Source organism: Sphingopyxis macrogoltabida, assembly GCF_001314325.1.
Taxonomy (GTDB): domain Bacteria; phylum Pseudomonadota; class Alphaproteobacteria; order Sphingomonadales; family Sphingomonadaceae; genus Sphingopyxis; species Sphingopyxis macrogoltabida.
Map to the genome: position 1 here is coordinate 1241269 of NZ_CP009429.1, position 55772 is coordinate 1297040.

A 55772-nucleotide genomic window follows, 5' to 3' on the forward strand; every position below is an offset into this window, starting at 1 on the left:
CGGCATCCAAAGCGTCGGCATCGAAGCCTATAGCGATCCCACGACGCGCAAGAACTTCTTCAACCAGAACGACCTTGTCTGGACCGTCACCACCGGCCCCGTCCGCCACGTGCTGCTCGCCGGCTTTGAAGTTGGTGATCAGCGCACGCGCAACCAGCGGATCAACGGCTTTTTCGGAAGCGGCGATATCGTCAATGGAGGGCGGCGTGTCTTTGTGGGGTTGGCCGACCGGATCACGGTGCCGCCGGTGACGCTGCGCACCACCGCCAATACCGGCTACCGGTCGATCCGGACAAATGCCGACGCCACTGCCTTCTATGTGCAGGACCAGATTTCGATCGGCGAACATGTCGATGTCATCGGCGGCGTTCGCCGCGACCGCTTCAAGCTCAGCGTCGACGACCTGGTCGCCGGGCAGAGCTATAGCCGGACGGACACTCTCTGGTCTCCCCGTCTGGGGGTGGTGCTGAAGCCGGTGCAACCCGTCTCGATCTACGCCAGCTATAGCCGGTCCTTCCTGCCCCAGTCGGGCGATCAGTTTTCATCGCTCGACATTACAAGCGCCGCGCTGGAGCCGGAGAAGTTCGACAATTACGAACTTGGCCTCAAATGGGATATCTTTCCAACGCTGAACCTGACCGCTGCTGTCTACCGCCTCGACCGTACCAACACCCGCGCGACCGACCCCAACGACGCCACGCGGACGGTGCTTACGGGCGCGCAGCGCAGCAAAGGGCTTGAGCTCGGCCTGAGCGGCGCGATCACACCCCAATGGCAGGTCAGTGCGGGCTATGCACTGCAGGACGCGAAGATTCGCAAGACGACGAGCGCGGCCCCGGCCGGGCGCGAGGTACCGCTGGTTCCCAAACAGCAGGCTTCGCTCTGGACCCGCTACGACTTCACCCCTCGCTTCGGGGCCGGCGTCGGCGTCTACCACCAGTCGAAGAGCTTCACTTCCATCAGCAACACCGCCGTCCTGCCCGCCTTCACCCGTGTGGATGCTGCCGCATTCTTCAAGCTCACCCCCCAGATCGAGGCGCAAATCAACGTCGAGAACCTCCTCAACAGCAACTATTTCTCGTCCGCCTACAACGACAACAACATCATGCCTGGTGCGCCGACGACGGCGCGAGCTACGGTTAGAATGAGCTTTTAGACAAAGGCGTGGGAGAGATGGATGTGGGCACAAAGCGCGTAATCGAAGGCGCTGTGGCGGGCGCGGCTGCAGGGTTGATGGCCTCATGGGTAATGTCCGAGTTCCACGACGCCTGGAAAGTGGCATCCGGCGAGAGGGACGTCGGAGACGAGCCCAACACCGTCAAGGTGGCCGACGCTGTAACGGAAGCAACCGTAGGGGAGCCGGTGCCGGAGGAATATCGCGAGCCCGCCGGAGCAGCTGTTCATTACGGCTTTGGGATGTTTCTCGGCGCTCTCTACGGAGCCGCGGTGGAGGTTCGCCCAGAGACCAGCGCTGGGTTCGGAACCGCCTACGGAGCGGCGGTGTCGCTGGTCGCCGACGAGATGGCGATGCCGGCGTTGGGCTTCAGTCCCCCCGCTTCGGAGGTCGCAGCTTCGACGCACCTCCGCGGCTTTGTCTCGCACCTGGTTTTCGGCGTAGCTCTGGAAGCAGCGCGGAGGCTCCTAATTGCGGGTGTCAGAGCGAAAATCGGCTAAAACGGTATGCTCGCGACCTTCCCCCGCGCACTCTTGCGAGCCAGCCGCGTTGTCGCTCTCCAGAAGTGACAACGGCGCGGTGGCCCGCGCCGTTGTGCATCCTAGGTCACAAACTCATAAATGGGATTCCCTTTTTGGGGTGGTCGTGATTCAAGCTCCTGGAAGGGAGCTTATGATGAGCGTGCGTCGCTACGAGCTGTCGGATTTCGAGTGGTCGGTGATCGAGCCGTTGCTGCCCAACAAGCCGCGCGGAGTTGCCAGGGTCGATGATCGTCGGGTGCTGAACGGCATCTTCTGGCGTCTTCGAACCGGTTCGCCTTGGGCGGACATACCTGAGCGCTATGGCCCACCGACGACCTGCTACAACCGCTTCGTTCGATGGCGCAAAGCGGGAGTTTGGGACCGCATCTTCGAGGCGGTGTCGAGAGCCTATGAAGGCGAGCTTCAGATGATCGATAGTTCCTCGATCCGCGTCCATCAGCATGGCGCGAATGCAAAAAAAGGGGTCCGAAGGAAGCCGAGGCTGGGGACGACGCTCCAGCCCGATGCATGGGGCGCTCGCGGGGCGGACTGACCACCAAGATCCATGCGCTTGTTGATGCGAACGGCCTGCCGATCATGCTGAAGCTCACCGAGGGCCAAGCCCATGATGGCCGCAGCGCCGCCGACATGCTCGACGCGATCGGCGAGGATCAGATCCTCCTTGCCGACCGCGCCTATGACAGTGACGCGCTGCGTGAGAAGATCGCCGGACAAGGTGCCTGGGCCAACATCAAACCTTTGCCGAACCGGAGGAAGGTGCCGGCATTCAGCGCCTTCCTTTATCGCTACCGAAATCTCGTCGAGCGCTTCTTCAGTAAGCTCAAGCACTTCCGAGCCGTCGCAACTCGATACGAGAAGCACGACGCAAACTACCTCGCCCTCGTCAAACTCGCCTCAGCCAAAATCTGGATGCGATTTATGAGTCGGTGACCTAGTGGTTGTAGCCATGCTCATTGTACCGGCGCGCGTCGCGACGCGCATGACGTACTTCCCGGCGATAGTCCTGACGGGCGTGCCGGTTCGTGGCGTAACCGTTGTAGCCGTAGTCGGAATAACCGTTACCGTGACTGCCATGCCCTTCGCCTTGGGAGTAGCTTCGGCCGTGACCCTGAGGCTGAACATAGCCATGTCCTTGGCTGTAGTAGCTCTGGCTCTGATACCCATGGCCACCGGATTGGCGGGCATGGGCCGGTGGTTCGGCGAGGGCCGGTACGGCCACGATGAGTGCCAATCCGGCGATTGCGAGCTTGAACATGGTGCTCAGCCTGGGTTTGTCCCGAAGACTCTGGAAAGCCCGTCCGGTGCCCGCCACCGGATCAGGCACATAAGCCGGACCGCGGAGCCGACTTTAAGCCCGCAGGACAGCGAGAGGGAAACGGCTTAGGATATGGGGGAAAGGGGCGAAAGGTGCCGCGGACGGCTCCGCGCGCCTGATAAGCTTCGACTTCCGAGCTGAGACGAGTTCCCGGCGTAAAGTGCTTCCGTCCCGTCTTTCGGGCTGGAGAGATGTATGCGCAGATCGTGCTGAACCGGGCTTGAAGCGTGTGGCATTCGTTCGCTTCGGATTCGAGGGGTGTTCACCGGCCGTGCGTAATACATGTGAGGCTGGCTAAGGAATGAACATGGACATGGATTTAGACAGCGCGTTGCGCCGCCTTGCCGAGCAACCGCTTCATCCCGGGCTCGCGGAACTGGAAGGCGACGTCATGCGGCTGGTCGCGGCGAAACGGCGCGCGGGCGCGGGAGTGACGTTGCGATCCGGCATGCTGGCAGCGCTGGGCGCAGTCGCTTTGGGAGTGGTGGGCGGCGGATTGTCGTCCAACGCGACGACTGCGCAGGTGCCGACGCTAACACCCTTCGGGCCTGCCATGCCGCTAGCGCCTTCGACCTTACTCGCGTTCCAGTGACGAGCGGCGGCCAAAGGACGATGCTGATCGCCATCGTCGCGTTCGTGGCGGCGGTCGCAGGCGTGTGGGCTGGACGCGAATTGTTTCCTGCGCCGACGAGCCCGGGCGTGGAGCTTCATAGCTTGCTCCACGAGGGGCTCGAGCTGGACGAAGCTCAACGGACCAAGCTCGAGACCCTGGAGTCGCGCTTCGCCGTTCGACGGCGTGCGTTGGAGCTGGAACTCAGGGCCGACAACGCGCGGCTCGCCGACGCCATCGAGGCCGAACATGGTAATGGGCCGCAGGTGGCGGCGGCCGTCGATCGTTCGCACGGCTCGATGGGCGAGCTCCAAAAGGAGACGTTGAACCATATGTTCGCGATGCGTCAGATCCTGAGGCCCGACCAGGCGAGGACGTTTGACCGCGCGGTGGTGAAGGCGCTGACCGCAGACGCGCGGTGAGCCTTGATCTCACGGCCTGCACGGACGGCGAACTCGCCGCCTTGACGCTCGGCGGACGTCAGGCTGCGTTCGCTGAGATCATGCGGCGGCACCAAAGACCGGTCTACCGCCTGATCCGCTCGCATATCGGCGACGCCGAAGAGGCGCTTGACCTCACTCAGGAATGCTTCGTGGCCGCCTTTCAGAACTTGCGAGAGTATGACGGAGATCGGCCGCTCTCTGCGTGGCTGACCCGCGTGGCGATCAACAAGAGCCGCGACTGGCATCGGCGGCGGCGCATACGCCAGATATTATCGTTCGCCTCTTCGCTGCCGCCCGAGACGATCGAGGGTGAGCGGGACGAGGCGCCAGGTGCCGACGCCGTCACCTTCGACCGTGCCAAGCTTGCTCGGCTTTCGCGCGCGGTGTCCGAGCTGCCGGCCACGCTCAAGGAGACGCTCTTGCTACGGACCGTGGAAGGGTTGTCCCAAGCGGAGACTGCGGCCGCGCTGGGGATCAGCGGCAAGGCCGTGGAGACGCGGCTCCGGCGCGCGCGTGAAAAATTGTCGAAAATTCTCAACTTCGCATGAGGGGTTGGGCCGGTTCGAGCGTAATGATGGGTAAGGTCGGCGGCCCCCCCGCCGCCGGCCGCAAGCATTCAACTGGAGCGAAGGAACGGCATGAGCCGCAATTTGAACCGGCGCGACGTGATGCGCGGAACCGCCATGCTAGGCGGCACCCTGGCCATGTCGGCTCACCTGCCAGCTTGGGCGCAAGCTGTGTCGCGCGGCATCGCCAAGCCCCTGCCGACCGTGTCGGGCACAAACATCGCGCTGACGATCGACCGGATGAAGCTGGTCATGGACGGAATCACGACGCCCGCGATCGGGGTGAACGGCACGGTCCCGGCGCCACTCGTCCGCCTCAAGGAAGGCCAGAAGGTCCGGCTCGCGGTGACCAACAATCTCGACGAGGATAGCTCGATCCACTGGCACGGCCTCATTCTGCCGTTCCAAATGGACGGCGTGCCGGGCATCAGCTTCCCCGGCATCAAGGCACGTTCGACCTTCGTGTACGAGTTCCCGGTCGTGCAGTCGGGCACCTACTGGTACCACAGCCACTCGGGCGAGCAGGAGCAGGACGGGCTCTACGGCCCCATTGTGATCGATCCCGCGGGGCCCGACCCGATCGCATTCGACCGCGAGCATGTGATCGTGCTGTCCGACCATAGCCAGATGACCGGCGAGGAGATCTTCCGCAAGCTCAAGCAGATGGGTGGCGCCTATTTCAACTATCAGCGCCCGACGCTGAGCGGGCTGCTCGCCGGCCGTGAAATGCCCCTCAAGGATCGCCTAAAGTGGGGGCAGATGCGGATGGACCCGGCCGATATTGCGGATGTCACGGGGTCTACCTACACCTTCCTGGTCAATGGCTTCGGGCCTTATGACAACTGGACGGGTCTCTTCCAGCCAGGCGAGCGGGTTCGGCTACGCATCGTCAACGCCGCGGCGCAGACCAACTTCAACGTCCGCATCCCTGACCTGCCGATGACGGTGGTGCAGGCCGACGGCCAGAACGTCCGGCCCGTCGCCGTGGACGAGTTCCAGATCGGGGTTGCAGAGACGTTCGACGTGATCGTGACGCCTGGCGACCGCGCCTACAGCTTCGTGTCCGAAGCGATCGACCGTTCCGGCATGGGGCGCGCGACCCTTGCACCGCGCGAGGGCATGATCGCCCCAGTCCCGCCGCTGCGTCCGCGCACCCTGCTGACTATGACCGACATGGGCATGGACATGGGAAGCATGGAGGGCATGTCCGGGATGTCCGACGAGAACCCGGTGGCAAAGCGCGGCCTCGACCCCACGGTCCAGCAGAACGCATCGCGTAACCTGTGGAAGCTAACCGGCTGGAAGGGGCCGACTGACCACGGAGCGGTCGCGGTTGCGTCCGGCATGGCGGGCATGGCCGGCATGGGTCATGGCCAAATGACCTCCGGCGCGATGGCGGGAATGGACCACAGCCAGATGGGTGCCGGCGCGTCGGGCATAACCCCAAGCCAGACGGGCAGCGGCGGCATGGCGGGGATGGACCACGGCGCCATGCAAGGCGGTGCAGGGCAGGCCGGTGGAATGGCCGGAATGGATCACGGCTCCGGGGGCATGAGCATGGACATGAACATGCGCAACCCGAAGAACGCGCCCGGCGTCAAGATGGGGCCGGGGGTGCAGACCATCTCGCCGATGCCGAAGGACCGCACAAGCGAGCCGCCACAGGGGCTGGAGGACGTCGATCATCGCGTGCTCACCTATCGGGATCTCGTTGCGCTGGATCGCAACCCGGACGTGCGTGCGCCATCGCGCCAGTTGGAAATTCACCTGACGGGGAACATGGAGCGCTACATGTGGGGCTTCGACGGCCAGAAGCTGAGCGATCCAGCGGACCCCATTCCGTTCCGAAAAGACGAGCGGGCGCGGGTGACATTGATCAACGACACGATGATGCCGCACCCGATCCACCTGCACGGCCACTTTTTCGAACTAGTAACGGGCCATGGCGACCAGGCCCCACGCAAGCACACCGTAAACGTGCCGCCCGGAGGCAAGATGACTTTCGACGTGACGGCAGATGCGCCCGGTGACTGGGCGTTCCACTGCCACAATCTCTATCACATGACCGCAGGCATGATGCGTGTCGTAACCGTTCGCCCGATGGGTGAGGAGAGTCGCGATGCGGGCTAAGCTCCTCCTGATCGCCGGTGGCGCAGCGCTCGGCCTGGCAACGCCGGCGGTCGCGCAGATGGACCATTCCAATATGCCCGGCATGAAGATGCCACCGCCGAAGACGCCAGCGGTGAAAAAGCCCGCCGCTAAGAAGCCAGCAGCGACCAAGCCCGCCGCGCGCAAGAAGTCCGTGAAGCCCGCCGCTAGATCGACACCGCGCGCGAAGCCGAGTTCGGGGGCCAGGCCGGCCGAAAGTCGGTCCGCCAAGCCTCCGGCCCCTGGAACGGTCGTTGCCGATCCTCACGCCGGTCATGACATGTCGGCCATGCCGGGCATGAATACGCCCGGAGCCAACCCCAATCCTGGTGCCGGGCACGACATGTCGGCAATGCCAGGTGTGGCAGGCGCCAACCCCGCCAACCCAGGTGCTATGCAGGGCATGGACCATGGGTCGATGCAAGGAATGGGCCAGGGCTCGGGCACGATGCAAGGCATGTCGGGACACGACATGGAAGGCATGCCCTCAGTAATGGGCGCGGCGATGGTCGGCACCAACCTGCCTGCCGGCAACGCTCCGCCGCCACCGATCCCGACGGATCGCGCCGCGGACCAGGTCTACTCTGCCGCCGCCATGGCGCATTCGCAGCAGCATTTGCGGATGCACGGCGGGCAGAATTTCTCGCAGGTCATATTCAATCTGGCTGAAGTCCAGATCCGCGACGGTCGCGATGGCTACCGGTGGGACGGCAGTGCCTGGTATGGGGGTGATATCAACCGGCTGGTGCTCAAGACCGAGGGCGAAGGGAATATCGGGGGAAGCTTGGAAGCGGCGGAGGTGCAGGCGCTTTATTCGCGCGCCATTGGCCCATACACCGATATACAGCTTGGCGTCCGCTACGACTTCAAGCCCAACCCTTCGCGTGTCTATGCGGCGGTCGGCTTTGAAACGCTTGCACCCGGCTTCTTCGATGTCGAGGGCGCGCTGTTCCTGTCCAATAAGGGCGACCTGCTCGGGCGGCTGGAAGGCTATTACGATCAGCGGATCACGCAGCGGCTGATCCTTCAGCCACGCGCCGAGTTCAACTTCGCCGCGCAGGACGTACCGGAAATTGGCATCGGCTCCGGCCTGTCCGCGGCCGAACTCGGACTGCGTCTGCGCTACGAGATCAGGCGCGAGTTCGCGCCCTATGTGGGTATTTCGTACGATCGCAGGTTCGGGGACACCGCCCGCCTCGCACGCGCTGAGGGCCAGGGGGCGGCGTCGACCAGCCTCGTTCTGGGCGTCCGCACTTGGTTTTGAGGCCGATCAGGGTTTGTTGGGTTGACTGAGTCCAAGAAGGAGAAGTCAATGTTTAAGACAATTACAGTTCTGGCTCTGGCGGCGATGGCAGCGAGTCCAGCTTTGGCTCAGCAGCAGACGCAAGGCATGGACCACTCGAAAATGCAGGGCATGAACCACGACAACATGCCTGGCATGAACACGCCCTTCATGCCCGCCGAGATGGCGATGCAGAAAAAGATGATGGCGGCCAAGGGCGCCAATGCGAGCGAGACGTGGATCCGCAAGATGATCGAGCATCACCGCGGTGCGATTGCCATGTCGCAGATCGTTCTGCGCCAATCACCCGATGCGAAGACCCGGCAAATGGCTGAGAAGTCGATTGCCGAGCAAAACAAGAGCATTGGCGAACTCCAGGCGATGCTCCAGTCGATGGGCAAGCGTCCTCAGTGATAACCTTCGTTCCTCCCGCCCCACAACGAGCGGGCGGGAGGAACGACCAAGGAGTTTCCCATGAAGACAGCTTTGCGATCCGCGTTTACTGCCGCAGCCTTGTTGGTTCCGGTTGCCGTCAGCGCGGCCACCCCGATCGTCATGCACCGCGATCCCGGCTGCGGCTGTTGCGCCAAGTGGGCCGCGCAGGTGCAGCGGCAGTTCGGGCGCCAGGTGCGCGTCGTCGATGATCCCAACCGCCCGGCGCTGCAAAAGCGCGCGGGGGTTCCTGCGGACGTCTCGTCCTGCCACACAGCAATCGCCGATGGCATGGCTTTCGAGGGCCACGTGCCGATCGCCGACATGAAGCGGGCTCTCGCGACCCGGCCCAAGGGTGTGCGGGGCCTCGCGGTCGGCGGCATGCCGCTCGGCTCGCCGGGAATGGAAGTGCCCGGCGTCAAGGCGCAGGCCTATGACGTGGTTGCCTTCGGTTCCGGCGGGCGCCGCCTGTTCGGTCGCCACGGCAGCTGATCAGCCGCCGCAGCCAGCTTAGCTCCGCCATCAGAGCCGTCTTGAAGAGCAGACGGAAAGTCTCACAGAAAAAGCCAACGGGCGGGTGAGGGGCGAAGGCGGCGCGTGCGTAAACGGAATTAGATGAACACAGATCAAGGGGACGGGTGATGGGCGTTAAAAGAGGCGGAGCCTTCGCTATACTTCTTGCGGTTGCAATGTCAGTCAGCACGGCGGCATCGGCGCACGAAGACCACAACGCTCTCGGGGCCGGTCCCGGGCCAGTCGCTAACAGCGCAGCCGAGACGCAGAAAGCGGATGGGGCAGACGCTGGCGATGGCCACATGGGCATGGGCTCTATGTCGACAGTGGACATGAACATGGGCGGCCGCGATATCGCCGGCGACGACATGGACATGGGGGGCATGCACGAGGAAGGCGCCAACAAGAACAAGAGTTTCGGCGAACGGCTGGTGAGCTGGCTGGGCCGCCTGCACACCATGGTCATTCATTTTCCCATCGCCCTGTTCATCGGTGCGTTCGGGGTGGAGCTTTTCGGGTTGTGGCGCCGCAACCGGGACTATCAGCATGTCGCACACATAATGCTGGCCGTCGGCGCCCTGGGAGCGATCGCGGCGGCGTTCCTGGGCTGGTTCGCGGGTGGCTTCTACCTGACCGACCGCAACCCCATCCTGATGACGCATCGCTGGCTCGGCACATTGATCGCGGTGTTTGGCGTCGCGCTGGCTTGGATGGCAGCGCGCCACCGCAAGGGTCCGGACCGGTCTCGGACGTTGTACTGGGTGGTGCTTGGCCTGATGACGCTGGCGATCTCGATCCAGGGGTTCCTCGGCGGAACCTTCATGCATGGCGGAATAAACCACTTGGCGTTCTGAGGGGGCCGGCGCTCAGTAGACGTTCGCGTGTTCGCGCGGTTCAAATGCAATGCGACGAGCTGCTACAGCGCTGACCTTCTGGCAGATCGAGTAACTCTCGGCACCGTTAGAAGCGCACCGTCTGGACGCCGACGCCGCGTGTGTGTGCGAGCCGGGATCGTAGTGCGGGATCATTGAACGGAGAAAGGCTGTGTAGCCGAGTGTCGTCTGGGTACAGACCAGCGCGAAGCAGTCGGGAAGATGAAATGCGAGCCGCAATTGCACTCGTTCGCGGCCTTCGCTCGTCACACCGCCAATGTCTCGCGCTACGTCGGTGGTACGCTGCGAGCGAGACACAACCCGGCGATGGCGGATGCCAATCCGCTGTCGCGGTTGCGCAACAAATTATGGATTGCGGTCGCAGCGACCGCTGCTTGTCCGGTTGCGACGCTGATCTGATCGAGCCCCTCCACAACGTCGCCAACCGCGTAGAGGCCAGCAACCGAGGTTTGTTGGTGGGCGTCCGTCAGCACGCACCCTGTTGCGCTGAGCTTCGCCCGCAGCGAAGAGGCGAGCCGCGTTCGAGGCGACGAGCCGAGCGCCGGGTAAAGCGTGTCGAATTGTAGCTCAAGGCCATTGGCCAGCCGCACCTCGACATAGTCACCAAGACGCAGCTGCTCGACGGGCGAGGGGGCGACATCTATGCCCTGCTGGTTCAGCTTGGCAAGTTCGGTCGGTCCGAGGTCGAGCGAGCATTCCGCTAGAAGCGTGACCTTGGCGCCATAGGCGCGCAGAAATTCGGCTTCTTCAGCGCCATGGCCGTCGCAGCCGAGCACCGCCACGTTCGTCCGCCGAGCCTCATAACCATCGCAAATCGGGCAGTAGCGGAGAAGACCACGCGCCACGCCGATGTCATGCATTGCATCGGGCATCTCTGGACGTTTATTGACGACACCGGTAGCGAGGACAACGGTCCGCGCGTGCAGGATGTTCAGCTCGCAGCTTGCCGAGAAGTGGTCGCCTGACGCGACGATTGCGTCGATCTCACCGCTTTGGACCGTACCGCCATATTCGTGCAGCTGAGCCTGCAATCGCGCAAGAAACGTGACGCCGGAAATGCCTCCGGGAAATCCTGGCAGGTTGTGCGAACGCGGGATGGAGGCGGCGCGTCCCGCCGCCGCGTCGTAGACGACGCAGCTCCTGAGAAACCGGGACAGATAGATTGCGGTCGTGAGGCCTGCGGGACCGCCGCCCACAATCAGACAGTCGATGACCTCCTCGGGATCGCCAGTCCAGCCTTGATTGGTCAACCGCAACCTCATCATTACCCCGCGCAAGCGCCCGTCAGGCCCGTGGCCACAGCTCGTCCGGACGGGAAGGCGCAGTGAAAAGCGCTCTGTACTCCCTTCTGAATACGCGCCGATGCCGCTGACCCCTCATGCAGAGGGTGGGGCGGCGCGAAAAAGATCGTGAGGGGTTACCCGTCCGGCTGCGTAATACAGGTGAGCCCAATTGAAATGGAGATTGCCAAAATGCGCCGCTTGTTCATCACGACTGCCGCCGCCGCCCTGTTCTTCGCAGGGGGCGTGGCGAACGCGCACCCGAAGCTGGTGTCCTCCAGCCCCGCCGCCAACGCGGCCGTCGCGACCCCCGAGAAGATCAGCCTTCAGTTCAGCGAGAAACTCGTGCCGGCTTTCTCCAAGGCCGAACTTACCATGGCAGCGATGCCGGGCATGGCGGCCATGAAGATGCCCAGCAGCGCCGCAGTCGGCGCCGATGGCCGGACGCTCACCATCACCCCGAAGCAGCGCCTCCCGCGTGGGCGCTACAGCGTCGGCTGGCAGGTCGTCTCTAGCGATACACACAAAATCACCGGCAGCTACAACTTCACGGTGAAGTGAGCGAATGCTCGACTGGCCGACCGTCGCCATCCGCTTGGCGTTATACCTGGTCCTGGCGGCGCTGTTCGGCCTGTCGGCCTTCAGCCTCTATGGTCTTCGTCTTGGCGAGCGCGATGATGCAATCGCGCTGCGGCCTTGGCTCACGACAAGCGCGGCGTTCGGGTTGCTGCTCTCGGCCGCTGGCCTGATCCTCATGGCCTCGGCGATGGCCGGTTCTCCCTTCTGGCCGATCGACCAGGCAGCGGTGGCCGCGCTGCTGGGGGGCCCACCGGTTGGCACCGCCTGGAAGGTGCGCATGGTGGCACTGGTCATCGCCGGCGGTGCGGCCCTGCTGGCGCGAGGCAGAGCAGCGTGGCTGGCTATCGCCATGATTGCCGCCGCCGCGGCATTGGCGACACTCGCGTGGAACGGGCACGGCGCCATGGACGAGGGAAGCACCGGATGGCTTCACCTCGGTGCGGACATCCTCCACCTCTTGGGAGGCGGTATATGGGTCGGCGCGCTGTTCGGATTGCTTCTCCTGTTGACGCGTCGCGCCGAGGAGATCGATGCCGCGCACCTTCGGCTGACCCATCGCGCCCTGCATGGGTTCGGCGCCGTCGGCACGGTCGTGGTTGTTACCTTGGTGGTCACCGGCTTGATCAACAGCTGGCTGCTCGTCGGCCCAGCCAATTTCATGGCCTTGGGGACGACGCTCTACGGCCTGCTGCTGCTCGCAAAGCTGGTCTTGTTCGCCGGGATGCTGGGGCTCGCTTCGCTTAATCGGTTTCGCCTCACGCCGGCCTTTGAGCGCTCGATTGCCATGAACGACCATGGCGGGGCGCTTACGGCGCTACGGGCCAGCCTCGCGATCGAGACAGCCTGCGTGATCGGCATCCTGGCGCTCGTGGCATGGCTAGGCACCCTCGCGCCACCCGCGTCGGGCATGTAGGCGCTATGGACCAACCGTCCACGCAAGCGCCGCTCAGGCCTTCCTTGCGCGGCTTAACCCTCGCCTCCCAAGACACCCCCGCTTGGACTGAGCTTACGTGTCCAATGCCCTAAGTCGCCCACAGACGCTTGCGGGAATGCCGCCTCGCGCTGCAAAGCTGGGCGTGCGAGAGGATTGGTCCGGATGGGCCTCTCAGCGTTTTCAGAGATGAATGAACAAGGGTGGCAAAGTCATGACCGATGACAAACGCAGTGAAGCCGGCAGCGGCCAAGGTGGCGGCGACGTTGTTCTGATCACGGGCGCGAGCGGCTTCATCGCCGCAGCGCTGATTGCCCAGCTCGGCGAGCGCTACACGGTCGTCGGCCTCGATCGCGCCGGCCCTCCAGACCCACCGCCGCCCGCGGCGGCGATCGACATAGACCTCGGGGCGGACGAAGCGGTCCGGGTTGCGCTTGACGAGGTGCGCGCACGGTACGGCAACCGCATCGCCTCGGTGATCCACCTCGCCGCCTACTACGATATTACGGGCGATCCCAATCCGCTCTACGACAAGGTCACCGTGCAGGGCACCCGCCGGCTGATTGACGGGCTGCAATCGTTCGAAGTCGGACAATTCGTCTTCGCCAGCACGATGCTCGTTCATAAGCCGACCCCCACACCAGACGAGCGCATCAACGAGGACTCGCCGATCGGCGCGTCCTGGGCCTATCCGCAGTCCAAGGTCGACGCCGAGACATTGCTGCATGAGCGCCACGGAAACATCCCCGTCGTTTATATGCGCGCCGCCGGAGTTTACGACGACGACGGACGCTCGGCTTTTCTCGCGCAGCAGATATCGCAGATTTACGAGCACCGCCTGATTTCGCATTTCTATCCGGGCATGCTGTGTGCGGCGCAGTCGTCCGTGCACCGCGACGACTTGGCTGACGCCGTGCTGCGTCTGGTCGATCGGCGGCACGAACTGCCGTCAGAACTGCCGCTGCTCATCGGCGAGCCCGACGCACCCGGCTATGCCGAGATCCAGGACATCGTCGGCGAGGCGCTCCACGGTGAGGGCTGGAAGACGATCCGGATTCCGCAGCCGCTCGCGAAAGCCGGGATCATCCTGCAGAACGAAGCGCTCGGCAGCGACGACTTCATCCAGCCCTGGATGATCGACAGCAGCAACGACCACTATATCCTCGATGTCTCCCGCGCGCGTTCGCTGCTCGGATGGGAGCCGAAGCACAATCTTCGCGACACGCTGCCGACGATCGTTGCCGCGTTGAAGCGTCATCCCGGCGCCTGGTATCGGAACAACAAGCTCAACGAGAACCTGGTCGCCTGGAACGACAATCAAGCTTCCAAACCTGCGGAGCCGGACCACCGCCAAGCTGAAGCGGCAGTCGCCGGAATGGCCGGTATGGATCACGGCGGGATGGACCACAGCAAGATGGACCACGCGGCGATGGGGCACGAGACCGGCGGCGCGGGCGCGGCGATGTCGGGCCATGGCGGGCACGGCGATCACATGGCCTTGATGGACCGCGATGAGCGCCGTGCCCGCTGGGCGCTTTACGCCAACATCGGTCTCGGTCTGTGGCTCGCCTCCAGCCCGCTCATATACGATTCCGTGACCACGCAGAGTGTCGGCGAAGCCGCGCGCTTCGTAACTATTGATCGCGGGCTGCCGTCGATCGAGTGGCGGGCGAACGCGCTGGCGATCAGCGACGTCGTCAGCGGGTTCGCCATCGCGCTGTTCGGTGCACTTTCCCTGTCAGCCCGCACGAAGACATGGGCGCAGTGGGCGGTCGCATTCGTAGGCATCTGGCTGTTCTTCGCCCCGCTGATCTTCTGGAGCCCGAGCGCCGCTCAGTACAACAACAACCTGCTCATCGGCTCGGCCGTGATCGCCCTGTCGGTGCTCGTGCCGATGATGCCGGGCATGAGCATGGCGGGCATGATGGACCCCAAGAACACCCCCCCCGGCTGGACCTATTCGCCCTCGACCGACGCCCAGCGGCTGCCGATCGTCGCCATGGCGCTGATCGGGCTTCTGACCTCGCGTATTCTGACCGCGTATCAGTTGGGTCACATCGATACAGCCTGGGAGCCGTTCTTCGTCGGATCGCTGACCGATCCTCGCAACGGGACGGAGGAGATCATTACCTCCAACATGTCGAAGGCGTGGCCGATCCCTGACGGCGGGCTCGGCACGATCAGCTACGTGCTCGAAATCCTGATGGCGGTGATGGGCACCCGCGATCGCTGGCGCACCATGCCGTGGATGGTGGCCTTCTTCGGCATTCTGGTCATCCCGCTCGGCGTCGTCAGCATCTACTTCATCATCAGCCAGCCCATCGTCATCGGCACGTGGAGCACGCTCGCGCTGATCGCCGCACTCGCCATGCTGATCATGATCCCGTTCGCGCTCGACGAGGTGATTGCGATGGGTCAGTTCCTTCTCTGGGCACGCCGGCAAGGCAAGCCGCTGATCCGCACCTTCTTCCAGGGCGACGCGATCGAAGCCGGTGGAGAGGACACGTCCGACGCGATGGTCTCGCCAAGCAGCTTTTGGGCGGACGCGAAGAAGGGTATGACCCTGCCATGGACGCTGACTGCGAGCATCGTCATCGGCGTCCTGCTGATGCTTACCCGGGTCCTGTTCGGCACGGAAGGCGGTATGGCGAACAGCGATCACGTTGTGGGTGCGCTGGTCATCACGGTCGCGATCATCGCCACCGCGGAGGTTGCCCGCGCGCTACGGCTGATCAACGTCGCGTTCGGGGCCTGGCTCGTGGCCGCGCCTTTCCTGCTGAACGGCGTTGGTCACCTTGGTGCCGTGGCCTCGGTCGTAGCCGGCATTGCGCTTGTCGGTCTCAGCTTTCCGAGGGGGAAGCGCAGCGCCGAGCATTATGCAAGCTGGGACAAGTACGTGATCTGAAAGCATCTTCAATCACTGCTGTCCCGGTTCGCGATCACGATCTGGTCGCAGGCGACGATCGCCCGCCAGCTCTCCGGCGCGGCGATGTTCATCATCATGCCCTTGGTGGTCGCGCACGCCGACCAATGCTGCTAATGAGAGTTGTTCGCATAGTCCGCGACGAGTGAAGCTTGGAATCGACTGACCCGTATGCCGTCACCTTTGGTCGCGCTGGTCGCGTCGCTCATGCTGCTGTTGATACCCGCTACGGCGATGGCCGATACCCGCGATGTTGAAACTGCTTGGCGTCTGCTTGACTATATGGCGGTCGATTATGGCGGTGCGGTCGCCAACGGCTCGGTCACAAGCGCGTCCGAATATGCGGAGATGACGGAGTTCGCCGCTGGGGTGTCGACGCGCCTGCGCGCGCTCCCGGTCGGTCCTGAACGGCGAGCACTGGTCCAGCGGGCTTCGCAGCTCGAAGCCGTGATCGGCCGCAGGGGCTCGTCCCAAGAGGTCGCGACCCTCGCGCATGGTCTCGCCGCCGATCTGCTCAAGGCCTATCCGGTGCCGCTCGCCCCAGCCAAGGCACCCGACCCCGCCATGGGAACAAGGCTATACGTCCAAAGCTGCTCGTCCTGCCACGGCCTCACCGGCGACGGACATGGGCCTGACGCTGCCAAGCTCGCAACGCCGCCGATCGCGTTCACCGATGCCGAGCGGGCGCGCCAGCGCAGCGTGTTCGCGCTCTATCAGGTGATAAGCCAAGGTATCGATGGAACCGCGATGCAGAGCTTTGCCGATTTGCCGAACGATCAACGCTGGGCGCTGGCGTTCCGCGCCGGCAGCTTTGCCGCAACCGATGCGCAAGCGGTCGAAGGCGAACGCCTGTGGAAGTCGGACGCGAGCTTGCGGGCACGAATTCCCGATCTGAAAACCCTCGTCGCGCTGACCCCTGCCACGCTCGCGGGCAGCATCGGGCAGGCGAAAGCCGACGCGGTGCTCGCCTATCTGCGACGCTACCCCGATCGGGTGATGCAACAAGCCCCGGGCTCGCTCGCGGTCGCTCGCACCAAGCTTGCGCAAAGCCTCGCCGCATTTCAGCGCGGCGACCGGCGCGGCGCAAAGGAACTGGCGCTGTCCGCCTATCTCGACGGGTTCGAGCCGATCGAACCGACGCTCTCGGCGCGCGACCCGACGCTCATGTCCCGGATCGAAGGGGCGATGGGTGAATACCGCGCTGCTGTTGAAAGCAACACCTCGCCCGATGATGTGGCCGAACGAGTGGCAGTGCTGGGCGGCCTGTTCGATGATGCCGAGGCGGCGCTCGCGCCCGACGCCGCGACGCAGGCGTCCACCTTCTTAGGAGCCTTCACAATCCTGCTGCGCGAAGGGCTGGAAGCTCTCCTGATCGTGGTCGCCATGATCGCGTTCCTCCGCAAAGCGGAGCGGCCGGAAGCCATGCGTTATGTGCATGGTGGCTGGATCGGAGCGCTCGTTGCGGGCGGGCTTACCTGGGCGGTTGCCACCTATGCAATCGGGATCAGCGGCGCGAGCCGGGAACTGACGGAAGGATTTGGGTCGCTGTTCGCGGCCGTGGTCCTGCTCTCGGTCGGAATCTGGATGCATGGCAAGGCACAAGCTGATCAATGGCAACGCTATATCCGCGAGAAAATGTCTCGCGCGCTCTCGGGCGGGTCGGGATGGTTCCTGTTCGGGCTCGCGTTCCTGGTAGTTTATCGGGAAGTATTCGAGACGATCCTTTTCTACGCCGCGCTCTCGACACAGGGGAACACCGCGATGCTGCTGGCCGGGGCCGGCGCAGCGATCAGCCTTCTCGCCGTCATCGCCTGGGCAATGCTCCGCTACAGCCGGACGCTCCCGATTACGCAGTTCTTCCGCTACAGCTCGTGGCTGATGGCCGCTCTGACGGTCGTGCTGGCCGGTAAGGGAGTCGCTGCCCTCCAAGAGGCGGGGATCATCGACATAGCGCCGCTCGCCAGCGTGCCACGTATCTCGATGTTGGGCCTGTTCCCGACATTTCAGTCGGTGCTGGCACAACTCCTGATGCTTGCCGCGATCGTGATCGGGTTTGCCTGGAACCGCCGCGCCAAGCCGCGGGCGGTCGGGCCGCTAGCCTACTAGCGGCAGGGCAGACAACGCCCCTCTCTAAAGCGTTGCCGCAACCCTGACCGTGCAATGCACCGTCTCACGCGCGATGTAACGGGAGGGCGGCGGAGAAAGCGCCGCCCTTGGGCCATTTACGCGGCCATCTTGTCGCAAGCCTCGGCGCACTTGCGGCACGCGGCGACGCAATCCTCCATGCCGTCCAGCCCTTCGCAGCTCGACGCGCACGCCAGGCAAATCTCAGCGCACTCGCGGCAGATATGCCGGTGATGCTCAGATTTCCGCGCCATGAAGTCGATCGCGACCGCGCAAATCTGCGCACAATCGGCCATGATCTTCATGTGCTCGGGCGCGGCGTGCTTCCCGCCCATTTCCAGACAATGGTTCATCGCCATGTGAAGGCAGGTCACATAACATTCGTGGCAGGCGTCCATGCACGCCTTCATGTCGAGGTTGATCTGGTGCATCATTCATCTCCGGCTGAGCCCCCGCCCATTTGAAAATACGCGGCGCGCGCGCGTACCCCTTACCTCAATCGATCAAGCCAGCTTGCTGGAGATGGCTTTGATCGCTTTCAGCCCCGAGCCGAACCGGGCGATGGCCTCGCGGTTTCTCTCCAGCTCGCCGTAGGGAAGATACGATATGTCGAGATCGGCGACGCGGCTGAACGCGGGACGCTGTAACTGCGCGCGGACATCCGCCTCGCGGGCGTCGGGTGCGACCAGAAACAGCCCTGCGGTCGCGTGGAGGTCGCTGCCGCTCAGCGCCAAGTCGAGCATGCGCACAATGCCCGAGTAGATCGACGTCGAATGCTCGACCTCGAACGCTGCCGCGACGTGATCGCCGCCGCGCTCAAGCCACAGCACGTCGATTAGACGGATGGAATCCGCCCCCTTGGAGGTTGCGATGGAGGCGGGCAGGCGCTCAAGGCACCCATGTCCCAACGGCGATCCATTGAAGGCACGGCTGCGGTCGTTCGATGCGATCCACACGTCATAGCCGAGCGCGAGTCCTAGGGCGTAGACTCATTAGCGGCGATCCATAGGCGTGTGCAGAAGAGCTTGATGGCAGCGAGGAAGTTATCGCTTCGTTTGTCGTATCTGGTGGCCAAGCCTCTGGCGTTTTTGAGTTTCCCGAAGAAACGCTCGACCAGATTACGGTAGCGATACAGGAAGCTGCTGAACGCGAAGCCTTTGCGACGATTGCGCTTGGCTGGGATGTTGGCGAAGCCACCCTGCGCGGTGATCTGACTGCGAATGGCATCGCTGTCATAAGCCTTATCGGCGAGAAAGGTGGTGGCGTTCGGCACGGCGGCCAGCAGCCTCTCGGCCTCACGGCAATCGCTCGCCTGGCCTTCGGACAGATGCAGTTGGATCGGCAGGCCGCGACCATCAACCAGGGCATGGATCTTGGTTGTCAAACCGCCCCGGGAACGTCCCATGCAGCGATTTGGGTCCCCCTTTTTAGGGTCGCACCGTGCTGGTGGACCCGGATGGAAGAACTGTCGATCATGACCAACTCGCCGTCGAAGGCTTGGCTCACCGCTTCGAGAAGGCGGTCCCACACACCGGCTTTGCGCCAGCGCACGAAACGGTTGTAGCAGGTGGTATGTGGGCCATAGCGCTCGGGAATATCAGCCCAAGGACTGCCCGTGCGAAAGCGCCACAATATCCCGTCGATGACCCGCCGGTCATCCACACGCGGAACCCCGCGAGGCTTGTTCGGCAACAACGGCTCGATCACCAGCCACTCATCATCGGTCAGTTCAAATCTACGACGCGTCATCCAAAGCTCCTTCCCGAAGCCTTGAATCAACCGCGCCCGCGCCGCGCAAGTCAGTTTATGAGTTTACGGCCTAGATCGCGAAGCCATGCTTGGATTTCAGTATGGGTGCGCTCGTTCTCGCCTTCGCGTAGCGCCGCCTTGCTGAGCGTGCGCGCCTCCTCGCGCGCCGTCTCAAGCCGTTGTCCCCAACTTGCCAGCGCCTCGCCGCTAACATCGAGAGGAGGGGCCGGGTAGCGATCGAAGCCGATGTCGAACAGCAAGCCGCCAATCGCACCCAGGTCGTTCGATAGCAGGTCGCGGTGGCGATCGTTCAAGTCGAGTACACCCGACCGCATCGCCAGAAAATGCTCCCAGCTCCCGAGCTTCACCTTCGCGCCGGTCAGCGCGTTGTAGCCTTTGACGATCGCGGTGTTGAAGGGCGGCACCAGCGTCGGGTGAAGAAAATAGAGCAGGTTGGCGACCGCTGGCCCGAGCCCCTTGATCTTCAAGCGATCGATCGTGTGGATATGGCCAATAATTTCCTCGGCCGTGTCGCAACACGAACAGGCGTCGAGCAAGTGACCGAACGCCCGCTGGTTCTCCGGGTTTTCGTAGATATCGGGTATGCGGAGCTTCGGTTTCCAGAGAAAGGCGTGGTCGGCGCCTTTGAAAATTTGACGCTGCTCTGCGACGGAATGAACGACCGTTTCGAGCGACGATCCCCGGTAGGCGACGCCGAACGTGCCGCGCTCGATCTCACCAACGACCTGGCCAATACCACGCCGGATCGAGCGGAAGTTTTTCAACCGTTCGTCCCACAGAAACCAGCTTCGGTAGGTTGCGCCAGGATCGTCACGCCAACGGGCAATAAGACGACGAACGAGGCCACCGTGATCCTCTCCGGTAGTAATTTGGTCGGGTTGCGTGGCCATATTGTCGGTGTGATCCCCATTCGCTGAACCAAGACCTAAGCCCCTGGTCGGTGACCGTCGAGCTTCTTGATTCAGCATATCGGACCGCGAATGACGTGCTCCCCGTTTTCAGGCCGCTGATAAGTTAGCTTCGGTGTCCTCATTCCCCTGACGGGGGCGGTTGGTGAACTCGGCGGGTGCCATGCCGCCGAGGCTGCTGTGGGGACGCACGGTGTTGTACAACGAGACGACGGAACGCCCATGGGACCGACGTTCGCGAAGTTCTTTATCAGTGGCATCCCTGGACCGGGCTTCAGGTTTACATTCATGAAGTAGTCGAGCGCGCGGGGTGCGGCGTTTTCCGTTGCAGCATCGCAGGATCGGCGGCCGATCGCTGGCTCGAGATCCCAGCCTGGATGTTCGACCGCGCGGTTTGCAGCATGATGCGTGTCGACCACGCTCCCCGCGTCAATATTGGCGCGCTGGTTGCCTTGGTGAAGCTGCTGCAGGCGACGCGGCCGGTTTCGGCTTCATTGGTTTCAGGCGCAGCATCGGGCTCTCACGACTCACATCGGGGAGGTCTCCATGCCGCGCAAGTCCATGACGTTTCAGTTCGATCTGTTCTCCAGGCCCCACGGTTCCGGGATCGCGCAGAGACCGCGTTGGCAGACTCTGCCCGCGCCGACGCGGCAGACGCTGACGCCATTGATCGTGCGCCTGCTTCTCGCCCATGCCGACGGCGGCCCCGTCGCGGAGCTGCAGGAGATGCGCGATGATCTTTGAGAAGATCGGGGCTCAGCATCTCGAGCGCAAGGCGATCCTGTATGTGCGGCAGTCATCGGCCTGCCGCTAGCGAGGTGCCGCCCATCAGCATCGTTACCGCGATTAGAAATACGGCAAAAGCTCTTTTGGCAACGTTGCTCTCCTGTTGAACGGTAGACGCTGCATAAACTCTTCAGAAGTGGGAGCCTCCGCCTACGCAACACTGAACTGGCCCATCATTCCATTATCCTCATGTTCAAGGATATGGCAGTGATACATGAAAGGAGCGCTCTTGGCCGGCTGATCAAATCGGATGAGAAGCTCCACCGGCTCCTTGACGACGACCGTGTCGCGCGGCCCCTGGTCGAGAACGTCAGGCTGACCGCCCCCACGGGTGAGAACATCAAAGTGGACGCCGTGAATATGGATCGGGTGGCGCATCATTTCGCCAGACACCTCCCATATTTCGGTGGAGCCTAGCTTCACCGTCTCATCGATGCGATTAATGTCGAATGGCTTGCCGTTGATCGTCAGGCCGCCACCGCCGTTTCCTGAGCCCATCATGCCGCCCATGCCCATGTTGAGGATCAGTCGGCGACGGCGCACCGCCTTGCTGGCATCGGGCCGAGTTCGTGATGCCAGAAGGGTCGGCACGGCGCCGCTGGCACGAGCCTGTCCCGACGGCCGCGGCTCAAACCGCAGCACGGTCGCTGGCGCCGCGGCATCGGTCCTCCCGGCGCCACGCCCCATCATGCCCATGCCGCCCATCATCGCGCTGTTGGTATCAGCCGCCGTTACCAGCGAGGCGGGCCTGCCGTCCGTGAAGTCCACGAGAAGCTCGCCGCGCTGGCCCGGCGCCAAGGTTATGGATTCCAATGCCACTGCTCGTTCGAGCAGCCCCCCTTCGGTTCCGATCCAGTAAAAGCTTCGTTGATCGGAAAACGACAGCTCATAGATCCGGGCATTCGATGCGTTGACGAGCCGCAGGCGAACCAACCGGTTTGGCACTGCCGCCAGCGGGTTTACCGCTCCGTTCACAAGGGTCGTGTCGCCGCGCCGGCCCTGCATGGCGACCATCATGCCGCCTGGCATGACGAGGCGACCATTTTCGAATTGGCGATCCTGGATGAGCAGGGGCAGGTCGTCCACGCCATATTCTGACGGGAGGCCCAAGCCCTGCTCTTCGTCATCGGTTACCAGCAACGCCCCTGCCAGACCTGAATAGACTTGCTCGGCCGTCAACCCATGGACGTGTGAGTGATAAAGGAGGGTCGCTGCCGGCTGCCGGATCGGAAGCGTCGGTCGCCAGGTCGCGCCCGGCGCGATGATCTGATGGGGGCCGCCATCCAGCTCTCCAGGGATCAGAAGCCCGTGCCAGTGCACAGTCGTGTCCGCCTTGAGCCGGTTGGTCACGGCAACCGCCACATCGTCGCCGCGACGCACTCTGATCGTCGGTCCGAGATAGCTGCCGTTATACCCTAGCGTGTCGCTCGGACGGCCCGGATAGAATGAAGTCGTTCCGGACTGGACCTGTAGCGCGAATGATCGTCCAGGCTGCGCATCCAAGAGCGGTGGTATCGGGAGGGGGTTTGCACCGCCCCCGCCGAGGGAAGACGTGGAGCGCGAGCAAGCGGCGGTGGCGAACAGTGCCGCTCCGCCGGCCAACAGTGAACGTCGATCGAGCATCTAAATCTGGCCCTGCGCGCAGCGCAGCTTGGAAGCGCCACCGGCAGCCTTGTCGATCGGCATTGGTCGCCCACGCTCTAGCGCTTCAATAGCGCGCAGGACCACTTTCCTCGAAGGATGCCGCGATAGTCTGGCGAAATAGTAGCGCACGGGAAATCTCCTAAGCTGGCTTGATCGAACGCTCATCCATCATATATGTTGCATATAAGATGTCTGGACCAACCGTGCGACCTTCTCTCGTTAAGATGTCCCCAGAACTTCTGGAGGAAAAGGCCGGCGAAGCGGAAGCGTTCCTCCGTTCGCTGGCGAGCCGGCACCGTCTGATGATCCTGTGCAGCTTGCTCGGCGGGGAGCTGTCGGTAACCGAACTGGGCGAACGCCTCGGGCTGACACAATCCAATTTGTCCCGCCACCTTGCCACGCTGCGCGACGAGGGCCTGGTCGGCACGCGGCGGGAGAAAACAACGATCTTCTACCGCATCACGTCCGAACGCGTGCTGCCGATCCTGACGGAACTCTACGCACTCTTTTGTGCTGGCGCCGATCCTGAACAAGGAGAATCCTGACGATGGAGGGGTTCACCCCATTTTCGGCCATCGTGGGCGGCGCGCTCATCGGCCTCTCGGCATCCCTCCTGTGGATCGCCAACGGGCGCATTGCTGGAGTCAGTGGCATCGTCGGGGGCGTGCTTGCGCCCGTCCGCGGCGATGTGGCGTGGCGCGGAATGTTCCTGGTCGGCCTGCTCGCTGCGCCCTTGCTTTACCGGGCGGCGGGCGGCGTGCTGCCGGACCTCACGTCGCCGGCCCCAGTCGCCGGCGTGATCGCAGCCGGCCTTCTGGTGGGATTTGGGACTCGGCTTGGGAGTGGTTGCACCAGCGGGCATGGTGTCTGCGGGATAGCGAGGCTTTCGCCCCGCTCGCTTGCCGCGACCGGCGTCTTCCTCATCACGGCGGCTGCGACTGTGTACGTTGCCCGGCACGTCGTGGAGCTTTGAGGCAATGAGGAAGCTGCTCATTGCGCTGGCCTCGGGGCTCATTTTCGGCTTCGGCCTGATCGTTTCCGCCATGATTAGCCCAGGCAAGGTGCTGGCGTTTCTTGATGTCGCCGCGCCGTCGTGGGACCCGAGCCTGGCCCTGGTACTGGCCTCAGCCGTCATCGTTTCCGCCTTGGGATTTGCACTCGGCCGAAGGCGCGAGGCTCCGCTTTTCGCAGCCACGTTTAATGGGCCATCGTCCCGGTCCCTGGACAAGAAGCTTCTCTCCGGCGCGGCTTTGTTCGGCGTTGGATGGGGCCTCGTCGGCTATTGCCCTGGCCCAGCCCTCGTTGCTTTGAGCCTCGGGGCGCCGGCGGCGCTGGTGTTCATCGTGGCGATGCTGGTGGGCATGGGCCTCTTCGCCATTCAGGAACACTATCGTGCGGCTAGGGCCGGAGCTGCACTATGACACTGGTCGACATCCTCACGCTCATATCCGGTGTCCTCGTTGGCTTCACCCTCGGGGTGATCGGCGGCGGCGGCTCGATCCTGGCCCTACCATTGCTGCTGTATGTCGTGGGCATGAAGGACCCGCACGTCGCGATCGGTACGAGCGCGCTGGCGGTCGCTGCCAACGCCTTCGCCAACCTGATCCAACACGCCCGGGCCGGAACCGTGAAGTGGCCCTGTGCCCTCGTCTTCGGGGCATCGGGTGTCGTCGGCGCTCTGGTCGGCTCCACCCTGGGCAAGATGGTGGCGGGTCAGCACCTCCTGGTGCTGTTGCGGGCGTGATGATCGTGGTCGGGGTTTCGATGCTGCGGGGCAAGTCGGGCGGCGGCGATCCGGACGTGCGGATCACGCGGCCAATCGCTGTCCGGCTCGTGGTGATCGGCCTTCTCGCCGGCCTGCTGTCAGGGTTCTTCGGCATCGGCGGCGGCTTCCTGATTGTGCCCGGCATCATGCTCGGCAGCGGCATGCCCATCCTCAACGCGGTCGGATCGTCGCTGTTTTCGGTGGGAGCGTTCGGCTCGGCGACAGCCTTCAACTATGCCCTGTCAGGCCTCGTGGACTGGCGCGTGGCCGGCTTCTTCATCGCTGGCGGGGTCGCTGGCGGCATGGCCGGCATGCAAACGGCCATCCGGCTCGCCGATCATAAGGGCCTGCTCACCCGCATCTTCGCTTTCGTCCTGCTGGCCGTGGCCGCCTACATGCTGTTCCGCAGCCTGGGCGGGATCGGCAGCTAAGCACCATTGGAGGCCGATCATGATCTTTCGTCAGTTGTTCGAACCCGAGTCCTCGACATACACCTACCTCCTCGGCTGCCCGGAAACGCGCAAAGCCGTCCTCATCGATCCTGTCCTCGAAACGATCGAACGCGACCTTGCCGCACTTCAGGAACTGGATCTCGAACTGGCCTATACGTTGGAGACGCATGTGCATGCGGACCATGTCACCTCGGCCTGCTATCTTCGCAGCCTTACCGGCTCCAAGATCGCGTACCCCGCCATGGACAGCCTTCCGTGTGCTGACGTCGGCGTCGCCGAGGACCAGCCCCTGACCGTCGGCGCGCTCAAGCTTCAGCCGCTGTTTACGCCGGGGCACACCGATGCCCACCATACCTACCTGGTCGATCAGCCCGATGGTCTTCGCGCCTTCACCGGCGACGCCCTGCTGATCGACGGCTGTGGGCGGACCGATTTCCAGAACGGTGACGCCGCCACGCTCTATCACTCGGTCACGCAGAAGATTTTCACGCTGCCGGGCGACGGTCTGATCTTCCCCGCTCACGACTACAATCATCGCCACATCACGACAGTGGCGCAGGAGCGTGAGCGAAACCCGCGCCTTGCCGGCAAGACCGTTCAGGAATTTGTCGCGATCATGGCGGCTCTCGATCTTCCCTACCCGAAGAAGATCGACGTTGCCGTTCCGGCAAACAAGCTTTGCGGTGATTGCCCAACAGATTTGCCGGAGCGGCTACGCCAAATAGGCGGCAAGTCCGAGCAGGGCTGAGCGATCCGCTTCAGGTTCATTTACAGGAGAAAGTCGATGCCAACACGCACCTCGAAGCAGCTCGTTTCTGAAGCGAATGCCCTTGTCGAAACTATCGCGCCTGAGGATGCAGCCAAACTTGTCGGCAATCCCGAGGTACGGTTCGTTGACATCCGCGAGCCAGGTGAAGTCGCGAAGTCAGGGCTGGTGTCTGGTGCGGTACATGTCCCGCGCGGCCTTCTGGAATTCCAGGTCGATCCTCAAAGCCCCACCCACAATCCCAAACTCGCCGCCGGATCGCGGTTGGTGCTCTATTGTGGGTCCGGCGCCCGCTCAGCGCTTGCCGCAAAATCACTCAAGGATATGGGCGTGGAGAATGTCGCCCACGTCCCCGGCGGGTTCGCGGCGCTCAAGGATGCCGGCGCTTCAATCGCACCGGAGTAATCCCATGGCGCGCTCGAGCACCCGTCCTCGCTGGCAGGATACAATCCTTGGATAGCCATATCGCATTTGCCAGCCTCGGATTGAGCCCGATTGCCATCTCCATAGGCCCGCTAGACATCCGCTGGTACTCGCTCGCCTATATCGCCGGCATTATTGCCGGATGGTGGTATCTGTTGCGGCTGCTGGCCCAACCCGCGGCCCCGATGAACCGCCAGCAGGCTGATGATCTCGTATTCTATGCGACGCTCGGCGTCATCCTGGGTGGCCGCCTTGGCTATGTAATCTTCTACGGTCCCGAGATGATCCTCCACCCCCTGCAAATCCTCAAGCTGTGGGATGGCGGCATGTCGTTCCACGGGGGTGCCGCCGGCGTCTCGCTCGCGCTGATCCTGTTCGCGCGACGACACGGCCTCGAATGGCTGCGGGTCCATGATTATGTCGCCTGCACCGTGCCGATCGGCCTGTTCTTCGGTCGTCTCGCCAATTTCGTGAATGGCGAGCTTTGGGGAAAGCCCACCGATGTGCCCTGGGCGATTGTGTTCCCCGGAAGCCATGATGGTCTCGCCCGCCATCCCAGCCAGCTTTACGAAGCCGGGCTGGAAGGGTTGGTCCTGTTCGCCGTGCTCGCCTTCCTGTTCTGGTTCACCGACGCGCGGCGCAAGCCGGGGATGCTCGTCGGGGTGTTTCTCATCGGCTATGGTCTGGCCCGATTTACGGTCGAGTTCTTCCGAGAACCCGATGCCCAGCTTGTCGGCTTCGCAGCCAGAACAGGGCTTCACATGGGTCAGTGGCTCACGGTGCCTATGATTGCGGCAGGGATCTACCTCGTTGCCGCAGCATGGCAGCGGTCAGTCGATCACCCGGCTCAAGTTACCCGAAGCCAGTGACGTGCTCGCATCGGGCAGATCTGCGCTCCGCTGGAATGGCAGCGATCAACCTACGCGATTGAACATCGATCGATTCAACCGTAGCTTCGCCCCCCGAACATTAGGTCCCTAGCGGCCAGATATCTCGCCTAAGCAGTAGCGCCAATGGCTGTGGGAGACGGCGCCAGGCTGGCGTCGGCGGCGTCCGCCCGCTCTAAGGTAGTGCAAACGGCGACACATATTCGTTATGTTTATCCTGCACGGGGCGCCATTCCCTTCATATCGTCACCATGCCGAAAGCCGATTGCGCTCCGCCGCCGGTTTCGCGAACATGGCCGGCCTGTCGAAAGGATGTGGATATGGCCAGGATCGTGTTCGGAATGAACCAGTCGCTCGACGGCTATGTCGATCATATGGAGTTCGCGCCCGACGCCACTCTCTTCCGTCATTTCATTAAGGAGGCCGACGGGCAGACGGGTAGCATCTATGGCCGCACCATGTATGAAATCATGCGCTATTGGGACGATGAGCATCCCGAATGGGGCCCGGACGAACGCGCTTTCGCCGCGGCTTGGCGCCGGCAGCACAAATGGGTAGCCTCGCGGACGCTGACCGAAGCCGGACCCAACGCGACTTTGATCGGCGACGATCTGGAGGGGGCGGTCCGGGCGCTAAAAGCCGATCGCGACGGAGAGATCGAGGTCGCCGGTCCGGGAATAGCGCAGAGCCTCACCGAACTCGGTCTCATCGACGAATACCGGATATATCTGCATCCAGTCGTGCTGGGGCAGGGCCGCCCCTATTTCGCGGGCCCGCGGCCGCCGCTCCGTCTCGTGACGCACGAGCGGATCGGCGGCGACGTGATCAGGCTGGCTTACGTCCCCGCCTGACCCACGCGGGCTTTGTCGCTGTTCAGGCGGGATCGGGAACCGCGAAGCGCAGGCCGCGCATCATCGCGGCGGGAATGACGCTGCCATGGTCCTCGCCGTCGAAAATATAGCTGTCGGCTTCGGCAAGGCCGGCCTCGCGCAGCGCCGCGACGAATTCGGGGACCGCATCGACCATGCGGCAGGCTGCCACCATCGCCTGCATCTGTTCGATCGTCATTTCCAGCCCGGCGGGAACCTTCGACGGCGCTTCCTGCTCCTGCCCGCCGACGCTGACCAGAACGCGTGGCTGGCGCTCGACCCCGGCCAGCCGTCCGGCGAAGTCGGGAAGGTGGCCCAGCACCGCGAAGCCGTCCCACCACAGCGACGGACTGCCGGCAAGGAAGGTCGCGAAGGCGTCGGGGCGGGTGAGCAGGGCATAAGCGGTGAACAGGCCGCCGAGCGAATGGCCGTAAAGGATGCGGTCGGTCGCCGAGGCTTCGGGATAGCGACGCTCGATTTCGGGTGCGAGCGTGTCGACGAGGAAGGTCAGGAACGCCTCGGCACCGCCGTCCTTGTCGCCGATCATGCCCGTCATGCCGCCCAGCGCGGCGCGGCCCGCCTCGCTCAGCGGCGGCGTCAGGTCGGCGGTGCGCAGCTTGGCGAATTCTGTATATTCCGCGCCATAGCCGACCCCGACGATCATCGCGGTCGGCAGCGTGCCGACGGTACCGCGAAGGCGGGCAATCTCGGCCGCGAGCGCGAAGCCGATGTCGGCGTCGAGTACGAACAATACCGGCACCTTGCCGTCAGCCGGCGGATTGGCGACGCGCGACACGCTGATCTTGAAGGTGCCGGTACCGCCGGGGTGCGGCAGCTCGAACTGGTCGATCGGGGCCTGAATGGAGAAGCTCATCGCGGATTGCCTTTTTGCTGAGGTTGATGGTTTCGGGACGAAAGTCGGTCAGGCTTCGCGCAGCGCGCGATAGACGAGTTCCTGTGCGACCACTTCGGGCGGGCGCATGTCGGTCGCGATGCGCTGGCGATGCGTCATGCCGATGCACAGGATATCGTTCTCGGGATCGATCCAGAACCAGGTGCCGAACGCGCCGCCCCACTCATAGGTGCCCGTGCCCACCGGCCGGCCGGCGCGGGCCGGATCGACGCAGACCATGCCGTTGAGGCCGTGGCCATTGCCCTGACCGATCACATAATGAAGGATCGGATAGCGATTTTCGAGCAGGTCTTCCGGCAGATGGTTCGACAGCATCAGGTCGATGCTCTCGGGTTTCAGGATTTGTACCTCGCCCAGACTGCCGCGCTGAAGTAGCATGCGGGCGAAGCGGGCATAGTCGCCGGCGGTCGATTTGAACGATGTGCCGCCCATCGGAAAGATCGATTCCATCCGCTCTTCGGAGGTGGCGGTGCGCAGCCGGCCGGTTTCGGGGTCGAAGACATGGCCGCACACCAGCCGGCGCGTCTGGTCGTAATCGAGCGTGAAGCCTGTATCCTGCATGCCGAGCGGGTCGAAGACGCGCTTCTTCAGGAACAGGTCGTACCGCTCGCCGCTCAGCCGTTCGACGATTTCGGCCTGAAGGTCGGTGGCGACGCTATATTCCCATGCGGTCCCGGGCTCGTATCCGAGCGGCAAGGACGCATAGCGGCCGATTTGCTCGGTAAGCGAGCGGGCGTCGTGCCATCTCAGCTTGGCCAGCTTTTCCTGCATCTCCTCGACGGTCTTGCCGAGGCTGAAGCCGGCGCTGTGCGTAAACAGTTCGCGGATCGTGGGTGGACGGGTGGCGTTGCTGTCGGGAAGTGCTGCGATTCCGGCAAATTCGGGAAGATAATCGGCAACGCTGTCGTCGAACTGCCACTTGCCCTCCTCGTATAGGAGCAGCATCGCGACGGCCGCCAGCGGCTTGCTCATCGAAAACAGCGTGAAGATCGAATCGGCGTGCAGCGGGCGACGGTCGCGGCAATCGGCGAAACCGGCGACATGGGCGTGGACGATCGTGTCGCCGCGCGCGAGCAGCATCACCTGTCCCGGCAATTCGCTGTTTGCGACCATCGTATCGAAATAGGCATCGAGTTCGGCGAGCACGCTTGCCGAAAAGCCTGCTTCGGCGGCGCTTGCCGTGCCGAAACGATATGCTGCCATCCTGTCTCTCCCGGTTTGCTCCGGCCTGTTCCCGGCCGCAATGCGACTCGAAAACCCTTCGCCGGCTGTTTGCGATATTTCGCATTAGGAAAGTATGGAAAGTCGCCTCGGTCAAGCAATTTGTCGAAGGGCAGCCAATAGGCCCATAATTCAGGGAATTGAAGCAGCCCGAGGCTGGGATGTCGATTGTCCTTTGTCGATTTGAAGTGCGCTCTGGAAAAGATGGATTGACAGATTTGAGAAAATGAGTTTCCATTTAAGAAATTAGGAAAGCGTCGAGCGGCGGCGCCGGGATGGGGACGGATTATGAACAACCGGATGATGGCAATGTTGCTTGTGGCGGCGGCGATGCCGACGAGCGTTTGGGCGCAGGAAGCGTCTCCCGCCGACAGCGCGAGCGATCAAAGCGGCGACATCATCGTTACCGCCAACAAGCGGCCCGAACGTCAGCTCGACGTGCCGAGCGCGATCACCGCTTTCCGCGGCAGCGACCTGCTCGACAGCGGCTACACCAGTCTCAAGGATTATCTGGCGCTGACCCCCGGCGTGCAGGTCAGCCAGACGGGTGGCGGCGGCGCGCCCGTCATCCGCGGCTTGACCACCGGCACCAATCTGGGCGCGATCGTCGGGATCGTGGTCGACGGCGCCCCGGTCGGTCCCAGCTCGTCCTTCAATCTCGGCGGTGCGAATTCGACCGACCTCGATCCGATCGATCTCGAGCGTGTCGAGGTGCTGAAGGGCCCGCAGGGCACGCTTTACGGCGCGAACACCCTCGGCGGGCTCGTGTCCTATACCTTCGCCCGGCCGAACCTCGATCGGGTTACCGCAATCGCCCGCGGCGAACTCAGCGGCACCCAGCACGGCGGCACCAGCTACTCGTTCCGCGCCGCGGCGAGCGCGCCGGTCGTCCAGGATATGCTTGGCCTGCGCGTGTCGGGCTATATCGACCGACCGTCGGGCTTCATCGACAACAGCGTCGCTGGGATCAACGACTTCAACCGCCAGCGCAACTGGGGAATCAACGGGTCGCTGCGCTTCGAGCCGACTCCCGAACTCAGCATCAACATCGTCGGCTTTCACCAGCAGGTGAACCAGCTCGGGCAGGATTATGTCGTCTATGGTGCCGACCGGAAGCCGCTCACCGACCTTCACTATGACCAGCAACTTTACAGCAAATATCGCAAAAACTCCGACGTGCTCATCGGCACGGTCGATTATGATCTGGGGTTCGCCAACCTGACATCGGTCAGCAGCTATCAGAAGATCGATACCTACGTCGTCCTCAACGCGCTGACCTTCAACGCGCAGCTACCCGTTTTCACCGCGTTCGGAGGTGTTCCGGTTCCCGCCGGTACGGCCGCGGGCGCCGATGCCAAAGGGCCGGTCAAGAAATTCTCGCAGGAATTGCGCCTCGCCTCGTCCGATGACGGTCCGCTGCAATATGTCCTCGGCGCCTTCTATACCTATGAAAAGGCACGGACCTCGACCAACGTCGTCGGTTTCGATCCGGATTTCCAGGAGGTGCCGACGCTGGCGCCGGCGATCGGCTTCGGCGTCAACGACACCTATAAGGAAATCGCCGGCTTCGGTAACCTGACCTACAAGTTCGGCGAAGCTTTCGACCTGACCGGTGGCCTCCGGATCGGCCGGATCAGCCAAGCCTATAACCAGACATTTTACGGCAGCGACGCGGCCGCGTTCAACAATTTCCTCGGCTTCCTGGGCCTCGATCCCGTTCCTGCCGATACCGGAACGACGCGCGGATCGGAAACGGTCAAGACCTACCTGCTCACCGCGCGTTATCATTTCTCGCCCGACGGGATGATCTATGCCCGTTATGCGACGGGTTTCCGCCCGGGCGGCCCGAACTTCGCGGTTCCCGGCCTGCCGCCGAGCTTCAAATCGGACTCGACCGAGAATTTCGAAGGCGGTCTGAAAACCAAATTCTGGGACGGCAAGGGCACGATCGACCTGTCGGCCTTCTACATGCGCTGGAAGGATATTCTCATCCAGGTCAGCAGCGGCGGCCTCAACGCCTATGCCAATGGCGGTAATGCGCGCGTCTACGGGGTCGAAGGATCGCTTTCGCTCCGCCCCGTCGATGGGCTGACGCTGGCGGGGACGATCGCTTACAACGACGGCAAGATCACCAGCGTCGATCCGCTTGCGGCGGCTTCGCTGGGGGTGGGCGATCCGTTGCCGAACAGCGCGAAATGGAGCGGGTCGCTGACGCTCGATTATCGCACGCCGATCGGTGGCGACTGGCAGGCGGTGGTTGGCGGCACCGCGAAATTCGTCGGCAAACGCTACACTTCCCTGCGATCGAGCCTCATCAATCCCTTTTATCTGATGCCGGGCTATGCGTTGTTCGACGTCCGTGCGGGCGTCGAAAACGAGCGTGTCGACATCAGCCTGTTCGTCCGCAACCTGACCGACAAGCGCGCGCAGCTCAGCGGCAGCGCCGCGAACGGGATCAACGAGATCATCGTGCAGCGCCCGCGGACGATGGGCGTCGCCGTGACGTTCAAATATTGATCGAAGGCGCGCGGCCGTGTCGTCGGGTACCGTCAGTAAGGCGACAGGCCGCCCTTTCTGCTTGCACAAACAGGCCGTCCTTGGCCATGTCGGGTCGCCGCATCGCGGGGTGATGCGCGCACGGAAAGGATTTTCGAGGAACGATGCGCGAGAAGACGGGACGCAAGGCGGAGTTGGCGAGCAGCCGGTTGCGGGTCGGGGCGGCGATCCGCGAACGGCGGCAGGCGGCCGGACTGTCGCTGGCCGAACTCGCCGAGCGGATCGGCGTCGCGCTTTCGACCATGTCGAAAATCGAGAATGGCAAGATTTCGACCAGCTTCGAACGGCTCGACAGCATCAGCCGCGCGTTGCAGGCGGATATCGCGGAATTTCTCGGGACCGCGGCGCCGATGGCGATTTCGATGCCGCAATCGTCCGCTTACGGGATGCGGCGCAGCATCACGCGGCCCGAGGACGGGACGATGGTCGACGCCGGGACCTATCTCGAATGGTTCCACGCCTCGGACATGCTCCAGAAGCGCTTCCAGCCGGTGGTCGCCGAATTGCTGATCGAGGACGTCGCCGACTATGGTCCCTTCACACAGCACAGCGGCGAGGAATTCAATTACGTCCTCGAAGGCGAGATGGAGTTTCACACGGAGATTTACGCGCCGGTTCGCCTCACCGCAGGGTCGAGCATCTATTTCGACGCCGAGATGAAGCACGCGCATGTCCGGGTCGGCAGCAGTCCGTGCCGCCTGCTCGCCATCCTCTGCCCGCGCAGGGAACCGCTCGCCGCCGGTACGGCGGACCGCCGGTCGATGCGGATCGTCGATCCGCAGGGCAACGATATGGTGGCGACCGCCAAATAGCCGGCGAACCCGCGCATCGTTGTCGTTCGGGCAGGGAGCGCTGATCGCCATGGCGGGTCTTTCAAAAGCCTTTAACGTCGCCGATGTCCGGGCGCTGGCCGGCCGCGCCCTGCCGCGGCCGATCCGCGACTATCTGGAGGGCGGCGCCGACGACGAATGGACGCTGGCGCGCAATCGCGCGGCGTTCGGCGACTGGGTGCTGGCGCAGCGGACGCTTGTCGATGTCAGTGTCATCGACCCGGGTACCAAGATGCTCGGCTTCCGGGCCGCGATGCCGCTGATGCTGTCGCCGACCGGCATGTCGCAGCTCTTCCACGCGTCGGGCGAAACCGCGGTCGCGCGCGCGGCGGCAGCGGCGGGCGTGCCCTATGGCCTGTCGACGATGGCGACGACATCGATCGAGACGATCGCCGCGACGGGCGCGAACCGCTATTTCCAGCTCTACTTGTTCCGCGACCGCGAACTGACCCGCGCGCTGCTCGAACGCGCCGCGGCGCATGGCTATGGCGCGCTGTGCCTGACCGTCGATACGGCGATGGCGGGGAACCGCGAGCGCGATCTCAAGAGCGGGATGATCATGCCGCCGCGCTTCACGCTTGGCAGCCTGATGAGCTTCGCGGGGCATCCGCGCTGGTCGCTCGGCGCGCTCAAGAACCGCTCCTTCCAACTCGCGAATGTCATCGACCATGTCGGCGATATCGGCAGCGCGGGGACCAGCGTCATCGATTATGTCAACGCGCAGTTCGACCGGACCGCGACGTGGAAGGATGTCGAATGGCTGCGCAGCCAGTGGTCCGGCAAACTGGTGATCAAGGGCGCGATCATGCCCGGCGATTGCCTGGAAGCTGTCGACTGCGGCGTCGATGCGGTGATGGTGTCGAACCATGGTGGGCGCCAGCTCGACACCGCGGGCGCGCCGCTCGATTATCTGCCGGCGATCCGCGACCGGATCGGCGACAGGGCCGAACTGATCGTCGATGGCGGGGTGCGCCGCGGCACCGATGTGCTGAAGGCGATCGCGCTCGGCGCCAACGGCTGCTCGATCGGGCGCCCCTATCTTTACGGGCTCGCGGCGGGTGGCGAGGCCGGGGTCGAGCGTATCCTGTCGATCTTCCGCAGCGAGATCGAACGCGACATGGGATTGATGGGGCGGACGCGGATCGCCGACATCACCGCCGCCGACGTCGACCATCTCTCGCAATTCCGGTCGAAGCCCGGCTGCTGAACGAATTTCCCCGATACTCAACCCGGAACAGGATTTTGCCATGACAAGCTGGACCAGCATCGAAATCAAACCCGGCGGCAGCGATGCGCCGATGCTGGCCTTTGCCGCGGGAGAGGCACTATATGCGCCCGCCGCCGTGCACGATCGCATCCGTGCCGTCGTCAAAGCGACCGGCTTCGAGGCCAAGCCCGGCCGCTGGCTCGATATCGTCAGCGAGGGTGACGCGGGAAGCCGGATCGTCGTCATTGCGGCGGGTGCGAACGACAGCGAAGATCGCTGGCGCAATGCCGGCGGCCATGCCGTCGAGGCGATCCGCGCCTTGGCGCTCGTCGCGGCACGGCTGCCGTCGGCGGCGGAACTCGGGATCGGGGAAGCATTTGCCGACCTCATCGAGGGTGTGCTGCTGCACGGCTTCCGCCTCGATCAGGGGCGTAGCAATCCGGTACCCGGGCAATTCGCATCGACGCTGTCAATTGCGCAGGACGATGCGCCGCTCGCCGAGCAGGCGCGGCTGCGGGCCGATCCCGTCAATCGCGCCCGCGCGTGGGTCGAGCAGCCGGCGAACAGGCTGACGCCCGCAGCATTTGCCGACGAGGCCGAAGCCGCGCTTGCGCCGCTCGGTGTCCGGGTTCGCCAGCTCGGTCTTGCCGAGCTCGAAGCGCTCGGTGCCGGTGGCATTCTTGCGGTCGCGGCGGGGAGCTCCAACGAGCCGCGCCTGACGATCGCCGAATGGCGTGGGGCGCCCGACCGCGAGGGCTGGGATGCGGCCTTCGTCGGCAAGGGGCTGACCTTCGACGCCGGCGGTCTCAACCTCAAGGCCCGGCCCGGCATTGCCAAGATGAAGTTCGACATGGCGGGCGGCGCGGCGGTGCTCGGCGCGATCGAACGGCTGGCCTTGCGCAAGGCGCCGGTCAATATCGTCGCCGTGGTCCCGATGTGCGAGAATAATGTCGACGGCAAATCCTATCGCCCCGGCGATGTCATCACCTCGCTGGCGGGCCTGACGATCGACGTCCAGGACACCGATGCCGAGGGGCGTATCGTCCTCGCCGACGGGGTGACCTATGCCATCCGCGAATATGACCCCGGGGTGATCGTCGACGTCGCGACGCTGACCGGCGCGATCATGGGTGTGCTGCACGAAGATTTTGCCGGGCTGTTCACCAGCGACGATGCGTTGGCTGCCAGCCTGACCGGGGCGGGTGCCGCGACGCACGAATTGCTCTGGCGCCTGCCGCTGGTCGCCTCGATGGCCTATCTGGTCGAATCGCCGGTCGCCGACGTCTCGAATCTCGGCGCGCCGGGCTGGTTCGGCGTCGGCGGCGGCTCGCCGGTCGCGGGCGCCAAGTTTATCGAGAAGTTCGCCGACGGCCGTCGCTGGGCGCATCTCGACATTGCGGGCACCGGCTGGGCCTCGCGGCGAAGTTCCCGGTGTGGCCCCGGGGCGACCGGTTTCGGCGTCGCGCTGCTCGACCGCTGGGCCGATCTCGCGGTAGCGGACAAGGGTTAAACGTCGCCGGCTTCGGTTGCCGATGCCGGAACGAAGCTGATCTGCGCGAGGCGCCAGTTTCGTTGGGGCTTTCCGGGCCAGTGGCCGTTCACGTCGAAAGGTTCGTCGGGCAGGCAGCCGTGCACTTCGGCGCGGATCAGCCGCCCCGTCTCGCGCAGCCGGATCGTCGCATCGGGGTAGCGCTGTTTGAGCGCCGCTTCGAGCGCTTCGGCTTCCTTCGATATTTCTGCGCTCGCCAGCGCGCGCGGCGTGCCGTCGACCAGTTCGGCGGTCGACGAGCGGATCGCCTTCATCCCGTCGTGGAGGATGTCGAACGAGATGATCGCCGCAGCGACCGAGTCCGCCCACCACCAGCCGAGCCCCAGCCCGACGATTCCGGCGACGCCGGCAGCCCCGGTCATCCAGTTCGCCTTGTTCATCAGCGCGTCGGTGTGGAGCAATTTGTCCGCCAGTTCTTCCGCCAGCGGCAGTTCCTTGCGCCCGATGATCATCGGCGGGATCATCGCATAGACCTGCGCGCCGATCATCAGCCAGCCGAGCCAGATGTCGCGGCCGAACAGCTCGATCGATCCGACCGAGGCATGCTCGGCCTTGATCAGCGTCATCGTCGAATCCCACAGGAGTAGCGCGCCCGTTGCCGCGAGCGCGACCGCAGCGAGGAAAAAGCCGAGGCCGTTGACCCGTTCGAAACCGAAGGGGAATTTGCGCGACCTTTTGCCCTTGCGCTCCATCCGCGCCGCGACAAGGAAAGCGATCGGCGGCACGAGGCCGAGCGTATCCTCGATCCACGCCGTCTTCATCGTCTGGCTCTGGCCGAGGACGAGCCCCATCACAATGACGATGGTGATCGTCCAGAAGATGTTCCAATATTCGAGCCGCTCGGCGCGTTTCAACGTCGCGCGCAAATGCGGCGGCAGGTCGTCGGCATGGGTGCCCGGATGGATGCTCATGGGGCCGCCTTGGGGCGCGCAACCTTTCGCGCGCTGGTCTCGACAAGCATGATCCAGCGGTTCTCGCCGCTGCGCATCGCGGCGCGCCATTCGACGGTTTGCTCGCCCTGTCCCTCGGTGCGCACGGGCGGTGAAAGCGCACTCATGGTCGCCCACGGCGTCTTCTTCGTGAACGGCGCGACGACGAGGTCGATTTCGCCGGTTTCGAGCTTGTCCAGCAACGGCTCGAGCGCGCCGCGCCGCAGTTCGGCCTTTGCACCTGCTGCCGTTTCGACCTGCTCCACAAGCGTCCGTGCTTCGGGCGGCAAGTCCTGTTCGGTGCCGACGCGGATGGTGCCGCTGGCGCGGATTTTATCGAGGCTGTTCGCGGGGTCGCGGGGGAAGTCGGTGCAGCCGCTGAACAGCAGGGCGATCGCTATCGCAACGGCCGCTTTAACACGGGACAAGGCCCTGTCTCCTCGCATGGGCCCCCACGCTGCCAATACGCCCTGAAGGAGAGGAGGGTTCCGTTCTCAGCGCCGTGCGAGGACGTCGTAATGGCGGCCGATGCCAAAGCGGTCGAAGCGGGTGAAGCCGATGCCTCGCAGCCGCGCCTCGATGGCGGCCGCATCGGTCCAGCGCTCGTCGATTTCATAGAAGATGGCGCTCAGGCGGTTGCGATGCGCCGATGCCGCCAGCGCCTCGATAACCGTTTCCTCATGCCCTTCGACGTCGATCTTGACGATCAACGGCAAATCGGTGGGAAGCAGCGTATCGACCCCGGTAATGCCGAGGATCCGAATGTCTTCGGTCCCGGGGCCGGTGCAGGCACCTGCATCGCGCAGGCTGGCGATGCCGCTGTGCGTACTGTTGGTGGCGATCGTCGCTATTCCCGAGTGGAGCGAGACCGCGGCATGGACGGGCCTGATTCGCGCTTTCGCGTCGTTGAGGGCGATATTGTCCTGAAGCAGCGCGAAGGTCGCGGCGACCGGCTCGAACGCGATCGCGGCCGCGCAATGCGGGTTCTGCGCGGCCAGCAGGCTGTAGAGGCCCTGGTTGGCGCCGATGTCGACGAAGACAAAGGGTGCGTCCTGTGCGGCGAGATAGTCCGAAAGGACATGGCCATAGGTCGCATAACGGCAATATTGAAAGGTGCGATCCTGCCAGTTGGCACGCATGCGGACGCCGTAGCGTGACATCACGACGTCGTCGGGGCGTGGCAGCGGCAGCGCCGAAAGGCCACGCGCGAGCCATTTGTGGAGCGTCTTTTTCACGCCATAGTCGAGGAAGGCGCCGATGCGCGAGGGAGCGGACTGGCTGTACGGCATGGCGGTCACTGGCGCGCCATATAGGACAGGATGGCCTCGGCGGCGCGTTCGGACGAGGGGCGTTCCTGGAGGTCGAAGCTGTAGCGGAACATGTCCTCCTGCCGGTCGTGCATCGCCGCCGACAGGCGCGGCACTTCGGCGAGCGCGGCGGCGAGTTCGTCCATCGTTTCGACCACTGTCCCCGCGCGCCAGTGCGCGAAATCGGGGTTTCCCTGCCACGCGATGCGGCGCGGATTGAGGAAGATGCAGGGCCGCGGACGGCGAATGAACTCGTAAACCTGGCTGCTCGCGTCGCCGATGTAGATATCGGCGGCGTCGGTATAGGTCATGTCGAGGCTGGCGGCGCTGCCGGTGTCGATCAGCATATGGTCATGCTCATAATGGTCGGGGCGCGGGCCATAGTTCCAGCCGAGCGCGAAGGGCGATAGCGACGCGGTCAGCCGTTTCTTGAACAACATGATATGCGGCGCAAAAATAAGGTTGTAGCGGTCATCCTTGGCAAACCAGTCGAGGATTTGCGGGCCCATAGCATACCAGGAGGAAAGCGCCGGCGAGGGGTGCGGGTTATAGACCACCGTGGGCCGGTCCTTGGGAAACAGGCGCGGGCCGGCGGAGCGCGGCGGCAGGTCGAATTTCGGATAGCCGACGATCGCATGGCCGTCCTCTTTCAGAAGTTCGGCCTGCGCGAGGCGGTCGCGGATCTTCTCGCCCGACAGCAGGACAAGGTCGAACTTGCCGCTCGCCTTGTCGAAGCCGATTGCGCGGTCGCCCGCGCCATGGCGCGTGTGGACGAGGCGCAGCGATTTGAGCCCGAACAGCGATTTCAGCAGCAGCGACGTTTTTTCGGGAACGACGAGCGCATCGAGCTTGCGGAAGCGGTCGAGATTGCGGTGGAGGACCGAGACGATGTCGGCGGGAATCGCGCGCCCGGTCGCCCGGTTCGCCGCGCTGGCGAGCGCCGAGGGCGGGCGGAGGCGGATGATTTCGGGAATGGCGTTTCTGACGGCCTGCACCGCGGCGAGGCGGCGGACTTCGGCCTCGCAGCCCTCAGACACGAGGATGCTGACCTCGGCTTCCGGGTTCTGCCGTTGCAGTTCGAAGGCGACGGGCAGGGCGTGCGCGACCTGATGGCCGCCGTGATGGTTGAAGAGGAAACCGATGCGCACCGGATCAGCCTTTCCGCCAGTCGAGGATCGGCCAGCCGCGTTCGGCGGCAACGGCGCGCAGCTTCGGCGACGGATTGACCGCGCACGGCTCGTCGCAAAGTTCGAAAACCGGCAGGTCGGAGACGTGATCGGACCAGAAGCGGATATGTGCCGCGTCGCGCGCGATCCCGGCGCTCTCCATAAAGGCCTCGAGCCGCTGCCGCTTGTCGGCGCCGTAACAATTGGCGCCGTCGATCGTGGGGACGAGGCAGCCGTCCTGCCAACTCGACGCGCTGGCGATGACGTCGGCGATACCCAGCCGGCGCGCGAGCGCGGCGGTGTAGAAATGCGGCGCGGCGGTCGCGAGGACGACGCGGCGTCCGGCCTGGCGTTCGGCCTCGATCAGCGCCAAGCCTTCGGCATAGAGGCCGCGTTCGACCAGATGCCGGGCAAAGCGGTCGGCGACCCGCGCCGCGTCGCGTTCGGGCAGGGCGCCGCCGAGCGCCATCCAGTGCATCGCCTGCTTCATCGTCCGGCGCGGGACGAGCCTCAGCGCATAGAGGAGTGCGACGGGGAGCAGCAGCGGCACGAGCAGTAGCCGCCAAGGCGCTCGGGTGCGGGCGGCGAAGAACAGGAACGGCGTATAGGTCGGCAGGATCGACAGCGTCCGGTCGAGGTCGAACACCGACAGCAGCGCGCGTTGCGGCAGCGCCGACTGCGCGACGATGCGCTTTCTTTGTACCTGTGCCACGACCCGCTCCTTTTCTGCGGCGGCGACAGTGGCAGCGGCACCTTCCGCGGCGATGGGCGAAAGATTTGATTTTCAACATGTTCGAACTGGCGCGCCGGAAGAGATGGCGGCGCCCGCGTTCAGGCGGTATCGGTCGGGCGATGCATATTTTGGTGATCGAGGATGACGCGCGCGTCGCCGAGCATATCGGCAAAGGGCTGAAGGCGGCGGGGCATCTCGTCGACGTCGAGGGCGACGGGCGGGCGGGGCTGCTGCGCGCCGCCGCCGAAACCTATGATCTGATCGTCGTCGACCGCATGCTGCCGCACGTCGACGGGTTGACGATCGTCCAGACGATCCGTGCCACGGGCGATACGACACCGGCGCTGATCCTGAGCGCGCTCGCCGAAGTCGACGAGCGCGTCGCCGGCCTGCGCGCCGGCGGCGACGATTATCTGACCAAGCCCTTCGCCATGTCCGAACTGCTCGCGCGGATCGACGTACTCAGCCGCCGCGGTCCCGCAATCGTCGCCGAAACGAAACTGGTCATCGGCGATCTCGAGATCGACCTGTTGGGGCAGGCGGTGCGGCGCGGCGGCAAGGCGGTCGAGCTGACGTCGCGCGAATTTCGCATCCTCGCCTATCTGGCGCGCAACGAGGGCCGCGTGGTCACCCGCTCGATGCTGCTCGAACATGTCTGGGATTATCATTTCGACCCGCAGACGAACATCATCGACCAGCATGTCAGCCGCCTGCGGCAAAAGGTCGACCGCGGTTTCGATCGGCCGCTGATCCATACGGTGCGCGGCACCGGCTACATCATGCGGGCCGCACCATGACCCCGCGGCGGCGCGGCCGCGTCTGGCGCAGCCTGACTTTGCGGCTGGGGCTGATCTACGTCGCGCTGTTCCTGACCTCGACCGCCTTGATGTTTGCGGCGGCTTACTGGATCGGCGTGTATCAGCCATTGCTTCAGGAAACGGGATCGGTGCGCGCCGAGGCCGGCAGCCTGGCCGCCGTCGATCGGGCGGGCGGGCGCGATGCGCTGCTGCGCGCGCTCGATGCCCGGCGGGCGTCGGGACCGCGGCGCGCGTTCGACGCGCTGATCGCGCCCGACGGCAAGATACTGATGGCCAATTTGCCGAGCTGGCCCGACGAACCGGTCGAGGGCTGGGCGCTGCTCGAAGCCGATGCCTATCAAGGCGGGCAGGAGCGCGATTATGAAGCGCTGGTGGTCGAACAGCGGCTCGACGACGGTGCGCGGCTGATCGTCGGGCGCGACGTCGAGGATATCGACGACCGCGACGAGCTGTTCACGATCGGATCGGCGTGGCTGATCGTCATCGCCGCTTTCCTCGCGATCGCCGGCAGCCTCGCGATGAGCGCCGCGGTCGGGCGGCGCATCGACATGGTGACGCGTACCGCGCGACGCGTAATGGCGGGCAGCTTGACCGAACGCATCCCGCTGCGCGGCACCGGCGACGATTTCGACGAATTGTCCGAAACGCTCAACCTGATGCTCGGGCGGATCGAGGAATCGGTGGAGTCGGTGCGCCGCGTGTCGGACAATGTTGCGCATGAATTGCGGACGCCCTTGGCGCGGCTTCACGCCGATCTCGACGAACTGCGTGCGGCGGGCAGCGATGAGGAAAGGCAGCGGCTGGCGGGGCAGGCGCTGGCCGAAGCCGGGCGGCTGCAGGCGATCTTCGACGCCCTGCTGCGCATCGCGCGGATCGAGAGCGGTCGGCATCTCGCGGGGGTGAAGCCGGTCGACCTGACGACGTTGCTGACCGACGCGGTCGAATTCCATCTGCCCGATGCAGAAGAGCGCGGCCAGCGGATCGAAAGCAATATCGCGCCGGGGCTGGCGATTGCGGCCGACCGCAACCTCCTGTTCCAGGCGGTGTCGAATCTGCTCGACAATGCGAGCAAATATGGCGGGGCCGGCGGGACGATCAGGGTGCGAGCCGAGAAGCGCGACGGCATGGTGCGGATCGAGATCGGCGACACCGGCCCCGGCATCGCGCCCGAATATCGCGAGCGCGTGAAAGAACGCTTTTTCCGCGTGCCCGACACCGCCGCGCAGCCGGGAACCGGGCTGGGCCTCGCGCTCGTCGCGGCGATCGTCGCGCTGCACAAGGGCACGATGGAGATCGGCGACGCCTCGCCGGGGACGAAGGTGGTGCTGAGTTTCTGAGCGCTTCGGGGTGGGAGCGGACGTTGCCCCCGTCACTGTCGTCATCCCGGGCTTGACCCGGGACCCGCCTTCCTTGGCGCGCTGGAAAGACAAGGCAGGCCCCGGGTCAAGCCCGGGGTGACGATAAGGAAATATCCGCTTCCAGCCGAAACCGCTCCTATTTCTTCTCCACCAGCTCCTTCAGCAAAAACCCGTGCAGCATCGCCGCGCGCACGGCATCCTCGGCGTGATCGGCGCCGACCGAATGGCCGCCCTCGGTATATTCGTGGTAATAGACGGGGTTGCCATATTCCATCAGTTGTGCGGCAAATTTGCGCGCATGGCCGGGGTGGACGCGGTCGTCCTTGGTCGAGAGATAGAGGAAGATCGGCGGATATTTCACGCCCTTCCGGATATTCTGGTACGGCGAATATTTGGAGATGAACGCCCAGTCGGCGGCGTCGTCGGGATCGCCATATTCGTCCATCCACGACGCACCGGCGAGGAGCTTGTTGAAGCGGCGCATGTCCTTGAGCGGCGAACCCGAAATCACCGCGCCATAGAGGTCGGGACGCTGTTCCATCGCGGCGCCGACGAGGACGCCGCCGTTCGAGCGGCCCGATATCGCGATTTTGCCCTTCGTGCTCACCCCAGTCGCGACGAGATCCTCGGCGACTGCGTGCAGGTCGTCGAAGCTGTTCTGGCGCTTCTCGTAGAGCGCCGCCTGATGCCACAGCGGCCCATATTCGCCGCCGCCACGGATGTTGGCGAGGACATAGGCGTTGCCGTCCTCGACCCAGAACAGCCCGAGCGGGCCGGCGCGATAGGGCTGGCCGGTCAGGTATCCGGGGGTCTGCGCGGCTTTGAAACCGCCATAGGCGTGGATCAACGCCGGGACGGGGGCGCCTTCGCTGCCCTTTTTGCGGACGAGAAAATAGGGGATTTTGGTGCCGTCCTTCGACGTCGCGAAGCGCTTTTCGACCGTCATGCCGGCAGCGTCGAACTGGGCGGGCAAGCTCTGGATCGTTTGCGGCGCGCCGGTTTCGCCGACAGCATAGAGGGTCGGCGGCTGGAGCATCGTCTCGGCGGTGGCGAGGACGAGGTTGCGCTTGCCGACCGTGCCCGCGATCTGCACCGTTGCATTGGCGGCGAGCGGCACTTCCTTCTGGCTCCAGCGGCCATAGGGCTGGTCGCGGCGCAGCGCGAACAATTTGCCCTCGACGTCGTCGAGCGCCTTCACCCACAGCACATCGTCGCCCGCCGCGACATCCTCGATCGCCTGCGACGCGGTCGGTTGCATGACGGGGACGAAAGGCACCTGGTCGCCGCGCGACATTTCGTCGAGCGGCAGCGCGAGGAGCGAGCCCGCCGGATAGTCGAATTCCTTGTCGTTGAGGAAGATGATCGCCTGCCCGTCGATCACCGCGCGCAGCTCCGCGGTTTCGGGGATGATCGTGTCGATATATTCGCCGCCCTCATAGGGCTTGGGGATATAAAATTCGGTCGTGTAAAAGCTTTTCGCCCGGCTGATGATCGGCCAGCGCTTGTCGCCGTCCATCTCCGCGCCCACGGTCATCCCGACATCGGCGGCTTCGCCTTCGACCACCGTTTGCGCCGCGGAAAGCGGCGTACCGCGCTTCCATCGCTTGACGATCCGCGGATAACCCGAGGTTGTCATGCTGCCCTCGCCGAAATCGGTCGCGACGAGCAGATTGTCGGCGTCTTCCCAGGTCACGCTGCTCTTGGCGAGCGGCAGGCTGAAGCCGTCCTTGACGAATTTGCCGGTCGTGCGGTCCCATTCGCGCACGATATCGGCGTCGGTGCCGCCGGGGCTCAGCGAGACGAGGCAGCGCGTGTAGGCGGGCGCAAGGCATTCGGCGCCGTGCCAGACCCAGCTCTGCTTCTCGGCCTTGCCGAGCGCATCGACATCGATCAGCGTCGTCCACACCGGCTTGCCGGCGAGATACGCGTCGAGCGGGCTTTGCCGCCACAGCCCGCGCGGGTTGGCGGCATCGCGCCAGAAATTGGTGATCATGTCACCCATAATCTCGCCGGGCATCGCAATCTGGCGATCGTCGTCGAGAATGGCGCGGGCGCGCTGACGGTCGGCCTCGAAGCCGGGGCGCGACCGGATCAGCTTGTCGGTCGCCTCATTCTGTTTGCGCACCCAGTCGAGCGGCTTCTTGCCCTCGATATCCTCGAGCCAGCGATAGGGATCGGCGGGTTCGGGCGCGGCGACCTTCGGCGCCGCTTCCTCGTCGTCCTGCGCCGCGGCGATCGCCGAAAACGAACAGCAAAGGGCCAGCCCGGCAAGCGCGGCGCGGATCATCGTCATCTCCCTGTTACCGGCATGCGCGCCGACCTGTCCGGCGGTGCTAGCATTGCTACGCCGGACAAGGGAAGTGCTGCTGTTGCCGGAACTTACTGGTCGATGATGATCGTGCCCGGATGGTGCTTGTCGAGGTGGCGCTTGATGATCTTGAGGTTGCGCGTGTTCGAGCGGAACAGGAAGTCGAAGGCGTCGCCGACCAGCGGGATCGCGCCCAGCGCCGTATCGATGCCGAGATTGCCCGCCATGCGCCAGATCTGCCATTTCGACATGCCGAGGTTGCGCGCTTCCCAGATCAGATAAGCGCCCATCATCGCGGTGATCACGTCGCCGACGACGGGGACAAGGCCGACGATCGCGTCGAGCCCGACCGGGCGGTTGATGCCGGGGATGATGAAGCTGCGTTCGAGCAGCAGTTCCAGCGTCTCGACGCGCTTGCGGAGCGCCGCCGGATCGTTGCGGTTCTGGATCAGGGCATCGAAGATCGCGTCGGGATTGGGGGTCGAAGGGGCCATCCGGGTCCTTTCAGGAAGCGCACGAAACTGTGCGCCATGCATTTAGTTGGGTTTTGCGATCAGATGATTCAATGGGTGCTGTGCGCGGCCGTTGGCGCGCAGGCCCGTCAGCCGCTGCGACGCGACCGACCAGCGGAGCGGCGTCGCAAGCGGAATGAACGGCGTATAGCGGGCAAGGACGGCCTCGGCCTCGCCGACCTGCTGCGCACGCTGGCCGAAATCGATATTCGCGGTCGCCTGATCGATCAGGTCCTGCGCCTCGCGGTTGCACAGCGTGTCGCGGCGGCACGACAGGCGGCGGAGGCCCCACAGCGCATCGTCGTTGGGCATCACCTCGTCGATCAGCTTGAGGTCGGCGGCGGCGTCGAGGCCGACGCGGCGGCTTTCGATCCCCAGCCGCGCGAAATCGGCGGCGATATAGGCAAAGAGGATGCGTCCGCCGGGCGAATCGGGAAGCGCGATGCGCAGCGGCGCAATTTCGCGTCCCGCCCCGCGCCACGCGTCGACGACCCGCTTCGCCTGAATGAGGCGCGAGGCGTCGTCATAGTCGTTCCAGCCGGGGACGATCGGCGCCGGCCCGCCGTCGCGCGCATAGAGCGCGGGGCGCAGCGTCACCTGCGGTTGCCATTCGGCGAGGCCGAACGCCTCGATCAGGCGGTCGCGGCGGATCGCGCGTGACAGCGCTTCGCGGTTGACGTCGGTGGTCAGGAAGCCGTCCGCGTGGAGAAAGGTCAGGCCGAAAAGCCCGGGTACGGGGTCGACGACGAGGCGCGAGCGGCCGATGTTCGAGGCGACAAAATAGGGGAGGGTCGAAAAGCGGCCGCCGACGACGCCGTCGGCATAGCCGTTCTTGAACCGCGCGAGTGCGCCCTCGGGCGAGGTGCCGACGAGTTCGATCGACGCGGCGGGATCGTTGGCCGCGGCTTCCGCTTCCTCCGGATCTTCGGCGAGCGGGTCGGGGACGGGCGAAAGCAGGACCGCGCGGCCGATCCTGTGCGGCCGCATCGGACCCCAGCCCTTGCCCTTGCTGACGATCGCCATCGACGGCTGGGCCAGCAGTTCGAGCATCGCCGGCTGGGGTACCTTCAGCCGGATTTCGATGACCGTGTCGGTCATCGCCCGGATTGTCTCGATCTCCGGGAAATCGTCCTTGAGCATGTGGCGGCTGCGCGCTGCGAGATAAGAGCGCAGGATGGCCGCGACCTCTTCGGCCGCCACCTTGCGGCCGTCGGCCCATTTGGCTTCGCGAAGGCGGAAGATATAGCTGCGCCCGTCGCCGGTGACCGTCCAGCGATCGGCAAGACCGGTATCGATCTGCCCTTCGCCGTCATAGCTGACGAGGCCCTGCGATGTCGCATCGAGCAGCGCGGCATTGCCGGCGGACAATTCGCCGTTGACCGGATTGGCGGCGGCATTGAGCGTGCCGATCGCGGCGATCTTCACCGGGCCGCGATCGCCGAAAAGACCGCAACTGGTCAGCGTGAGAGCGAACAGGGTCGCGGCAGCGGTCAGGCGGCCGCGACGTCGTGCGATCGTCGCTGCGGTGGGGTGACTGTCTCTTTCCGGCGGCATCGGCGCCATCATAATGATAAGCGGCAAAACCGGAAGGGACATCGCGGCCGCTCAAGGAATATCGTCCACCGCGACGTCTAACGCTCGAACCGCCATTCGCTTTTCGCCAGCAAAGGATCGCCAATGAAGACCTATCACGGAAGCTGCCACTGCGGCCGCGTCGCCTTCGAGGCCGACATGGATTTCGAAGGCAGCAGCAAATGCAATTGCACCTATTGCTGGAAACAGCGCAACTGGAACGTCGCGACGATGAAGCCGGACCAGTTTCGCCTGCTGAAGGGCGAGGAAGATCTGGGCGACTATGCGCGGAGCGGCGAGGGGTTCGAAACGCGCCATCGCTTTTGCCGCCATTGCGGCACCGCGACGCACGGCCACGGCCGCATCGACGCGATGGGCGGCGATTATGTCGGCGTGCGCATCGCGGCGCTCGACGACCTGCCGGTCGAGGAGCTGCTGGCGGCACCGGTGACCTATTGCGACGGGCTCCACGACAATTGGTGGAACCCGCCGGCCGAAATCCGGCATCTTTGACGCGCGTTATTCGGTCGCGGCCGGACGGGTGATGTCGGCATCGCCATAGGCTGCGGCGAGCCTGTCCCCCTTGGCATAATCGATCAGCAGGCGGAAATAGCCCGGCGTATAGCGGGTCGACACGCGCGATCCGTCGTCTTTGGTCTCGAACTCGGTCATCCCGTGTTCGGCCTTGGGAAAGACGGCGAGGGTGATCGGCTGGCCGTCGGCGATCAGCGCCTTGATCCGCCGCGAGGTTTCGCCTGCGGGCGCGTCGATGTCCATGCCGCCGATCGCCCAGAGCTGCGGCACGTTGACCGCGCGCAGCGTCGGCATCGGGTCATAATGGAGCGGCGTTCCGAAGCGATAGGCTTGCCCCTTGGTCCGGATCTCCTCGGCGGTCATGCCAAGGATGATGTGGGTGAAATTGCCGTAGACATCCTTGTACCACGGCTCGTTCCGGTAGCGGCCTCGGACGGCGTCGAGTTCCTCGATCCCGTCGCGCATGCCGCTGGCGAAAATGCGCGTCGTCGCGGCGCCGATTTCCTGCGCTTTCGCGATCACGTCGGGGCCATAGCCTTTCAGCCCCATCTGGAAGGCGATCGCCTCGCGATCCTCGTCGGCGACCGATACCGCCAGCCCGAAGCTGACGATCAGGAAATCGACATTCGTGCGCGTCGCCGCGAGCGGCGCGATCCAGCCGCCCTGGCTCGGGCCCTGAAAGCCGAAGCGCGCGCCGCGGGTGCCCGCCATGCGCCGCGCCTCGGCGAGCGCCGCCACAGCATCGTCGGCGAGCGTCGAAAAAACCTGCGTATATTTGTCGCCCGATGCCCCGGTGCCGCGCTTGTCGTAAACGAAGGCGCCGACCCCGGCGGCGGGCAGCATCCGTTGCAGCGGATTCGTGTCGCGCGCGGAGGTGAACTCGGCGCCGTGAAGCAGGACGACGATCGGCACCGGACCGTCGCCCGGCGGCAGCAAAAGCCGCCCCACCAACTGCGTGCCGTGGCTGGTGAAGCTGGTTTCGTGCGTTTCGAGCGCAATGCGCTGCGCATCCTGTTCGCCGAACGCCATATGGTTCGCCGCGCAATCGAAGCGCACCTGCAACCCGTCGGGGCGTCCGGTCCAGCCGGCGGTGCTCGTCCAGCGGTCGCCGTCGCGCTTCAACTCGCCGCTGCTGCCGTCGATGTTGCGCCAGCGCAGCGCGCCTTCGTTCGCCGCTGCGACGTCGACGATGCCGCCGTCCGCCAGCCGATACACGCCCGCGCCGCATTCGGCTTCGCCCGCCACAGCGGGGGTTGCGATCACGGAAGCCGCGAGCAGCACGGCGCCAAGCCATTTGCCCGCAATGGCGCGGCGCGGACCTCTGAAACTTTCGAAAATCGGCATGGCGTTCCTTGCCTGAGAGATGCGGAGGGTAAGGCGAAGAAGATGTGATTCTGCATCCTAGCGACAAAGCTGGTACGGCCAAGCCCGAAGGCAATGCCTTTGTCCGCAACATTCTGGAAAGGCAGGACTATGACGGAATCTGTCCGCTCGGTGGCGATGGACGTCGACCTTTCGGCGCTCTGTCACAACCTCGCCGTGGTGCGCGAACTTTCGCAAGACCGCGAAGTGATCGCCTCGATCAAGGCCAATGCCTACGGTTTCGGCGCCGTCGGGGTGAGCCGGGCGCTGGTCGATGCCGGGGTGCGCAAGCTGTGGACCGGCAATATCGACGAAGCGATTGCGCTGCGCGATGCCGGGATCGACGCGGAGATCCTGCTTTTCGGCGGCATCGAGCCGCAACAGGTCGCGGACGTGCTGCGTCATGACTTCCAGCCGACGATCTTCGACGAGGTGGGGCTGGATATGCTCGCGGCGGCCGGGGTGGCGGCCGGGCGACGGGTGCCGGTCTGGGTCAAGATCGACGCGGGGCTCGGACGCTTCGGCGTCGCGCTCGGCGGGGCCGCTGACTTCGTCGAGCAGGTCGCGCGGCGGGACGGCATCGACCTGCGCGGCGTCTATTCGCATCTTCCCTTCGGCTCGGCCGACGGTGCGGACTGGGCGCGCGAACGGAGCGCCCACTTCAATGCCGTGATCGACGAGCTCGGCGCGCGCGGCGTTGCGATTCCGATGACACAGCTTTGGGGCAGTTCGGGCGTCCTCGCGGGCTTGGCCGATGCATCGAGCGCCGTCTGCGTCGGCCATGCGCTCTTCGGGCTCAGCCCGCTGGAGGCGGGGGTGGGCGTGCATTCCGAACTCCGGCCGCTGATCCGGTCGCTGTCGGCGCCGATCCTGCAGGTCGGCGGTTCGGGGATCGAAGGCGGCGGCTATGGTGCGGGCGGCAACGGCCTGGCCGCGACGCTCGGCATCGGGCTCGCCGACGGCATCGCGAAGGCGAAGCATGGCCAAGCCGAGGTGATCATCGGCGGACGCCGCGTTCCGGTGCGGGGCTTCACGCTGGAATATCTGATGGTCGACGCCAGCGATGCCGCGTCGGCCGAACCGTTCGATGCCGCGCTGATCATCGGCACGGCGGGTGACGCCAGTGTCACGCTCGACGATTGGGCCGCATGGACCGGCGTTTCGCCGCTCGAAGTGATGATGGCGCTCTCCGACCGGATGCCGGTCCGCTACGTCGACGGATAGACCTGCTAGAGGGGGCGGGGGCCTGTCAGGCGCCCCACACCTGCTCGTAAACCCGCAGCCAGTTGCCGCCCAGCACTTTGCGGATTTCGTCGTCGGTCCAGCCGCGTTGCATCAGCCCCTGCGTCACGTTCGGCAGCTCGGTGATCTTCTCATAGCCCTTGACCATGAACATTTCGGCCGGCGGCACGGCGCTGTACGCGTCGGGCGGCCAGAGCAGCGGGTTGGTCCGGGTCAGATCAGCCCGCCCGTACATAAAGTCACATCCCAGCCCGATATGATCGACGCCGACCAGGCGCTTCAGATAATCATATTGATCGAGATGCTTGTCCAAGCCGACCTGGGGCGTGAGCCGGATTTTCTCGTCCTTCCGGCTCCGCGCGTGGAAATCGTTGACGGCGGTCACGCCGATGACGCCCCCGCTGGCGGCGATTTGTTCGATCATCTTGTCGGGCATGTTGCGCGGGTTGTCGGCGATCGCCCGCAAGTTGGTGTGCGAACAGATGACCGGCACCCCTTTCGACATGGCAATCGCATCATAGGATGTCTGGTCGCCGGTGTGTCCGCCGACGTCGAGGAGTTAGCGTCCGCGCTCGTGGTGTAATTTCCGGTGTAGGCGATGGTGTATTCCGGGGTGGGGCATGCCCCACCCCGGAATGCGGCGTCGCTGGTGGCCACCGGGTTCATCGTTATGGTGGAGTTTGCACACTTCAACCGTGACGAAGAGGAGTTCCCGATGACCGAGGACAGATTACTGATCGAAGAGCTTGCTGCGAAGGGCGGCCAACCGGATTTTTTGCGCACCATCGCCGAGAACGTGCTGCAGCTGATCATGGAGGCCGACGTTGATGGCCTGATCGGCGCGGGTCGCCACGAACGCAGCAGCGAGCGCGCGACCTGGCGCAACGGCTATCGCGACCGTTCGCTGGATACCCGGGTAGGCACGCTGAACCTGAAAATCCCCAAGCTGCGTGCTGGGTCCTACTTTCCGGGCTTCCTTGAGCCCCGCAAGATGGTCGAGAAAGCGCTGGTTGCGGTGATCCAGGAAGCGTGGATCGGCGGGGTCAGCACCCGGCGGGTCGATGAACTCGTCCAGGCCATGGGCATGACCGGCATCTCCAAGTCCACCGTCTCCAAGCTTTGCAAGGACATTGACGAGCGCGTCCATGCCTTTCTGAAACGCCCGCTCACCGGCGAATGGCCGTATCTCTGGCTCGATGCCACCTATCTCAAGGTACGCGAAGGCGGGCGGATCATCAGCGTTGCCGCAATAATCGCCATGGCCGTCAACACCGAGGGCCGGCGCGAGATCGTCGGCCTGCATATCGGCCCCTCGGAAGCGGAGGTCTTCTGGTCCGACTTCCTGAAGGACCTTGTTCGGCGCGGTCTTACCGGCGTGAAGCTGGTCATCTCCGATGCTCACGAGGGCCTCAAGGGCGCGATCACCCGCGTCATGGGCGCCACCTGGCAGCGCTGCCGGGTGCACTTCATGCGCAATGCCCTGTCCTATGTGCCCAAGGGCCAGAACACTGTCGTCGCCGCCGCGATCCGCCAGGTCTTCCTGCAGCCCGATCAGAAAAGCGCAACGCAGGTCTGGCGACAGGTCGCCGACCAGTTGCGCACCCGTTGGCCCAAGCTCGGCGCCTGCATGGACGAGGCCGAAACCGACGTGCTCGCCTACACCGGCTTTCCCACCCAGCACCGCACGAAGTTACACTCAACCAATCCGCTCGAGCGGCTCAACAAGGAGGTCAAGCGCCGCGCCGACGTCGTCGGAATCTTCCCGAACGAAGACAGCATCATCCGCCTCGTCGGGGCTGTGCTGATGGAGCAGAACGACGAGTGGCAGCTCCAGCACCGATACATGCAGATCGAAGGCATGGCCGAACTCAACCAACCCATGATCGAGGAGGAAAATCAGCCCCTACACATCACCGCCAAAGCCGCCTGACGATGGCCCACGGCCACAGCCGAAATTACACCACCTTGACGGACGCGACCCGTCGAGGACGATCCGCTGCTTGTGAATCTGTTCCACCAGCCGCCGGCCGGCACGGCTCAGCCCCAGCGTGGGATCGAGCGATCCGCCGCCGAAGACGGTGGTGTTGTTGTAGATCAGTCCGCAGATCCGAAGACCGAGCTCCCAAAACGTCCGCAAATTCTCGATCGGCGGGAGGCCCCACTCATCGGTTTCGTTGGTCAGATAGGTGGCCGATTGCCACCCGACGAGATAGCCGATCTTGCCGTCCTGATGCGCCTGCCGGATGTCGCGCACGCTCTTTACCAGTACCAGCCGCTTTGCATGTTTGTCGAAGAAGTTCAGCATCGTGGTCGCGTTGCTGAAGCTGGACATGCCGTGACCTTGCCAGATATCGACCCCTGCCGATTCCAGCATGTCCAGATATTCGTCGGTCATCGCGGACCCGTCGAGCTGATCGACCAACAGCGTCGAATCCTGGAGCCGCCTTGCATCGTTCAAGGTGGCGGACCGGCGGGACGGCTGATTGGCGAAGGCGGTCGAAGCCGACATTGCCGTTGCAATGCCCAGAAAAGAGCGCCTCTCTCCGATTCATGCCTACTCTCCTGCCGCTTTGGTGCAATTGGCCGCGCCAGTGAGCATCGGAGCTCCCGGAGATCGCGATCAGCCTGTATCATTTGAATATAGGGCTTAGACAAGCGGCAGAAATTTCCGGCCTCAGCTTTAGAAAGCCTATTGAGGTCGCCTACTCCCGGGAAAGGTCATGAAACAATACGGCACCGGGATTTAACAGCATTCTATCCCGGGCGCGGCGGTTCCTTGTCGCGCTGACTGGTGCGGACGGCGGGACTTGAACCCGCATGACACTAGGCCGGCAGATTTTAAGTCTGCTGCGTCTACCGATTTCGCCACGTCCGCATACCATCGCCCGTCAAGCGGATGGCCGTGAAGAGGTCAAGCGGTGTTTGGCGCTTCACCGCGCCGCCTCTGTCGGTTAGACACCGGCGCCATGGAAACAGTCCTCAGCATTTCCGGCCTCGGAAAGACATATAAAAGCGGCCATCAGGCGCTCGCGGGCGTCGATCTCGATATCGCGAAGGGAGAGATTTTCGCGCTGCTCGGCCCGAACGGCGCGGGCAAGACGACGCTGATCAGCATCGTTTGCGGCATCGTCACGCCCAGCGCCGGAACGGTGACCGTCGCCGGGCACGACCATGCCCGCGACTATCGCGCCGCGCGGACGATGATCGGGCTGGTGCCGCAGGAACTCCATACCGACGCGTTCGAGACGGTGATGGCGACGGTGACTTTCTCGCGCGGGCTGTTCGGCAAGCCGCGCGATCCCGCTTTCATCGAGCAGTTGCTGCGCGACCTGTCGCTGTGGGACAAGCGCGGGTCAAAGATCATGGAGCTGTCGGGCGGGATGAAACGCCGCGTGATGATCGCCAAGGCGCTCAGCCACGAACCCGAAATCCTGTTCCTCGACGAGCCGACCGCGGGCGTCGACGTCGAACTGCGCCGCGACATGTGGAATATGGTCCGCGGGCTGCGCGAGCGCGGCGTCACGATCATCCTGACCACCCATTATATCGAGGAGGCCGAGGAAATGGCCGACCGCGTCGGGGTGATCAGCAAGGGGCGCCTGATCCTCGTCGAAGAGAAGAATGCGCTGATCAAGAAGCTCGGCCGCAAGACGCTGACGCTCAACCTTGCCGAGCCGCTGGAGGCGGTTCCCGCCGACCTGGCGCAGTGGAACCTCGCGCTCGCGGGGGAGGGGCATGAGCTCGTCTATGAATTCGACAGCCAGGCCGAGGCGACGGGGGTTCCCTCGCTCCTGCGGCGGATGAGCGACCTTGGCATCCAGTTCAAGGACCTCAATACCAAGCAAAGCTCGCTCGAGGATATTTTCGTCGGGCTGGTGCACGAGACCAAAGCGGAGCAAGCGGCATGATTTCCAATTTTCGCGGCATCCGCGCGATCTACCAGTTCGAAATGGCGCGTTTCGGCCGCACCTTCTGGACCAGCCTGATGCTGCCGGTGATCACCACCGCGCTCTATTTTGTCGTCTTCGGCTCGGCGATCGGCAGCCGGATGACCGAGGTCAGCAATGTCCCCTATGGCGCGTTCATCGTGCCGGGCCTCATGATGCTCACGATGTTCACCGAAAGCATCAGCAACGCCAGCTTCGGCATTTACATGCCGAAATGGACCGGGACGATCTACGAGATGCTGTCGGCGCCGATGTCGCCGCTCGAATTGCTGGTCGCCTATGTCGGCGCCGCGGCGACGAAATCGGTGATCATCGGCGCGATCATCTTCGCGACCGCGCATCTCTTCGTCGATGTCCAGATCGCGCACCCGCTGCTGATGGCGGCGTTCATGGTCCTGATGGCGGTCACCTTCTGCCTGTTCGGCTTCATCATCGGTATCTGGGCGCAGAGCTTCGAGCAGCTTCAGGTGATCCCGATGCTCGTCATCTACCCGCTGACCTTTTTGGGCGGCGCTTTCTATTCGCTCGACATGCTGCCGGCGGCGTGGCGGACGATCACGCTGTTCAATCCCGTCGTCTATCTGATCAGCGGGTTTCGCTGGACCTTCTTCGGGCAGGGCGATGTCGGGATCGGCGTCAGCATGGGCGCGGTTTCGCTGTTCCTTGCGCTGTGCCTCGCCGTCATCTTCTGGATGTTCCGAACCGGCTACCGCCTGAAGAATTGAATTTCATAATCGTCATTGCGAGCGCAGCGAAGCAATCTCCAGTTCGATAGCTGGAGATTGCTTCGCTGCACTCGCAATGACGTTGGGGGCCGCGACCTCAGTCGTTCAGCCGCTCGCGCATTTCCTTGCCGGGCTTGAAATAGGGCACCGCCTTGGCCTTCACCGCGACGGGTGCGCCCGTGCGCGGGTTGCGGCCGGTGCGCGATTCGCGGCTGCGGGTCGAAAACGCCCCGAATCCGCGCAGTTCGACGCGACCGCCAGAGGCGAGTTGATCGACGATCGAGTCGAAAAAGGCATCGACGATGCGCTCGACCTCCTCAAGGCGCAGGTCGCTGTTTTCGCTTGCGATCTTTTGAACCAGTTCCGACCGGATCATGAGCTTCCCCTAATTATCACGCACCCCGCGGATGCAGGCTATCCGGTCGTTGCCGGCTTGCTTGCGTGAGACCCCTCCCAACGCGGTGCGGAGACTATCATGAATCATTATCCGGTCAAAATATATCGCGGCAGCAAAAAGGCCCGCAGAGGGACACTCTGCGGGCCTTTTGTTTCGCCTGACGGCGGCAGGAGGATCAGTCCTTCTTGCCGGCCTTCAGCGCCTCGCCGAGGATGTCGCCAAGCGACGCACCCGAGTCCGACGAACCGTACTGTGCAACGGCTTCCTTCTCTTCGGCGATCTGCATCGCCTTGACCGAGAAGTTCGGCTTTTTCGAGCGGTCGAAGCCGATGACCATCGCATCGAACTTCTGGCCGACCTGATAACGCTCGGCGCGCTGTTCGTCGCGGTCGCGGCCAAGGTCGGCGCGCTTGATGAAGCCGGTGGCGCCATCTTCGCCGGCCTGCACTTCGAGGCCGTTGTCGCGGACTTCGAGGACCGAGACGGTGACGATGTCGTTCTTCTTCAGCGAACCCGCTGCGGCAACGCCGCCGCCAACGGCCGGGGCGCCCTTTTCAAGCT

The 55772-nt window shown here is 64.2% G+C and carries 56 protein-coding genes, 1 tRNA gene and 2 pseudogenes (2 of these 59 only partly in view); 35 read left to right on the forward strand and 24 right to left on the reverse strand.

Going from position 1 to position 55772, the window contains the following annotated elements:
* The 3 genes from LH19_RS06040 to LH19_RS27810 all read left to right on the forward strand — a co-directional run.
* Positions 1–1156 carry the 3' portion of a TonB-dependent siderophore receptor gene (locus tag LH19_RS06040; protein WP_234716097.1) on the forward strand. 1016 nt of this gene lie to the left of the window's left edge, so 1156 of the gene's 2172 nt are visible here — the last part of the coding sequence; its start codon lies off the left edge, out of view; the stop codon is at positions 1154–1156.
* Between the two features lie 17 nt (positions 1157–1173).
* Entirely contained in the window at positions 1174–1674 is a 501-nt protein-coding gene (locus LH19_RS06045; RefSeq protein ID WP_054725891.1) for a DUF1440 domain-containing protein, read from the forward strand.
* A gap of 175 nt (positions 1675–1849) precedes the next feature.
* A protein-coding gene (locus LH19_RS27810; protein ID WP_407696735.1) for an IS5 family transposase occupies positions 1850–2646 on the forward strand; the annotation gives its coding sequence in 2 pieces (ribosomal slippage) (positions 1850–2222 and positions 2222–2646; 798 coding nt in all).
* Position 2647: 1 nt separating this feature from the next.
* On the opposite strand, the gene LH19_RS28430 is transcribed toward LH19_RS27810, so the two are convergent.
* Positions 2648–2971, reverse strand: coding sequence for a hypothetical protein (locus LH19_RS28430; protein WP_145923448.1), 324 nt, complete (start codon positions 2969–2971; stop codon positions 2648–2650).
* Positions 2972–3332: 361 nt separating this feature from the next.
* Here LH19_RS28430 and LH19_RS06065 point away from each other — a divergent pair, with 361 nt between their 5' ends.
* The 8 genes from LH19_RS06065 (at position 3333) to LH19_RS06100 (ending at position 9879) form a co-directional block, all read left to right on the forward strand.
* Positions 3333–3623, forward strand: coding sequence for a hypothetical protein (locus LH19_RS06065; RefSeq protein ID WP_234716098.1), 291 nt, complete (start codon positions 3333–3335; stop codon positions 3621–3623).
* A 20-nt stretch (positions 3624–3643) separates the two neighbouring features.
* On the forward strand, positions 3644–4063 hold the full coding sequence (locus LH19_RS06070; protein WP_054733096.1) for a periplasmic heavy metal sensor: 420 nt from the start codon (positions 3644–3646) through the stop codon (positions 4061–4063).
* Complete coding sequence (locus LH19_RS06075; RefSeq protein WP_054725897.1) at positions 4060–4632, forward strand: RNA polymerase sigma factor; 573 nt, start codon at positions 4060–4062, stop codon at positions 4630–4632. Before LH19_RS06070 ends, LH19_RS06075 begins: the two co-directional genes overlap by 4 nt.
* 90 nt (positions 4633–4722) lie before the next feature.
* Positions 4723–6780 carry a copper resistance system multicopper oxidase gene (locus tag LH19_RS06080; RefSeq protein ID WP_054725900.1) on the forward strand — a complete coding sequence of 686 codons (2058 nt, stop codon included), beginning with the start codon at positions 4723–4725 and terminating at the stop codon, positions 6778–6780.
* A complete protein-coding gene (locus LH19_RS06085; protein ID WP_054725904.1) occupies positions 6770–8062 on the forward strand; it encodes a copper resistance protein B in 1293 nt (430 codons plus the stop codon). The genes LH19_RS06080 and LH19_RS06085 overlap by 11 nt, the downstream gene beginning before the upstream one ends.
* A 48-nt stretch (positions 8063–8110) precedes the next feature.
* Positions 8111–8494, forward strand: coding sequence for a DUF305 domain-containing protein (locus tag LH19_RS06090; RefSeq protein WP_054733098.1), 384 nt, complete (start codon positions 8111–8113; stop codon positions 8492–8494).
* A 60-nt stretch (positions 8495–8554) separates the two neighbouring features.
* Positions 8555–9004, forward strand: a complete 450-nt coding sequence (locus LH19_RS06095) for a DUF411 domain-containing protein (RefSeq protein WP_054725907.1) — start codon at positions 8555–8557, stop codon at positions 9002–9004.
* Between the two features lie 323 nt (positions 9005–9327).
* The gene (locus LH19_RS06100) at positions 9328–9879 is read left to right on the forward strand and encodes a DUF2231 domain-containing protein (protein ID WP_234716099.1); all 552 of its coding nucleotides are present in this window, start codon (positions 9328–9330) and stop codon (positions 9877–9879) included.
* A gap of 305 nt (positions 9880–10184) precedes the next feature.
* On the opposite strand, the gene LH19_RS06105 is transcribed toward LH19_RS06100, so the two are convergent.
* A complete protein-coding gene (locus tag LH19_RS06105; protein ID WP_234716100.1) occupies positions 10185–11168 on the reverse strand; it encodes an NAD(P)/FAD-dependent oxidoreductase in 984 nt (327 codons plus the stop codon).
* Between the two features lie 207 nt (positions 11169–11375).
* Between LH19_RS06105 and copC the strand changes: the two genes are divergently transcribed.
* The 4 genes from copC (at position 11376) to LH19_RS06125 (ending at position 17737) form a co-directional block, all read left to right on the forward strand.
* On the forward strand, positions 11376–11759 hold the full coding sequence (copC, locus tag LH19_RS06110) for a copper homeostasis periplasmic binding protein CopC (protein ID WP_443018835.1): 384 nt from the start codon (positions 11376–11378) through the stop codon (positions 11757–11759).
* Between the two features lie 4 nt (positions 11760–11763).
* Positions 11764–12690, forward strand: coding sequence for a copper homeostasis membrane protein CopD (gene copD, locus LH19_RS06115; protein ID WP_054725914.1), 927 nt, complete (start codon positions 11764–11766; stop codon positions 12688–12690).
* A gap of 232 nt (positions 12691–12922) precedes the next feature.
* The gene (locus tag LH19_RS06120; RefSeq protein WP_054733108.1) at positions 12923–15613 is read left to right on the forward strand and encodes a vitamin K epoxide reductase family protein; all 2691 of its coding nucleotides are present in this window, start codon (positions 12923–12925) and stop codon (positions 15611–15613) included.
* 189 nt (positions 15614–15802) lie between these two features.
* Positions 15803–17737: a cytochrome c/FTR1 family iron permease gene (locus tag LH19_RS06125; protein WP_054725917.1), complete on the forward strand. Its 1935-nt coding sequence runs from the start codon at positions 15803–15805 to the stop codon at positions 17735–17737.
* A 116-nt stretch (positions 17738–17853) separates the two neighbouring features.
* On the opposite strand, the gene LH19_RS06130 is transcribed toward LH19_RS06125, so the two are convergent.
* The 5 genes from LH19_RS06130 to LH19_RS29825 all read right to left on the reverse strand — a co-directional run bounded on the left by LH19_RS06130 (position 17854) and on the right by LH19_RS29825 (position 20805).
* The gene (locus tag LH19_RS06130; protein WP_234716101.1) at positions 17854–18189 is read right to left on the reverse strand and encodes a four-helix bundle copper-binding protein; all 336 of its coding nucleotides are present in this window, start codon (positions 18187–18189) and stop codon (positions 17854–17856) included.
* Positions 18190–18258: 69 nt separating this feature from the next.
* Entirely contained in the window at positions 18259–18711 is a 453-nt protein-coding gene (locus LH19_RS06135) for a hypothetical protein (protein ID WP_456114885.1), read from the reverse strand.
* A gap of 20 nt (positions 18712–18731) precedes the next feature.
* Positions 18732–19504 (reverse strand): IS5 family transposase gene (locus tag LH19_RS27815; RefSeq protein ID WP_145923346.1). Its coding sequence is split into 2 segments (ribosomal slippage): positions 18732–19186 and positions 19186–19504, totalling 774 coding nucleotides; the frame shifts between segments, so codons are not numbered across the junction.
* 50 nt (positions 19505–19554) lie between these two features.
* Positions 19555–20415, reverse strand: coding sequence for a hypothetical protein (locus LH19_RS06150; protein WP_456114886.1), 861 nt, complete (start codon positions 20413–20415; stop codon positions 19555–19557).
* Positions 20416–20523: 108 nt separating this feature from the next.
* Positions 20524–20805: an integrase core domain-containing protein gene (locus LH19_RS29825; protein ID WP_137405594.1), complete on the reverse strand. Its 282-nt coding sequence runs from the start codon at positions 20803–20805 to the stop codon at positions 20524–20526.
* Between the two features lie 174 nt (positions 20806–20979).
* Here LH19_RS29825 and LH19_RS06155 point away from each other — a divergent pair, with 174 nt between their 5' ends.
* The gene (locus LH19_RS06155) at positions 20980–21177 is read left to right on the forward strand and encodes a hypothetical protein (RefSeq protein ID WP_054725919.1); all 198 of its coding nucleotides are present in this window, start codon (positions 20980–20982) and stop codon (positions 21175–21177) included.
* Between the two features lie 192 nt (positions 21178–21369).
* Here the strand turns inward: LH19_RS06155 and LH19_RS06160 are convergent, their stop codons facing one another.
* Positions 21370–22842, reverse strand: a complete 1473-nt coding sequence (locus LH19_RS06160) for a multicopper oxidase family protein (RefSeq protein WP_054725922.1) — start codon at positions 22840–22842, stop codon at positions 21370–21372.
* Between the two features lie 245 nt (positions 22843–23087).
* Between LH19_RS06160 and LH19_RS06165 the strand changes: the two genes are divergently transcribed.
* The 8 genes and pseudogenes from LH19_RS06165 (at position 23088) to LH19_RS06200 (ending at position 28007) form a co-directional block, all read left to right on the forward strand.
* Positions 23088–23408, forward strand: coding sequence for an ArsR/SmtB family transcription factor (locus tag LH19_RS06165; RefSeq protein WP_037530392.1), 321 nt, complete (start codon positions 23088–23090; stop codon positions 23406–23408).
* A gap of 2 nt (positions 23409–23410) precedes the next feature.
* Positions 23411–23836, forward strand: a complete 426-nt coding sequence (locus LH19_RS06170; RefSeq protein WP_054725925.1) for a YeeE/YedE family protein — start codon at positions 23411–23413, stop codon at positions 23834–23836.
* 4 nt (positions 23837–23840) lie between these two features.
* A complete protein-coding gene (locus LH19_RS06175) occupies positions 23841–24284 on the forward strand; it encodes a DUF6691 family protein (protein ID WP_054725928.1) in 444 nt (147 codons plus the stop codon).
* A pseudogene (locus tag LH19_RS06180) lies at positions 24281–25059 on the forward strand (sulfite exporter TauE/SafE family protein). The gene LH19_RS06175 and the pseudogene LH19_RS06180 overlap by 4 nt, the downstream one beginning before the upstream one ends.
* A 19-nt stretch (positions 25060–25078) precedes the next feature.
* The gene (locus LH19_RS06185) at positions 25079–25828 is read left to right on the forward strand and encodes an MBL fold metallo-hydrolase (protein ID WP_054725930.1); all 750 of its coding nucleotides are present in this window, start codon (positions 25079–25081) and stop codon (positions 25826–25828) included.
* 36 nt (positions 25829–25864) lie between these two features.
* On the forward strand, positions 25865–26251 hold the full coding sequence (locus LH19_RS06190; RefSeq protein ID WP_054725933.1) for a rhodanese-like domain-containing protein: 387 nt from the start codon (positions 25865–25867) through the stop codon (positions 26249–26251).
* Between the two features lie 47 nt (positions 26252–26298).
* Positions 26299–27138, forward strand: coding sequence for a prolipoprotein diacylglyceryl transferase (gene lgt / locus LH19_RS06195; RefSeq protein ID WP_082395462.1), 840 nt, complete (start codon positions 26299–26301; stop codon positions 27136–27138).
* Between the two features lie 338 nt (positions 27139–27476).
* Positions 27477–28007, forward strand: a complete 531-nt coding sequence (locus LH19_RS06200) for a dihydrofolate reductase family protein (protein WP_054725935.1) — start codon at positions 27477–27479, stop codon at positions 28005–28007.
* Between the two features lie 22 nt (positions 28008–28029).
* On the opposite strand, the gene LH19_RS06205 is transcribed toward LH19_RS06200, so the two are convergent.
* A complete protein-coding gene (locus LH19_RS06205) occupies positions 28030–28899 on the reverse strand; it encodes an alpha/beta hydrolase (RefSeq protein ID WP_054725939.1) in 870 nt (289 codons plus the stop codon).
* Positions 28900–28947: 48 nt separating this feature from the next.
* A complete protein-coding gene (locus LH19_RS06210) occupies positions 28948–30141 on the reverse strand; it encodes a serine hydrolase domain-containing protein (RefSeq protein ID WP_054725942.1) in 1194 nt (397 codons plus the stop codon).
* 306 nt (positions 30142–30447) lie between these two features.
* Between LH19_RS06210 and LH19_RS06215 the strand changes: the two genes are divergently transcribed.
* The 4 genes from LH19_RS06215 (at position 30448) to LH19_RS06230 (ending at position 36262) form a co-directional block, all read left to right on the forward strand.
* Entirely contained in the window at positions 30448–32676 is a 2229-nt protein-coding gene (locus LH19_RS06215) for a TonB-dependent receptor (RefSeq protein ID WP_054725945.1), read from the forward strand.
* A 143-nt stretch (positions 32677–32819) separates the two neighbouring features.
* Complete coding sequence (locus LH19_RS06220; RefSeq protein WP_054725948.1) at positions 32820–33527, forward strand: helix-turn-helix domain-containing protein; 708 nt, start codon at positions 32820–32822, stop codon at positions 33525–33527.
* Between the two features lie 49 nt (positions 33528–33576).
* On the forward strand, positions 33577–34752 hold the full coding sequence (locus LH19_RS06225; RefSeq protein ID WP_054733115.1) for an alpha-hydroxy acid oxidase: 1176 nt from the start codon (positions 33577–33579) through the stop codon (positions 34750–34752).
* A gap of 40 nt (positions 34753–34792) precedes the next feature.
* Positions 34793–36262, forward strand: coding sequence for a leucyl aminopeptidase family protein (locus tag LH19_RS06230; RefSeq protein ID WP_054725950.1), 1470 nt, complete (start codon positions 34793–34795; stop codon positions 36260–36262).
* Here LH19_RS06230 and LH19_RS06235 read toward each other — a convergent pair.
* The 5 genes from LH19_RS06235 to LH19_RS06255 form a co-directional block, all read right to left on the reverse strand.
* On the reverse strand, positions 36259–37212 hold the full coding sequence (locus LH19_RS06235) for a cation transporter (protein WP_054725952.1): 954 nt from the start codon (positions 37210–37212) through the stop codon (positions 36259–36261). The genes LH19_RS06230 and LH19_RS06235 overlap by 4 nt on opposite strands.
* Complete coding sequence (locus tag LH19_RS06240; RefSeq protein WP_054725954.1) at positions 37209–37658, reverse strand: transglycosylase SLT domain-containing protein; 450 nt, start codon at positions 37656–37658, stop codon at positions 37209–37211. Before LH19_RS06240 ends, LH19_RS06235 begins: the two co-directional genes overlap by 4 nt.
* Before the next feature lie 66 nt (positions 37659–37724).
* A complete protein-coding gene (locus LH19_RS06245; RefSeq protein WP_054725955.1) occupies positions 37725–38519 on the reverse strand; it encodes an FkbM family methyltransferase in 795 nt (264 codons plus the stop codon).
* Positions 38520–38524: 5 nt separating this feature from the next.
* Positions 38525–39685 (reverse strand): CDP-glycerol glycerophosphotransferase family protein, encoded by a 1161-nt coding sequence (locus LH19_RS06250; RefSeq protein ID WP_054725958.1) that lies wholly within the window; start codon positions 39683–39685, stop codon positions 38525–38527.
* 4 nt (positions 39686–39689) lie between these two features.
* On the reverse strand, positions 39690–40415 hold the full coding sequence (locus LH19_RS06255; RefSeq protein ID WP_062912908.1) for an HAD family hydrolase: 726 nt from the start codon (positions 40413–40415) through the stop codon (positions 39690–39692).
* A gap of 140 nt (positions 40416–40555) precedes the next feature.
* On the opposite strand from LH19_RS06255, the gene LH19_RS06260 reads away from it, so the two are divergent.
* Positions 40556–41233 (forward strand): response regulator transcription factor, encoded by a 678-nt coding sequence (locus LH19_RS06260; RefSeq protein WP_054733119.1) that lies wholly within the window; start codon positions 40556–40558, stop codon positions 41231–41233.
* Positions 41230–42591 carry a sensor histidine kinase gene (locus LH19_RS06265; protein WP_054725961.1) on the forward strand — a complete coding sequence of 454 codons (1362 nt, stop codon included), beginning with the start codon at positions 41230–41232 and terminating at the stop codon, positions 42589–42591. The genes LH19_RS06260 and LH19_RS06265 overlap by 4 nt, the downstream gene beginning before the upstream one ends.
* A gap of 157 nt (positions 42592–42748) precedes the next feature.
* Here the strand turns inward: LH19_RS06265 and LH19_RS06270 are convergent, their stop codons facing one another.
* The 3 genes from LH19_RS06270 to LH19_RS06280 all read right to left on the reverse strand — a co-directional run bounded on the left by LH19_RS06270 (position 42749) and on the right by LH19_RS06280 (position 46986).
* The gene (locus LH19_RS06270) at positions 42749–44905 is read right to left on the reverse strand and encodes a prolyl oligopeptidase family serine peptidase (protein WP_234716102.1); all 2157 of its coding nucleotides are present in this window, start codon (positions 44903–44905) and stop codon (positions 42749–42751) included.
* An 86-nt stretch (positions 44906–44991) separates the two neighbouring features.
* A complete protein-coding gene (locus tag LH19_RS06275; protein ID WP_054725964.1) occupies positions 44992–45414 on the reverse strand; it encodes a DUF4112 domain-containing protein in 423 nt (140 codons plus the stop codon).
* 42 nt (positions 45415–45456) lie between these two features.
* Positions 45457–46986, reverse strand: a complete 1530-nt coding sequence (locus LH19_RS06280) for an ABC transporter substrate-binding protein (protein WP_054733124.1) — start codon at positions 46984–46986, stop codon at positions 45457–45459.
* 123 nt (positions 46987–47109) lie between these two features.
* Here LH19_RS06280 and LH19_RS06285 point away from each other — a divergent pair, with 123 nt between their 5' ends.
* Positions 47110–47517: a GFA family protein gene (locus tag LH19_RS06285; protein WP_054725967.1), complete on the forward strand. Its 408-nt coding sequence runs from the start codon at positions 47110–47112 to the stop codon at positions 47515–47517.
* 6 nt (positions 47518–47523) lie between these two features.
* On the opposite strand, the gene LH19_RS06290 is transcribed toward LH19_RS06285, so the two are convergent.
* A complete protein-coding gene (locus LH19_RS06290; RefSeq protein ID WP_234716103.1) occupies positions 47524–48882 on the reverse strand; it encodes an alpha/beta hydrolase family protein in 1359 nt (452 codons plus the stop codon).
* Positions 48883–49011: 129 nt separating this feature from the next.
* Between LH19_RS06290 and alr the strand changes: the two genes are divergently transcribed.
* On the forward strand, positions 49012–50124 hold the full coding sequence (alr, locus tag LH19_RS06295) for an alanine racemase (RefSeq protein WP_062912907.1): 1113 nt from the start codon (positions 49012–49014) through the stop codon (positions 50122–50124).
* A gap of 25 nt (positions 50125–50149) precedes the next feature.
* Here alr and LH19_RS06300 read toward each other — a convergent pair.
* Positions 50150–50671, reverse strand: a pseudogene (locus tag LH19_RS06300) (dipeptidase); the annotation flags it as partial.
* A 186-nt stretch (positions 50672–50857) separates the two neighbouring features.
* On the opposite strand from LH19_RS06300, the gene LH19_RS06305 reads away from it, so the two are divergent.
* On the forward strand, positions 50858–52072 hold the full coding sequence (locus LH19_RS06305; RefSeq protein WP_006954973.1) for an IS256-like element ISSpma2 family transposase: 1215 nt from the start codon (positions 50858–50860) through the stop codon (positions 52070–52072).
* On the opposite strand, the gene LH19_RS06310 is transcribed toward LH19_RS06305, so the two are convergent.
* Both LH19_RS06310 and LH19_RS06315 read right to left on the reverse strand, forming a co-directional pair.
* Complete coding sequence (locus tag LH19_RS06310; RefSeq protein ID WP_054725977.1) at positions 52046–52651, reverse strand: membrane dipeptidase; 606 nt, start codon at positions 52649–52651, stop codon at positions 52046–52048. The two genes, LH19_RS06305 and LH19_RS06310, sit on opposite strands and share 27 nt — an antisense overlap.
* A gap of 280 nt (positions 52652–52931) precedes the next feature.
* Positions 52932–53017, reverse strand: a tRNA-Leu gene (locus LH19_RS06315).
* A 91-nt stretch (positions 53018–53108) separates the two neighbouring features.
* Here LH19_RS06315 and LH19_RS06320 point away from each other — a divergent pair.
* Both LH19_RS06320 and LH19_RS06325 read left to right on the forward strand, forming a co-directional pair.
* Positions 53109–54050, forward strand: a complete 942-nt coding sequence (locus LH19_RS06320) for an ABC transporter ATP-binding protein (RefSeq protein WP_054725979.1) — start codon at positions 53109–53111, stop codon at positions 54048–54050.
* On the forward strand, positions 54047–54814 hold the full coding sequence (locus LH19_RS06325) for an ABC transporter permease (RefSeq protein ID WP_054587430.1): 768 nt from the start codon (positions 54047–54049) through the stop codon (positions 54812–54814). Before LH19_RS06320 ends, LH19_RS06325 begins: the two co-directional genes overlap by 4 nt.
* Positions 54815–54911: 97 nt before the next feature.
* Here the strand turns inward: LH19_RS06325 and LH19_RS06330 are convergent, their stop codons facing one another.
* Complete coding sequence (locus LH19_RS06330; protein ID WP_054587431.1) at positions 54912–55190, reverse strand: integration host factor subunit beta; 279 nt, start codon at positions 55188–55190, stop codon at positions 54912–54914.
* Between the two features lie 196 nt (positions 55191–55386).
* Positions 55387–55772 carry the 3' end of a 30S ribosomal protein S1 gene (rpsA, locus tag LH19_RS06335; RefSeq protein WP_054725981.1) on the reverse strand. Its footprint extends 1327 nt past the window's final position, so 386 of the gene's 1713 nt are visible here — the last part of the coding sequence; the start codon falls outside the window, past its right edge; its stop codon occupies positions 55387–55389.

Excerpts from the sequence above, each read along its gene's own strand:
- LH19_RS06045 (WP_054725891.1), top strand. The coding sequence starts at position 1,174 with ATGGATGTGGGCACAAAGCGCGTAATCGAAGGCGCTGTGGCGGGCGCG.
- LH19_RS28430 (WP_145923448.1), bottom strand. The coding sequence starts at position 2,971 with ATGTTCAAGCTCGCAATCGCCGGATTGGCACTCATCGTGGCCGTACCG.
- LH19_RS06065 (WP_234716098.1), top strand. The coding sequence starts at position 3,333 with ATGAACATGGACATGGATTTAGACAGCGCGTTGCGCCGCCTTGCCGAG.
- LH19_RS06070 (WP_054733096.1), top strand. The coding sequence starts at position 3,644 with ATGCTGATCGCCATCGTCGCGTTCGTGGCGGCGGTCGCAGGCGTGTGG.
- LH19_RS06080 (WP_054725900.1), top strand. The coding sequence starts at position 4,723 with ATGAGCCGCAATTTGAACCGGCGCGACGTGATGCGCGGAACCGCCATG.
- LH19_RS06085 (WP_054725904.1), top strand. The coding sequence starts at position 6,770 with ATGCGGGCTAAGCTCCTCCTGATCGCCGGTGGCGCAGCGCTCGGCCTG.
- LH19_RS06090 (WP_054733098.1), top strand. The coding sequence starts at position 8,111 with ATGTTTAAGACAATTACAGTTCTGGCTCTGGCGGCGATGGCAGCGAGT.
- LH19_RS06095 (WP_054725907.1), top strand. The coding sequence starts at position 8,555 with ATGAAGACAGCTTTGCGATCCGCGTTTACTGCCGCAGCCTTGTTGGTT.
- LH19_RS06100 (WP_234716099.1), top strand. The coding sequence starts at position 9,328 with ATGGGCATGGGCTCTATGTCGACAGTGGACATGAACATGGGCGGCCGC.
- copC (WP_443018835.1), top strand. The coding sequence starts at position 11,376 with ATGGAGATTGCCAAAATGCGCCGCTTGTTCATCACGACTGCCGCCGCC.
- copD (WP_054725914.1), top strand. The coding sequence starts at position 11,764 with ATGCTCGACTGGCCGACCGTCGCCATCCGCTTGGCGTTATACCTGGTC.
- LH19_RS06120 (WP_054733108.1), top strand. The coding sequence starts at position 12,923 with ATGACCGATGACAAACGCAGTGAAGCCGGCAGCGGCCAAGGTGGCGGC.
- LH19_RS06125 (WP_054725917.1), top strand. The coding sequence starts at position 15,803 with ATGCCGTCACCTTTGGTCGCGCTGGTCGCGTCGCTCATGCTGCTGTTG.
- LH19_RS06130 (WP_234716101.1), bottom strand. The coding sequence starts at position 18,189 with ATGATGCACCAGATCAACCTCGACATGAAGGCGTGCATGGACGCCTGC.
- LH19_RS06150 (WP_456114886.1), bottom strand. The coding sequence starts at position 20,415 with ATGGCCACGCAACCCGACCAAATTACTACCGGAGAGGATCACGGTGGC.
- LH19_RS06155 (WP_054725919.1), top strand. The coding sequence starts at position 20,980 with ATGCCGCGCAAGTCCATGACGTTTCAGTTCGATCTGTTCTCCAGGCCC.
- LH19_RS06160 (WP_054725922.1), bottom strand. The coding sequence starts at position 22,842 with ATGCTCGATCGACGTTCACTGTTGGCCGGCGGAGCGGCACTGTTCGCC.
- LH19_RS06165 (WP_037530392.1), top strand. The coding sequence starts at position 23,088 with ATGTCCCCAGAACTTCTGGAGGAAAAGGCCGGCGAAGCGGAAGCGTTC.
- LH19_RS06170 (WP_054725925.1), top strand. The coding sequence starts at position 23,411 with ATGGAGGGGTTCACCCCATTTTCGGCCATCGTGGGCGGCGCGCTCATC.
- LH19_RS06175 (WP_054725928.1), top strand. The coding sequence starts at position 23,841 with ATGAGGAAGCTGCTCATTGCGCTGGCCTCGGGGCTCATTTTCGGCTTC.
- LH19_RS06185 (WP_054725930.1), top strand. The coding sequence starts at position 25,079 with ATGATCTTTCGTCAGTTGTTCGAACCCGAGTCCTCGACATACACCTAC.
- LH19_RS06190 (WP_054725933.1), top strand. The coding sequence starts at position 25,865 with ATGCCAACACGCACCTCGAAGCAGCTCGTTTCTGAAGCGAATGCCCTT.
- LH19_RS06200 (WP_054725935.1), top strand. The coding sequence starts at position 27,477 with ATGGCCAGGATCGTGTTCGGAATGAACCAGTCGCTCGACGGCTATGTC.
- LH19_RS06205 (WP_054725939.1), bottom strand. The coding sequence starts at position 28,899 with ATGAGCTTCTCCATTCAGGCCCCGATCGACCAGTTCGAGCTGCCGCAC.
- LH19_RS06210 (WP_054725942.1), bottom strand. The coding sequence starts at position 30,141 with ATGGCAGCATATCGTTTCGGCACGGCAAGCGCCGCCGAAGCAGGCTTT.
- LH19_RS06215 (WP_054725945.1), top strand. The coding sequence starts at position 30,448 with ATGAACAACCGGATGATGGCAATGTTGCTTGTGGCGGCGGCGATGCCG.
- LH19_RS06220 (WP_054725948.1), top strand. The coding sequence starts at position 32,820 with ATGCGCGAGAAGACGGGACGCAAGGCGGAGTTGGCGAGCAGCCGGTTG.
- LH19_RS06225 (WP_054733115.1), top strand. The coding sequence starts at position 33,577 with ATGGCGGGTCTTTCAAAAGCCTTTAACGTCGCCGATGTCCGGGCGCTG.
- LH19_RS06230 (WP_054725950.1), top strand. The coding sequence starts at position 34,793 with ATGACAAGCTGGACCAGCATCGAAATCAAACCCGGCGGCAGCGATGCG.
- LH19_RS06235 (WP_054725952.1), bottom strand. The coding sequence starts at position 37,212 with ATGAGCATCCATCCGGGCACCCATGCCGACGACCTGCCGCCGCATTTG.
- LH19_RS06245 (WP_054725955.1), bottom strand. The coding sequence starts at position 38,519 with ATGCCGTACAGCCAGTCCGCTCCCTCGCGCATCGGCGCCTTCCTCGAC.
- LH19_RS06260 (WP_054733119.1), top strand. The coding sequence starts at position 40,556 with ATGCATATTTTGGTGATCGAGGATGACGCGCGCGTCGCCGAGCATATC.
- LH19_RS06265 (WP_054725961.1), top strand. The coding sequence starts at position 41,230 with ATGACCCCGCGGCGGCGCGGCCGCGTCTGGCGCAGCCTGACTTTGCGG.
- LH19_RS06270 (WP_234716102.1), bottom strand. The coding sequence starts at position 44,905 with ATGACGATGATCCGCGCCGCGCTTGCCGGGCTGGCCCTTTGCTGTTCG.
- LH19_RS06275 (WP_054725964.1), bottom strand. The coding sequence starts at position 45,414 with ATGGCCCCTTCGACCCCCAATCCCGACGCGATCTTCGATGCCCTGATC.
- LH19_RS06280 (WP_054733124.1), bottom strand. The coding sequence starts at position 46,986 with ATGCCGCCGGAAAGAGACAGTCACCCCACCGCAGCGACGATCGCACGA.
- LH19_RS06285 (WP_054725967.1), top strand. The coding sequence starts at position 47,110 with ATGAAGACCTATCACGGAAGCTGCCACTGCGGCCGCGTCGCCTTCGAG.
- LH19_RS06290 (WP_234716103.1), bottom strand. The coding sequence starts at position 48,882 with ATGCCGATTTTCGAAAGTTTCAGAGGTCCGCGCCGCGCCATTGCGGGC.
- alr (WP_062912907.1), top strand. The coding sequence starts at position 49,012 with ATGACGGAATCTGTCCGCTCGGTGGCGATGGACGTCGACCTTTCGGCG.
- LH19_RS06305 (WP_006954973.1), top strand. The coding sequence starts at position 50,858 with ATGACCGAGGACAGATTACTGATCGAAGAGCTTGCTGCGAAGGGCGGC.
- LH19_RS06310 (WP_054725977.1), bottom strand. The coding sequence starts at position 52,651 with ATGTCGGCTTCGACCGCCTTCGCCAATCAGCCGTCCCGCCGGTCCGCC.
- LH19_RS06320 (WP_054725979.1), top strand. The coding sequence starts at position 53,109 with ATGGAAACAGTCCTCAGCATTTCCGGCCTCGGAAAGACATATAAAAGC.
- LH19_RS06325 (WP_054587430.1), top strand. The coding sequence starts at position 54,047 with ATGATTTCCAATTTTCGCGGCATCCGCGCGATCTACCAGTTCGAAATG.
- LH19_RS06330 (WP_054587431.1), bottom strand. The coding sequence starts at position 55,190 with ATGATCCGGTCGGAACTGGTTCAAAAGATCGCAAGCGAAAACAGCGAC.